The following is a 57,671-nucleotide window of genomic DNA, read 5'->3' on the forward strand; positions in this document are numbered from 1 at the left end:
CTTATAATCGTTGCATTTGTAAAAATATTGCATAGTTTACGAAAAGCTCCGTTTGTCTTTCGTCTCAGGAAAAGACCAGTGTCAGTGGTAAAATGGTCTACATCTTTTGTATTCAGTTGGTTGATAAATAAATTTTTATAATGTTTCATCTGTTTTCTTTCTGATATTTTTCTTCAAGTTTTTTATAATCAATCTTATTGCTTTGTGTGTAAGGCATTTTTTCAATCAGCATAATCTTTTTAGGAATGGCATGCTCTGGCAAATGAGCCCTCGCAAATTCCAAGATTTTTCCTCTTACAGCTTCCTTTTCTAAACCAACTTTCACCCGAACAAATGCAATTGCAACATGAATTTTTTCTTGATCTGGCACAACTATCGTTCCACATTCAAGTACCTCTTCATTTTTTATCAATTCATTTTCGATTTGCATTGGGAATAACTTATATACATTGTTATCACTTCCTTTGGTCAGATAAATTTTCTTAATTCTTCCATGAAAGGTCAAAAAGCCTTCTTGATCTACGCTGCCCAGGTCACCTGTGTGTATCCATTTCTTGTTATCTGCATGTGTTTTTATAATATTGTCTGTTTCTTTTGGATTCTTAAAATATCCAGACATAATATTCGGTGCGTGGAAACAAACTTCTCCCACTTCATCGTATTTCTGCTCTTGTCCATCTTTAGGGTTTACAATTTTTACATTTACTTTTGGCAATGGAATGCCTAAAGTTCCCTCTTTATAGATCCCCGGCATTCCTGTACAGACCGTAGCACAGCACTCAGTCATTCCATATCCCGTCACATAGTTCCCACCATATCCTTTATCGTGTAAAAATGAATTGACTTTCTTTTCTTGCTCTATAGAGAGCGATTCCCCGCCGCCCGCAAATGTTGAAAGGAATTTCATATCCTTGATATTATTCTCCAACATCGCCTTTACAATTACCGGACCAGACACGAAATGTCGAGGCTTTATTCTATTAAACGCCTGAACTACTTTATTGGGTTCAATATCAATCCAAAGGGCTGATTCCATTCCCAGAGCTAATGGCAAGTGAATTCCAATACTAATTCCAAACCCCAAAAATGGCGGTATCATATCCATAAATATATCATTCATTCTGAAATCAAATGTTGTATACGAATACTGCTCTGCAACTGCATTTAAATTGTCATTGCTTAACACCACACCTTTAGGAATTCCAGTTGTTCCACTTGTATATACAATGACAGCCGGAGCATTTTTAGTGTATAACATTTCTTTTGCAACGACACCTTCTCCCAAAGACAAGAAATTCTTAAAACGGTATGTTTTCCCCAAAATATCCTTTTTATTCTTTAATCTATATGGGTATTTCAAATACCATGGCATACTGTCTGATACATCCAGTATAATTGTTTTAATATCGGGAAACTTTTTTTCAATTATTCTTCCCTTTTCCTGAATCATTGCAAAATAAATAAATGCCTTGGAATCTGTGCTTTTTATATTCTCAATTATTTCATTTGCAGATAATGTAAGATATACCATATTAGCAACTGCGCCAATCTTATTTAAACCATAAATTATATAAATCGTTTCCGGAGTATGCAAGGAAGCAATCGTGACAATATCTCCTTTTCTTATTCCTATTGCATAAAAAGCTTTCGCCACTTTATCAATATTTTCAAAGAACTCTCGATATGTTATTTTATTTCCAAAGTAATTTAATGCTATGCCATTCAGATTATTCGTATTCTTATTTTTTATATATTGTAAAACTGTACACTCCGGCAACTCTGCCTGAATTGCTTCCTCACTGTAATATTTCAGCCACGGCTTATCAATAGACGGAAATCCCGTCAGCTCATGCTCTCATTATCCTTTTTCTCCTCATCTATCTGTCAAGTATCTTTTTGTATACGCATCTGTTCTCATGAATATTCCGATACTACAAAAAGCCATTCTTAGCTACATATTTTGTGGCTGAAAATGGCTTCAATCTCTGCATTTTCTATATTCTTTTTGAGGAAAAAGTACACAGTTCAGACTTACTTGGACATTGTAATTTATAACCATCACCTATGTAGCTCCTTCCTGATAATAGACACTTTAACACATTTATTCTATCAAAAGTTTGATTTCCTTACAATAGAGAATATTTAGTATTTTCTCAGGATTTAATTTTTCTCTCTGGTGTGCTATCTGACGCCAATATCAAACATCTCCCTGCAAATCATTTTTCCACATGTTGTTTTGAAAATACTATGATAGGCTTTTATAGCTGCTTCCTTCGATAAACCATCCTCCATAATATTAACCAGGAAATCAGCTTCTACTAATATTTGATAATCAATTTCATTAATGTTATCATAAGTATGATGATGTGCGATCAGATACTGAACCCGATTAGATACATCTTGATCAAATCCTAATTCTCCGAGTAGCTTTTCTGCGATTGCCGGGCCTTCTTTTTCTTGTAATTTTCCATTGCAATTTCCATATTTTTCTTCACAGAAATGAATTCCAATATCATGTGTCAAAGCAGCTGCTTCAATGGTAAATAAACATTTCTCATCTACATTCTCCGTTTCTGCTATCAATTTTGCATAGCTATGCACTTTACAGAAATGTTGAATTCTCTTTGCATCTCCTTTATATAATTCAATCATTGCCAAATGTAATTTATTTATCATCTAAATTTTCCTCCTCTTGCACATTTTAACATCTCTCAAATTAATTCTATGTTTTCCATAATGTATATTACATTTTCATTCTTGAATCTGCATCTTTAAAAAACAGTCAATTCAAAATGATTTCGATTTGTTTTTATAAAACCTTCTTTTTGTAACTTTGATATCTCTGTAGACATTGCTGCTCTATCAATACAAAGATAATCCGCCAGTTGCTGCCGGTCAAAAGGAATATCAAAGGACAAAGACGAATGTCTGATGGACTCTGCAGACAGATATGATAATAGTTTATCCCTTGTCGTTCGCTTGCAAACATGTGTGATCTTATCGTTCAGGAGCAGTATCTTATTTGCCAGGACACTGACCAGGTTGCGGATCAGCTTCTGATGATGCTCGCATGCAGTTGGACAAGTGACCAGCAGCCTCTGGATATTTAGGAAAATAATCTCACAATCCTCATCTGCTACCACACTGATATTCAGAACAGCCCCCGGGCTTGCTGCATACGGTTCTCCAAAAAAATCGCCGGCATGGCATTTTGATAAAATATTCCGATGTCCCCATAAGTCTTCCTGAATCACAAGAACACAGCCTGACACCACGAGTCCCATTACTTCTGTAGAATCTGCTGCTCTGAAAATATAAGAATCTCTCTCTTTTGAAACTGCTGTTGCCTCTACACAATGCAAGATAGATAATATCTCGTCATCCGTAAGACCTTTAAAAAATGAACTGTTTTTTAGAATCGGTAAATATTTTTCCAAAATCATTCCTCCTGTTGGAAATCAAACATACAAGTTGTATTTATCATACTATAATTCTGATAGAAACAAAAGTTAAATGTTATTGATGGAGGGTAAAAATGATAAGAAAGATTATTCGAATCGATAAAGAAAAATGTAATGGATGTGGTGCCTGTGCAACTGCCTGTCACGAAGGTGCCATTGACATCATTAACGGAAAAGCAGAATTGGTAAGAGAACATTTCTGTGACGGACTTGGTGATTGTCTCCCGGAATGTCCTACCGGTGCCATTTCATTTGAAGAAAGAGAAGCACCTGCATATGATGAAGAAGCTGTGAAAGAAGCACAGAAAAAAATCGCCGTTCAAAAACAGGCAATGCCTCCTCACACCGGCTGTCCGGGATCTAAAATCATGCAGATCCGACGAACAGAAACACCAAAGTCTGAAGAACCATCTTCAGCTGCAGATTCAGTATCAAAACTTCAGAACTGGCCGGTACAGATTAAACTGGCTCCAGTCAGTGCACCTTATTTTAACAATGCAAAGCTTTTAATTGCAGCCGATTGTACTGCTTATGCTTACGCAAGCTTTCATCAGGATTTTATTCGGAATAAGGTAACATTAATTGGCTGTCCGAAATTAGATCAGGTGGATTATAGCGAGAAACTGACTGCAATCATTCAAAATAACAACATTCAAAGTGTAACCATCGTGAGAATGGAAGTTCCATGCTGCGGCGGTCTGGAAATGGCTGCCAAAAAGGCTCTTCAAAACAGCGGAAAATTTATTCCCTGGCAGGTTGTAACGATAAGTATTGATGGAAACATTATGGAATAAAAAGGATTATTAGTTTTAGTTAACTGTATATTCTAAAAAGCCGTGTGAAACATAACTGTAATTTCACACGGTTTCTTTTCTTATGTATTTAGTTATTGTTTCATCATAATTTCTACTAATGTCGACAGCAGCTTATCAACCTGGATCGGCTTTGCTACATGACCATTCATTCCAACAGAAAGAGCCTTTTGTGTGTCCTCTGCGAACGCATTCCACATCTTAAACGGCACGTTGGGTTCTTTTACTTTTTATTTTTTGTTATATCCCATATTTTTTTAAATCTACTTTTCCATCGATTACCTCAATCCCGTCTGCTTCCAGCAATTGTGCCTGCACACTTTCTCCTCCAAAGGCAAATGCACCGGCTAATTCTCCTTTCGCATTGACCACACGAAAGCAAGGAATATGTTCCGGATCCGGATTCTTATGAAGCGCATTTCCAACTGCTCTTGCCATCTTTGCATCTCCTGCCAGCTCTGCAACTTTACCATAAGTCGCAACATGACCTTTGGGAATCTTTTTCACTGCCTCATAGATTCTTTTTGTCGGGCTGTCCGTAATCAGATCATAGCTCTCGGAAATCATTCTTTGAATCTCATTTTCAGGAATAGAACCATCTAAAATGATGGTATTCCAATGTTCTTTATTCTGATGATACCCTGCAATAACAGAGGCATAAGTACTGCGCCAGAAATCTCTCCACTGCGGATCAACTTTAACATTTAAATTAACATATCCATTTCTTTCATAAATCCATAAAAATGTTTTCTTACTTCCTTTTACTCTTACCAGCTGCCAGCCCTGATCGCGAAATGGTCTTTCTTCATACACATTCGGGAAAGATAGCGCATACTGCAAAACTTCTTCTCGCGTTCTCATACTAAAAACCTCCGTTCCCTACAATCATAAAAAAATTATTTATTTGTAATCTGACATTTCACATCTACAAATATATATAATCATTCATAACTGGCTGTAAACCATTCTTTTTCAGCGCATCGAATACTTCATCCACCGTTCTTCCGTCTGAAATCTCAAACTGGTCGTCACCTTTATCTTCGATATCTTCCACATGACTTCCAATTCCTGTGCTGACTCCTGCGGATATCTTGGTCGCTGCAATGTTTACCAGATTATCACGAACACGGGCACATTCTCTTGTAGACACCGTAATACTTGCAAATGGCATGAACAGACGATATGCACAGACTACCTGAAGTAACTGCGGCTCATGAACATCCATCGGGTTAATGCGATCATTATTGATGATCGGACACAATCTTGGACAAGAAAATGCAATCTCTGCATGCGGATATTTTCTTTGAAGCAAATATGCATGATAACCTGTCGCAAAAGCATCTTTGCGGAAATCATCCAGTCCAAGAAGTGCCGCAAAACCAACACCTCGCATGCCACCCTTAAGTGCACGTTCTTGTGTGTTCAATCTATATGGAAAAATCCTTTTATGTCCTGCTAAATGTAATGTTTCATACTTATCTGAATTGTAAGTCTCCTGGAAGACTGTCACATAATCTGCTCCGCATTTATGAAGGTATGCATACTCATCCGAATTCATCGGATATACTTCAAGACCTACCACTTTAAAATATTTTCGTGCAATCTCGCATGCCTTTCCAATATACTCCACATTAGATTTTGTCTTACTCTCACCTGTAAGAATCAATATTTCCTGAAGTCCGGTCTTGGCAATAGCAGCCATCTCTTTTTCAATCTCTTCTTCATTAAGCTGTGCACGGCGAATCTTATTATGACAGTTGAATCCACAGTAAATACAGTAATTTTCACAGTAGTTTGCAATATAAATTGGCGTAAACATATACACACTGTTTCCAAAATGCTTTCTTGTTTCAATCTGTGCTTGCTGCGCAATCTCCTCTAAAAGCGGAAGTGCTGCCGGCGAAAGCAGTGCCTGAAAATCCTCTGGTGTCCGGTTATCATGCGCCAGTGCTCTTCTTACATCTGCTTCTGTATATTTATCATAATCATATGCTTTCATTGCAGAAATAACCTGGTCCATCACATCAGATTCTTCCAACTGCTCCATATCCGGAAGATACTTCATATGATCGATACGATTCTTTTTCATATCTTCCAGTATTTCTTCATTTACAATACTTTCATTAAAATGACCATCTTTTTTACTGGTCTGCATTGTTTCTACCATCGCTGTTACATTGATCCTCTCGTATATCTTTTCTTGTATATCTTTATACTTGTATTCTGTTATCAGTGCAATTTACTCATGCAAAAATCCTGTTAATGGTGAAGACGCACTTGCTCCTTTATCCAGTATTCTTCCTAATCCGGAAAGATAAGCACTTCTTCCTGCCTCAATTGCCTTTTTAAACGCTTCAGCCATAACCTGGACATCTCCTGCTGTCGCAATAGCAGTATTGGCCATCACTGCTGACGCACCCATTTCCATAGCTTCACATGCCTGTGACGGACGACCGATTCCTGCATCAACGATAATTGGAAGATCAATCTCATCAATAAGAATCTGGATAAACTCTTTTGTACAGATTCCCTTATTTGAACCGATTGGAGAACCAAGAGGCATCACACAGGCTGCCCCTGCATTTACCAGATCTCTGGCTGCATTCAAATCCGGATACATGTATGGCATAACAACAAACCCTTCTTTTGCAAGGATCTCTGTTGCCTTGATTGTCTCGTAATTATCCGGAAGAAGGTATTTCGAATCGTGAATAACTTCAAGCTTTACAAAATCTCCACAACCCAGCTCTCTGGAAAGTCTTGCAATACGGACTGCTTCCTGCGCATTTCTGGCACCGGATGTATTCGGAAGAAGTGTTACGTCCTTCGGCACATAATCCAGAATATTAGCAAGTCCGCCTTCATTAGCACGGCGCAAAGCAAGTGTTACGATCTGTGCTCCTGCTTTTTCAATACATGCTTTCATAAGCTCCAATGAAAATTTTCCAGATCCCATAATAAAACGGGAAGTAAATTCATGTCCTCCCAGGATTAATTTGTCTTCATTTGTGTTTGTTGTTGTCATTTTTTTATCCACCTTTCTTTGTTTACTCATAAATTATAATACCTGCTATTCGCATATCGTGAAGCTTAGAAGCTTCCGCCGCCCATAAAATGCAGAATCTCTACAACATCTCCATCTTTCAGTACAGTTGTATCGTAATTTTCTCTTTTGATGATCTCCTCATTCAATTCTACTACTACCTGCACCGGAATATAATTACATGCTTTCAAGTATTCCGTTACTGACACTGGTTTTTCCAATGTTCTGTTCTCTCCATTGACTGTAATCATGGCTGCTCCTTTCCGGAAATGCGAGTGCGCATCCTGCCGGAGGCTTTTTATATAAAAGGAAATGTAATTTCCTATTATATAAAACAGAGTTCACAAAGAAATACACCCGCGGTGGTGCACCCCTTCATGAACTCTGTTCACTCTCAAAATTTCCTATATTCTATGATTCGCACCTGGCTTAGAAGAAAAGACGTGGTTTCCTATGCATAATAAAGGAGATACACCAATGTATCTCCCGTAACATTATCTTATACGTTCCTACGTTGGCATTATCCAAATCAGGTTCTGGGTCGAAGTTGAAGACTTCCTCTCAGCCTGCTATCACAAGCTCCCCTTTTATTTACAATGCCTAGTATAAATCGATTTTTATTTTGTGTCAAGAGCACTCGGTAATTTCTTCGTTGCTTTCTTCACCTACTTATCTATAAACACGGATATTTTTATCTCCGTCTCGTCTCTTGTATAGACGATGCCATGAATATACTTGCCATCATCAGTCACTTTGCTGATGATATTGTCATAGCATGTTTCTCCTTTATACTGATACTGCTTGACTAACTGAGCTTCTTTCACTTCTTTCGTGTCCAGTTTTTCCACCGGAAAATACACATATACTTTTTCAGAATTTGTGTCAAATGCATAGGCACTGGCTACCTGCTTCGCATCAATAAATCCATTTCCATTCCAATTCTCCTGTGAATCCAGACTGGTTTTTTCAAGTATGATCTGATCCTTTGGATTTTCTGTAATCAGGATAATATCATCCTGAATTTTTTTCTCACATTTTACATAGGTATCTTCACCCGCACCCACAACACGATATCCATTCATCAGATACAGTTGATTCTCTATTCCATTTTCAATCGGCCAGCCAGCCAGATTATAATATGGACACCGAACCGTCTGATATGCTTCCCGGCTCTCGTAATCCGTAAGCAATATTGTATCAACGCCTGTCTTCTGGCTTATCTGCGATACAGGAATCTGCTCTACGTCCTGATTGGCATAAGATACAACAGCTCTTGCAGATTCCTTCTGCAAGACTTCTGCCAGATTTTCCCCATCATAAAATGTGTGGATCATTCCATTTTTTTCATCTTTTACCGTTCCATACTCACCATAACATACATAGGCACTCTCTGCGTGAAGTCCTGTGATGTTATACATTTCTTGTGCAAATGCTGTGGCAATCTCCTGAAACTGATAATTATCAAGCCCGTCCGTATTCTTTTTCTGTCCTGATATCGCAACTAAAAAATCTGCCCCCTTGTACTTCATTTTCACGAATACATTTCCGGTGGGAGCAGGGAAAAAATCCGGCACCGGACTTGAACTGTATTTCTCACAGTTTATCTCTGTAATCTTTGCATCGATTCCATATTTTTCTCTTATATAATTTTTCGCATTTTCCCGTCCTTGCTTTTCATAACGCTTCATTTCTCTCTTTTCTTCCAGCGTATAGTCACAACCTGTCACTGTGACCATTATCAAAGCAAGAAGGATCCAATAAACGGCTTTTCTTTTTCCCATACATCTCCTCCCAATCCATCCCCTCATTTGCTATTACTTTTTTAATTATACTGCTCTTTATAAATCTCTGTCAATTTTATACAACAGACACCTTGTTATTCCACACAGAACCAGTTAAAATATACTTTGCAAATGAATGTTGCAAATGTTATTTGTGGGGGATTGTTACATATGAATAAGAAAAATCAATACACAGACTCTGTAAAGGAAACGTTGATTCTGACGCTTGCTGTGGCAATTATTGCCGCTGCAGTCTACTTCTTCCTTGTACCAAGCCACGCTTCTGTCAGCAGTATCTCTGGTCTTGGAATCATTCTGTCAAACTTTGTACCGCTTCCATTGTCAGCAATCACTATGATTTTAAATGTAGTGCTTCTGATTATCGGATTCTTTACATGCGGTCGGGAATTCGGAGCAAAAACTGTCTATACAAGCATTATGCTTCCACTGTTTCTGGGGCTTTTCGAAAAGATTTTCCCGGATTTTTACTCCATGACCGACAGCCAGGAACTGGATGTACTCTGTTATATACTGGTCGTAAGCGTCGGACTTGCAATTTTGTTCAATCGAAATGCCTCTTCTGGCGGACTGGATATTGTTGCCAAAATCATGAACAAATATCTGCATATGGATCTCGGAAAAGCCATGTCACTGTCCGGTATGTGTGTGGCTCTGTCCGCAGCACTTGTGTACGATAAGAAAACTGTAGTTTTAAGTGTCCTCGGTACTTATTTTAACGGAATCGTACTGGATCACTTTATCTTCAATCAAGATATGAAACGGCGCGTCTGCATCATCACCCAGAAAGAAGAAGAGCTGCGCCACTTCATTTTATATGAACTGCACAGCGGGGCTACTATCTATGAAGCCATCGGTGCTTACACAATGGAAAAGCATAACGAAATTATCACCATTGTGGATAAAACAGAATACCAGAAATTGATGAAATACATCAATCAGGTGGATCCTAAGGCGTTTATCACAATCTACAAAGTTTCCAATATGCGGTATCAGCCAAAAATTTAGTACACATTCTATATGACAAAAAATTGCTCAGACCTTACACGGTCTGAGCAATTTTTCTGTCATATGAGTTCTCACTCTTTCTTTTCCTACCAGTCGGTATACAAATCAATATTACCTTTTCCACTTCCACTATCATAGACTTTTCCAGCTCCAAGAGAGGTCTCGACCACGGTTCCTTTTGGATAGTCATCACTGGCAAGTACAATATAACCATCTTTGTCACGGATTGTTCCGTCACTCGCAATATGACGTCCCGGAATGTTAAGTCCTGCTCCCGGAAGTACCTTCTGTGAATAATAGGTTTCAGTATGTCCGTTAAACCAGATTCTCCCTTTGGATGGGGTCAGACCACCGGAAGGAATATTATACTTTCCATTACTGGAACTGCTCCCGGAGTTATTATTACTTCCGGAATTAGAAGGTTTGGAAGGGCTGTTATTATTGGAACTGCTTCCGGAAGTATTATTTCCAGTGGAAGCTGATGCCTGCTTTGCCGCTTCTTCCTGTGCTTTTTTCTGCGCTTCTTCCTCCTGCTTTGCCTGTGCCTCACGCGCTGCCTGAAGCTGCGCATTCACAGTCGCAAGATCTGTGGAAGTTGCTGCTGCTTTCGCCTGAAGATTCTGCTGCTCAGTATTTAACTGACTCTGTAAATCTGTCAGTTCCTGCTGCTGGCTCTTAAGATCCTCTTCCTGCGTCTCGATACCTTGACGTATCTCCATCATGTTCTCCAACATTTCCTTATCATAATCGGTAATGTTCTGAATGAACTCGGCTTTGTTGAGGAAGTCTCCCATACTGTCTGCAGTAAACAGCATAGTGATCATTGTCTCTGAACCATTTTCATACATGTACTTAATACGAGTCTTCATCGTTTCATACTGCTTTTCCTCGTTATTACGAGAAATCTGAAGTGATGCCTCCAGGCGGTATACTTCATTGTTCGACTCTTCAATTTCCGCTTCTGTCTCAGCAATCTTATTGCTGAGCGTAACCAAATCCTGATTAATCCCTTCCAGTTGACTTTGAAGATTACTGGTCTTATCTTCGAGGCTTTTGACCTCCGCTGCATGCACCGGCATTGCTGACAGTGCGACACCGAACGCACAGACAAAGGCTGCCCCGCGTCTTGCGATCCGTTTCTTATGCATGTTCATAAATGTAATCCTTTCTTGTTTGTTTTGGGGTTAACACTAAGACATTATATACTATTTTTTCAAAAAGAACAACCTTTCTTTGCGCAGCACGTTTTTTCAGGGCTCTCTGACTACACAAAAAGCTGCCTTGTTTCGAGTCTTTCCGACTGTTTCCCGGCAGCTTTTTTTTAATATTTTTACTGTTCTGTAACTACTTTTCCAGCAGCTTTTTCTTTCTTTTTATCATACATTGCAAACATTCCTGCAAGTAATGTTCCTGAGATAGAATGCCATGTACAGGAGACTGCACAGATGATTGCTGACTCCGGTGTGGACGCGAACTGCGCTGTCGTTGTAGCAAGATTTGTGGCGAGTCCTGCGTTCTGCATTCCGACTTCGATCGCTATCGTTCTCTTTTTGGATGTGTTCATTCCAACCAGTTTTCCTGCACCGTATCCGAACAGATATCCAAGTCCATTGTGAAGCAGTACTGCAACAAAGATTACAACGCCGGACTGGAAGAATTTTGATCCCTGTGAAGATACAACACCACCAACAACACATGCAAGTCCAAGAACTGCAACCCCTGGCATCATCTGCTGGATCTCATGGAACATTTTCTTCTTACCATACAGATAATTCAGTAAAAATCCAAATCCTACAGGAAGGATTACTGTCTCAATGATAGATACGAACATTGGAAGTCCTTTGATCGTAATCTGAGTTCCTCTTGCGAGAAATGATACCATAAGCGGTGTCATAACCGGGGAAACCAGTGTAGATACTGTTGTCATTCCTACAGAAAATGCTACATCTCCACCACACAGATAAGACATGATATTGGAAGATACGCCTCCTGGGCAGCAGCCTACCAAAATCAGTCCAAGTGCGATTCCGTCAGGAAGATGTAATAACTTCGTCAGTGCAAATGCCAGAAATGGCATGATCAGATACTGTGCGATTGCACCTACACAGATATCAAATGGACGCTGTGCCAGTATCTTAAAATCTTCTGTTGTCAGTGTCAGCCCCATGCTGAACATGATGACACCAATGATAATAGACTGACTGGTGAATTTATTGGCTACCATATCTGTGAACAGGGCATAATTGACCCACCCCATCATAGATGGTACGAAAAATGTAACAATCGCAATTGCGATTACTACAACCGACGTGTAATCTGATAAAAATTTGCTTGCTTTTTGTAATGCTTTCATTTTCAAGTCCTCCTTAAGCTATTACATGTCCACCAAAACTACTCTCATTCCCTGCATATTTGCATAGTATACAATGAAATCACTCTGACACATTCCGGGATTACATATTTTCACTAATGCAAAAAGCCCCTTCCCAGACCATAGTCTGAAAAGGGACGAATAGAATTCCGCGTTACCACCCTGATTCCGTAAAATACAATACTTTACGACACTCTGTCACGTACTAACATACGCTTTCCCTGTAACGGAGGATACCGGCGAGGTCTACTGATATAACTTTCAACCCGCTTCTCAGAGAGGATATCCTTATCTTGCTACTGCCTGCTTACACCACACACAGGCTCTCTGTGAAATAACAATTGATACGGCATTGTTCTCATCAACGAATTTCGGTGAACTAATATTTATTTACAAATTGATATTATATACTTATGAGCAGAAATTTCAAGAAGTAATTTTAACCTTTTTCTTGATGTTTTTTAACCTTTTCACATATTTGTAATACTATTTCTCACTGGCTTCCATTTTCAAAAGTGCCGCATTTACCACATGCTCCACCAAAATTGAAGTCGTGACTCCGCCAACTCCTCCTGGAACCGGTGTAATTGCATCTACAATCGGTTCTGCCTCATCAAATGCTACGTCTCCGCACAGATTGCCTTCTTCGTTCACATTGATTCCCACGTCAATAACAACCTGTCCCGTTCTTAAATGTTCTTTCTTTATAAATCCTGCACTTCCTGCTGCCGCAACTACGATATCTGCAGCCTGTACTTCCTGCTTTATATTCTTAGTCTTTGTATGACAGACTGTAATTGTTGCATTTTTCTTCAGAAGCATCATAGATACCGGCTTTCCAACTACAAGGCTTCGTCCTACGATCACTGCTTTTTTCCCGGTACAGTCAATTCCATAATGGTCCAGGATCCTGATACATGCACTTGCGGTACACGGCGCATAGCCCATCTCTTTTCCGGCAAATATACCTGCCATGGAAAGATTGGTAATTCCATCTACGTCCTTTTCTACAGCCAATGTATTTAAGATTTTCTCTTCGTCCAGATGAGATGGCAACGGGCGGAAAACCAATACTCCGTGAATATCTTCCGCCTTGTTTAGTTTCTGGATCGTATCAATCACTATTTCTTCCGTTACATCTTCCGGAAGCAGAAACTTTTCATATGCCACAGATAATTTTTCGCAACGCTTTACAGCATTGCGCTCGTATGCAATATCATCCTGTTTTTCACCAATTCGGATAATTCCAAGTTTCGGCATCACTTGATGCTCTTTTAATGTTTTTACTTTTTCTTCAATCTCCTCATTCAATGAAGCAGTTACTTCTTTACCTAACAGTATCTGTGCCATTTTGCGATTCTCCTTTTTCATTACCGTGACTTAACGAATCTCATTGCATACGTTTTCAAATATTTCATCTGCCTTCTTCTCATAAGTTTTTCTGAGACTGTCTGTCTCATCATTCAACTGTTGAGCTAATACACGATCTTTCATAGATTTTGTGTTAATATAAATGTTCAATGACGCGCCCTGCAGTGCAGACTTCAAAAGTGTTGCTCCGACTCCTGCATCACTAAGTGCAATCCGGCTTCCTTTTTCAGCAAACTCTTTCATCAGGTCTAATCCTCTTGCACAGGTTTTCATAATTTCAAGCGGTACTTCACATGCATCTTTTAACACAACTGCCATAACTTCTTCCTTTTTTGCAAGTTCTTCCGGCGTACTCTTTGGCAGACTGTACGCTTTACTTAATGGTTCAAAGACCTCGGCATCTTTTGCCACAAGTTCAAGAAGCCGCTTTGTAATTTCATCTGCTTCTTTTTTACAACGGATAATATCTTCTTCTACATCTGCATAACGCTTCTTACCGACAGTAAGACTTCCCACCATATTGCCGAGTGCCACTCCGATTGCTCCAACTAAAGCAGACGCTCCGCCGCCTCCCGGAATCGGGGCACTGCTTGCAAGGACATCAATAAAATCCTTGCATGAGTTTTCCGTAAAATCTATCTGTTTGTCTAATGAACTCATAGTACGTACCTCATTCTCTAAATACTTTAAATCATAAAGATTGTTATTATAATAACATTTTCTAAGTGACACATCAATTTCCATATTATCTAAATCTATGTGCCAATTTTATCTACATTTTGTAAAAACTATGACATTTCATAATAATGTGCATAAATACCACCACGTGCGATTAACTCATCGTGTGTTCCACGCTCTGCTATTCCATTGTCAGCAACGACCAGAATCTCATCTGCATTACGGATTGTGGACAAACGATGTGCAATTGTAATGGTTGTACGATTCTTTGCCAACTCTTCAAGACTCTGCTGGATCCAACGTTCACTTTCATTGTCCAATGCACTGGTCGCCTCATCCAGAATCAGGATTGGCGGATTCTTAAGGAAAACTCTGGCAATAGAAATTCTCTGCTTCTGTCCACCGGAAAGCCGGGTTCCTCTTTCTCCGACAAATGTTTCATATCCATCCGGAAGTTCCATAATAAAGTCATGGATATTGGCTTTCTTTGCCGCATCTTCAATCTCTTCCATCGTAGCGTCAGGCTTACCATATGCAATATTTTCACGGATACTTCCACAGAAAAGATAAACATCCTGCTGCACAAGACCAATCTGATTACGCAGACTCTCAAGGGTCAGCTTTCTCACATCTTTTCCGTCAACCGTAATCTTTCCACCTGTTACATCGTAAAATCTTGGAAGCAGGGAACAAATTGTTGTCTTGCCACTTCCAGAAGGACCAACCAACGCAATTGATTTTCCAGCCGGAATATGGAACGATACATTTTCCAGAACCGGCGTATCATCATCACTATAATGAAAGAAAACATTTTCATAATTCACATCTCCCTTCACGTCATCAAGCAGCTCTGCATCCGGTGCATTCGTAATCTCAGGCTCTGTCTCGACCACGTCCAGAAATCTCCGAAATCCGGACAGACCTTTCTGCATCATCTCAGTCAGCTCCACAAGAATCTGAATCGGACTGATAAAGATTCCGATATAAAGCGCATACATAGCAAGATCAGATACTTCCATCTGACCATGGGCTATGAGCCAGCCTCCAAATACAAGCGTAATCAGATACATCATGCCCTGAAAGAACAGATTTCCACTCATAAAGCTTCCCATACACTGATAGTTCGCTTTCTTAGATAAAAGAAATCCATGATTGCTCTCCATGAACTTCTCCCGCTCAATCTCTTCATTTGCAAAAGACTGTACGACACGGATTCCAGCAAGCGTATCCTGCAAACTGGAATTCACGTTCCCGATTTTCTGCCTGTTATCCATAAATGTTGTCTGCATCTTCCGGTTCTGGCTGCCCGAAAAGAAAATCATAAATACAACCATTACAAGAAGCGGGATCGCAAGCTTCCAGTTGATCAGGAATAAAAATACAAAAGAGCCGATAATTTTAATCAGCGAGATAAATAAATTCTCCGGTCCGTGATGCGCAAACTCCGCAATATCAAACAGATCCGATACCAGTTTACTCATCATCTGTCCGGAATTGTTCTGATCATAATAAGAAAACGATAATTTTTCATAATGATCAAATAATTGTTGGCGCATATCGCGCTCCATGTGCGCTCCCATCATATGCCCCTGATAGCTGACATAATATTTACAACATGCCTGAAGAACATAAATCAAGAACAACACAATCCCAATCGGTACAAGATTACGCATAATTGAAGACGCATTTTTCACAAACAACGTCCTCGTAAGTGTCCGTAAAATCTGAGGAAAAGCCAGATCCACCAGGCTGATTATCGCTGCACAGACAAGATCTAAGAAAAAAACAGCTTTGTACGGCGTATAATATTGAATAAATCTCTTTAACGTATGCATTTAAAAACCTCTTTCTACCCAAAATCGCTAGTAATATTATATATACAATTTTGAAAATATATAATTGGGGACGGGGTTTTTTCAAAAAAACCCCGTCCCCAATTAAACTTTAACCTGTCCCTTTTTGTAATCGTCAAAACAATTCCAATTATTTCAAAAAGTCTGGATCTTCAAAATAGTTTATCTTCATAGAATTTTTTACATCTCGAAGTGTTTCTGCAGCTTTTGCCTCTGCAACCTTGCTTCCTTCTTTGAGAATGTCGTATACATCCGGAAGTCTCTTCTCCCATGATTTTCTTCTCTCGCGGATTGGTGCAAGTTCTGCCTGCATTACATTGTTCAGGAATTTTTTTACTTTTACATCTCCAAGTCCACCGCGTTTGTAATGTTCTTTCAGTTCCTCCAGGTTTGCATAATCTGGAAGAAATTCGTCTACATAATCCTGCTTGCAGAATGCATCAAGATAAATGAATACCGGGTTGCCTTCTACCTGCCCTGGATCTTCGACTCTTAAGTGATTCGGATCTGTGAACATGGACATAACTTTTTTCTTAATGTCTTCTGCTTCATCTGACAGGTAAATACAATTTCCAAGTGATTTACTCATCTTTGCCTTACCGTCGATTCCCGGCAGTCTCAGGCATGCTTTGTTAGATGGAAGAATAATATCTGGCTCTGTCAGTGTCTCACCATACACGCTGTTGAATTTGTGTACGATTTCTTTACACTGCTCCAGCATCGGCAGCTGATCCTCTCCTACCGGTACAGTTGTTGCACGAAACGCCGTGATATCTGCTGCCTGACTGATCGGATAGCAGAAAAATCCGACCGGAATGCTTGCCTCAAAATTTCTCTGCTGAATCTCGGCTTTTACTGTAGGGTTCCTCTGTACTCTGGACACTGTAACCAGATTCATATAATAAAATGTAAGCTCTGTCAGTTCCGGAACCATAGACTGAATGAAAATATTAGATTTTGCCGGGTCGATTCCGCAAGCAAGATAATCCAGTGCCACATTCATAATATTCTGTCTTACTTTCTCTGGATGTTCCGCATTGTCTGTCAATGCCTGAGCATCTGCAATCATAATATAGATTTCATCATAATCACCGGAATTCTGCAATTTCACACGCTCCTGCAGTGATCCTACATAATGTCCCACATGAAGACGTCCTGTTGGTCTGTCACCGGTTAAGATAATTTTCTTCATTTTTTGTTCTCCTTAGCATATATTTTACATAATCTGTATCCATATACAATTACATGTCTTTATAATCTGCCTGCTTTCCTTATATTATCTATGCTTAAAGCGTAGATTCAAAGCAAGCAATATCTACGCAAGCAATATCTACGCAGGCAATATCTTTGTTCATTATAAGCTTTTCTTAAGAAAGCGTCAATACACGAACACAGTAATTCGTTAAACTGTAGGTTTAGGTTTATCCTGTAAATCTATATTATAAATCTATTCTTTTATTATTATGCTACACCTTGTTGTCCTTTCTTACATGCTACTTCGAATTCTCTTAATTTTCTTTTTGCTTCTTCACTCAAATTTCCCGGCACATCAATCTGGACCGTCACATATTGATCTCCATGCTGATTCTTATCTTTCATAGAAACAATTCCTTTGCCTCTCAAACGAATCTTTGTTCCGGACTGAGTTCCCGGATTAATCTTGCACAATACATTTCCGTGAAGTGTCTCAACCTTCGCCTCACCACCAAGTACTGCTGTTGTGAATGGAACTCTGACTGTTGTGTAAACATCCATGCCCTTCCGTTCATATCCTGGTTTTGATGCGACTTTCACTTTCAGAAGAAGATCTCCTGCTTTTCCGCCATTGATTCCCGGATTTCCTTTTCCGCGAAGCCGAATACTCTTACCCGTATCAATGCCGGCCGGAATCTTTACCTTCAATGCTTTGCCTACTGCTTTTCCATTATTTTCCGTCAAATGTATGACTTTCTCACAACCAAAGGCAGCTTCGTCAAATCCTACTGTAATTTCTGCTGTAACATCTGCTCCGCCCTGGCTGTAATTTCCATACGATCCACTTTCGCCAAAGCCACTTCCACTAAAGCCGCTTCCTCCAAAGCCACTTCCACTAAAACCAGTGCCGCCAAAGCCACTTCTTCCAAAGCCACTTCCACTAAAGCCACTCCTTGATCCTTTCGAAGAACTTCTTGTAGCGCCGCCAAAGCCACCAAAGCTTCCTCCAAAAATGTTCTTCAGGAAATCGTCCATATCGCCATTTCCTTCAAAATGATATTCATGGAATGTACCGTCCGGTCCTGCATACTGGTAAGTACCGCCTCCATTTCTGCTATAAGCGCCACCATAAGCACCACCTGCTGCACCGCTTCCATCGAATGCAGCATGACCAAACTGGTCGTACATTTTTTTCTTTTCCGGGTCACTTAATATATTGTAGGCTTCTGTTGCTTCCTTGAAGCGCTCTGCCGCCTGTGCATTTCCCTGATTTGTATCCGGGTGGTATTTTTTTGCCAGTTTGCGATATGCCTTTTTTATTGTGTTCTTGTCTGCATCCCGGCTAACTCCTAGGACTTCATAATAATCTCTTTTTGCTGACATAATCTGTTCCTCCCTTAGTTTGCTGTTTTTCATATTCAAGAATGTCTGCAGATTGTATTCTGATACCCTCTGATATCTTAAATTACCCCACAGGAATTTACCTGTGGGGTAATCATATCTGCCATAAAACATAATTTCTCGATTACTTCAGAACTCTCTTTTGTTCTACTTGTAATATAACACTCATTTTTTATAATGTCAACATAAGATTATATTTTTTTAACGCCCGGAATTATTCATATTTACAACCAATAGGCTCGCCCATTTTTACCAATGTCTCTGCCTGTGCTTTTGTATTGTGGATAATATCCTTGTCCGGTTCTGCCATGCCAGGCTCTGTCATCACCACAATCGTAGAACCACCGAATTCGAACATTCCTTTTTCGTCACCACGTTTTACCTGAGCAGAATCTTCTTCATGATTATTGATTTTCCCAACCATCAAAGCTCCTACTTCCATAAGAAGGATTGTTCCTAGCTCCTTTGTCTTTAGAAGACAGTATTCCCTCGAATTCATTTTGTAAATTGGATAGTAATCATTTGCCACTGGGTTCACTGTATGAAGTACGCCGCGAATCTTCCGCTGCCTTGACTTTCGTCCATCTGCCACATAGCAGTACCGGTGATAATCATCCACTGTCAGACGGATCACATAAATCCAGCCGCCCATATAACGTTCTGCCAAACGCTCATCTTTTAAAAGCTGCGCTGCCGAGTACTGTGTGTGTTTGATCCAGAATCTCCCTTTCTGCGTGATTGGATATGCAGTGACTTTTCCGTCGCTTGGGCTGATCAGAATATTTTTCTGTTCATTGATCGGTCTTTGCTCCGCCTTGATCTTCCTTGTAAAAAATGCATTATAGGAATCAAATTCCTGCTTTTCATAAATACCAAGATCAATGTGATTCTTTTTTACAAAGGAAGGGATTATCCTCCTGGAAAGTCTTGTACTTAAAAACTTTCCACAAATATCAGAAACTGCCGGAGACAAAAATGGGCGGAGCAGCATTCTGGTCAGCGCATGACCATAAATAACTTCTAACAGGTGATCCTGTCCAGTCGTTCCGTCTATTTTCGTTCCATCACGAGTGATATATGTCACAGCCATGTCTTTTCCCTCACTTAATGTTCAATCTCTCATATATTCTTTCACGATTCCACCTGACTTTGCAGGAATTCTCTACCAGATATGCAGTCCATGCAGCACTGCCAGTGCGACAATGACAACCATGACAGTCTGTCCCAGCTTCTTCGGCTTGCGGAGTCTGAAATTTGTGATAAACAAAAGTCCGATGATCAGTACAAGCGCATGCAAGGCAATGATAAAATCTTTGCCAAGTATCGGACGGAACACATATAAAATAGGAAGTGCAACTGCCATAGAAGTAATCGGAAGTCCTTGATAACATTCCCTGTTTTCCGTAGTCTCTTCCTGACGGATTTCTTCAGACACATTATACCATGCCAGACGGATCAGTCCTGCCAGCACATAGAACATCAGAATCGTAACTCCGATACCATGGTTCATTCCCATACGATATGCAATCAATGAAGGTCCCACACCAAAGCAGATAATATCTGCCAACGAATCAATCTGAATTCCAAACTTTTTCTCCACTTCAGTACGATTTTTTTTCGTCCGGGCAATCTTGCCGTCAAACATATCACAAAATCCTGACAGTGCCAGACAGACAATCGCCATTCTCGGATAACCATTCACGGAAAACAGCATTCCCCCCATCGAAATCAATACACTTACATACGTCAGCACTACTGTGTAATCATATACACCTAACATCATTCATTTTCCTCAACTTTCTTATCCCTTTTTAACATTTCTTCCTATTGTAAAATTCGCAACAATTGTAAGCAGTGCACTTAAGAGCAGCTCGGTGTAATATCCCAGGCCACGGCTTAAGAGCATTCCCGGAAGCAATAACTTACTTCCAAATATTGGTAAAAATATTCTTAAAAATAACTGTTCGCTGATTCCCATTCCTCCTGGCAGTGGCAACATATCCACAGCCACAGAGATGGTTCCCTGCAATATAATTATGACAAATGCAGAACTTCCGGAGAGTCCAAATGCTTTATATACAAACCAGGTTGCCGCGAATAATGCAAATCTCTGGAATACTGTAATTGCAAACACTTCCACAAGCACCCATACATGCTCCCGCAGATACACCGCCGTCGCACGGTACTGATCCATAGAAGCATTCAACTTTTCAAGTCTTGAACTCTTTTTCTTCATCAAATGCATTTTTTCCAGAAGGTCAAGTCCTTTTACAAGAATTGATCTTGCAAGCATCGGATGAAATACAAGTACCAGCATTCCTGACACACAGAATACATTGAGTGCCGTCCCCAGATAAAAAATGTGACGAACCCGGTAAAGGTGTGCCTTAATAAAGCCCTGACCAAAAATTGTCAGTGTAACTCCGATTACCACAAGTACCAGCTTATATGTAATAGTCACGATCATAAGAACAAGCGTAGACACCGGAATCGGAATCTTCTCTTTTTTCATATAATATATCTGAGCCGGCTGTCCGCCTGTCGCTGACGGAGTAATACAGCTAAAGAAAAAACCGACCGAGGAAAATAAAAAACAGGTCCATTTTTTCAGTTTGATTCCAAGCGTGTGCATCATATAAAAAATGATGATGGATTCACCCCAGATAAAAATCACGACACAGATCACACCCGGAATCAGCCAAAGCGGATCCACAGTCTTCACAATGTGGACGATTTTTCCAAGATCCTCCCCGTGAAAGACGCCATACAGTGTTCCGGCAAATACAAGGATCAGGAATACTATATTAAATATCATTTTTTTCTTATCTGCCATTCTTCCTTCCCCCTGTCAGCTGTTTCCTTTTGGCCCGAAAAAACAAATCCTTCCATACATGTTTCAGCCGGTTAATGATATGTTGCAGCCAATCTGACATATTTTCAATGATTCTCTGATAAATCCGATATCCATTCGTACGTCTGCTGATCTGCCATGTTACTTCTGCCACCAAAATTCCACTAAATACATCAACCAGTACATGCTGTCTGAGCGCAAGGGTAGAAATAAATACCAGAACTGCGATAATCTCAGACAAATTTTGGTACCACTTTGGAACATTTTCACATTTTCTAAGTCCTATACAGCAAAACCAGCTCGCCATACAGTGAATAGACGGAAACAAATTTACCGGCTTGTCAATCTGGTACAGGAAACGAACTGCACCAGTAAAGATATCACTGCCTGTAAGTTCCGGTCTTGTATTTGTAGTTGGGAAAAATACAAAACAGACAAAACAGATCAGCCGCGCATAAAAGTCAGCAGTAAAAAATTGATACCTGTGTTCCTCTTTCTGCGCCGCAATGAGTAGATAATTCACAACCCAGAATATATAGCATCCAAAATAAATTATGATGAATTGCGGCATAAATGGAACAATCCTGTCAACAGAACTCGACAGATTGTGTACCACAATTCCTGTTTTAATTAAGGGTGCACCCCAGTATACCACAGAATTCAACAAAAATGTAAATATCGGTGGCAATAAAATTCTTAAGATTTCTTTTTTCTCTTTTTTACACATTTTCTCTCTGCTTAATTTGTTCATAATACCTATTTTATACGCAGAAAATAAAATAACAACATACTTTAGAATATCTTAATAAAATTTATGAGTTTCCTTAAGAAACTGTGGAGTTTCGGCACTCTGCTAAGCTTTCCAGACCCTTTTGTCATATGCACACACGCTAAAAAGCCGACTAAATAAGTGATTTTCTCATTTAGTCAGCTGATATATATTTTCAAGACTCATTCATAATCCTCAATGTGAATTTCCAGTCTGCCTGGCAAACAGATTTTTTATAAGAAGTCCTTGCAGGATACAAGAAGGTCTATCTTCTTCCACTGCGTCTCTTCGTCAATACAGTTTCCTTCTTCCACGGAAGCAAATCCACACTGCGGGGAAAGTGCAATCTGCTCTCCCACTACCGCTTTTGCTTCCTCATAACGTTTCTTAATTTCATCGTGGTCTTCCAGAACAGGATTCTTTGTGGAGATCAGCCCTGCCACAAAGAGAGCGTCCTTATCTTTTAACACTTTCCAAGGTTCAAAAGAACCTGAGCGCGCATCGTCATACTCTACAAAGAATGCATCATACGGAATGTCTGCAATGACTGGTGCCACTGCATCATAAAATCCAGAAAATAACGGATTCCCTTTGAAATTTCCTTTGCAGAAATGTGTTGCAACAACCATATCAACAGGCTTCTTTTCCAATGCTTTTGTGGACACATTCCAAAACCAGTTCAACACCTCTTTCTGCGTATAACCAAGTGCTTCTACTTTCTGTAAAAACTTCTCATCAATCAGGTAGGTCCATGAAGTATCGTCAATCTGCAGATAGCGGCATCCATGATCATAAAAATCCAAAATTGCCTCCTGATAAGCCTTTGCAATATCATCAATCAAAGCTTTTAAATCTCTTCCATAATACGGAGTTTCTTTGTTGCCAAGCTGAAGGAAGTGATCGATCAGAATCATATTCGGACCGGAAATACATTTCTTCGCAGTCACACCTTCATACTGGGATGCCAGCCTGTGAAGATAATCCCATGCTTCCACCTCCGGGTGAACCTTATTCTTGTCATAGAAAATCTTTCCTGTCACTGTTCCAAGCTCGATTTCATTACTCGTTCCATTGATTTCCTTCGTAAAATGAATTGTATCAAATCCATCGAACTCTTTCAGCCAGTCCAGATGCCACCAGCGGCGGCGGAACTCTCCATCTGTGATAAATGGAAGGCCATGCTCCACTTCTTTTTTAACCAGCTTTGTAATCTCCTCGTCCTCAACCTTTTTCAAATCTTCTCTTGTGATTGCACCACTTTTAAACTCTGCTCTCGCTTTTTTAATTGCCTCCGGGCGGAGGAAAGAACCTACAATATCATACTTTATCTGAATCATATCAAAATCTCCTTTTCCCATGTTTTTTGCTATCCTCTTCATGCATTACACTATACAAGAGAAAAGAAGATTTGAAAAATACATAAAAAGCGCAGTTTGTCATAACTTTAAGTTATGGCAAACTGCATTTCTTAAGAAATCATTTTTCCATTGTGTCTGTTGGTCAGTATCGTCTAAATCTTCCTGATCTTGTGAAATATAATTGTCTCGAACAATATCTGCACTTTCTTCATATAAATGTTCCAGCGCCTCGAATTTTTCTTCAAACTGCCCGGAAAATTTGTTCCAGATCTGTGCACGATATTTCTGAAACCCGAAAAGATCTGTCAGATAACTAAACCGCTCCAAATCCTCAAATGTCATTTTTCTATTTTCAAGTAAAATATCTCTGTCCTTCTCTCCACAAAAATACAAAAATGCATATTTTTCAATATCTGCCTGATTCATATTCCGCCTCCTCTTTTTTGTTCCGTTTTGCCTCACTTTTACAACCGATTTTATCTTGATTCAACTGCAAAATCAATAGAAAAGGTGCAAAAAACGAGACAAAATTTGAGACTAATAAACGATACATTACAGATGTCGAAATCAATGCATTTACTATATATTTTGATACTTATCTTCGTGGTGCTCCAGCCAGATAAAGACACCAACACAAATCACTACAGAAATGAGTGAGCCTGCCGGAGCTGCACATCCCATTGGGAACAGCGTATCCTTAAAATGCACTGACGCATAGTAGGATAGTGGGATTCTCGCACACACAATCGATATCGAATTATGAATGAACGAAATCACTGACAGACCATATGCATAGAAATATCCACTCAGGCAGAAATGAATTCCTGCGAAAATGCAGTCTGACGCATAGCTGCGAAGATATCCGGCTCCACTTACTGCAACTGCACCATCATTTGTAAATAATCCTACCAGCGGAACTGACACAAACTGTACGATAATCGTCATAATTAATCCATATGTCACCGTAATCATCAGCACATATTTTAATGTCAGCTTTGCACGGTCGTGTTTTCCCGCTCCGATATTCTGCGCCACAAGTGCTGAGATTGTAGACATCATAGACGATGGAACAAGGAATAAAATACTGATGATCTTCTCCACAATTCCAACTGCTGCCGCATCTGTCAGTCCTCGCTGGTTTGCAAAAATCGTGATTACAACAAAAGATACCTGGATGAAACCGTCCTGCAGGCACACCGGAACTCCGACCTTTAAAATATTTTTCATGGTCATGCGTTTCGGTCTGAAATCCGATTTTTCCAGACGAATTCCACCCTTTCTTTTCAAAATCACAACCATCGATACAACTACACTGATTGCCTGTGCGATTGTCGTTCCAAGGGCGGCACCGGCTGCATCCAACCCCAGCAGCCCAATAAACAGATAATCCAATCCGATATTGGCCGCACATGCCACCGCAATAAAATACATCGGACTCTTAGAATCCCCCATCCCCCGGAAAATGGAGCTGATAATATTATAAGCTGTGATAAAAGGAATCCCTATAAAACAAATAGTCAGATAACGAACTGTCCCTTCTACTGCCTCCGCCGGAGTAGACATTATTCCCACAATTGGTCGGACAAGCACAAGAAGGACTGCCATCAGAACCATAGCTATTCCCATAAACATCGTCACCGTATTTCCGATACATTCCGCTGCCTGCCGTTTATTTTTTGCACCGATACTACGACCGATCATCACTGTCGAACCCATGGCAAGTCCCACTATCATTACCGTTAACATATGCATGATCTGACTTCCGATCGACACTGCTGTCGTACTGCTGACTCCTCCGAACTGCCCTACAATGAACAGATCTGCCATTCCATATAATGTCTGTAAAAAGTATGACAACAAGTACGGTAAAGAAAAATAAACTACCGTCTTGAACACACTGCCACTCGTCAAATCTCTCTCCATAATAAAAATTACCTTTAAATCCTACTTCTGTATTTTCTCCATTTTACATATATTCTGGATTATTTCTTTCCATACTTTCTCTTTAAGCCCGGCATCTTTTCTTCCATCATTTTCAAGAACCTGTCTTTTTCTCCTGAATCCATTCCATCTTTCGCAATAATTGTGATCTGCCACTCCTTTGTAAAGAGAAGGAAATAATGCTCTGTCTCAATTAATGTATCCATAACTTCATATCTGACTGCATTTTTCCCACCGGAAAGCGGATTCTGGATCAGAATATCTGCATCGCGAAATACAATTGGTGCGATCACTTCTTTTTTTCCATAAAGCTCATCCAATTTTTTCAGGAATCCTTTAATCTGTTTGCTCTCGATCATTTTTAATTCCCCATAAAAAATGACAATTGCAAATACTGCCAGCAACATCGTAGACGGTCTTCCTGCCAACATACAATATGCTGCCAGCAGCACAAATGCTGCACTGGCAATTGCACTGATCTTACGGATTCCCGGCTTGATCAGATATTTTCTCGCCTCTTTTAATGCTGACTCATTAATAACCGACTGTACTTCCATTTTAACCTCTCCTCATATTTTATTCCTTATCACTTTTCAGATATTACAGCATATTTTTCCAAGCCTCAGGCTGCCTCTGCCTCAGACTCGATTATTTCCTTGAAAAAATGTGTTTTATAAACACATAGAGTACAATTACAGATGCGCCTAAGTATCCAATTGCACCAAGTGCCGGGATGCCCAGAATCTTCGGCTTCATATCTGTCGTGCAGATAATGCTGGAACTAATAAGCAGCGCCATGACCCAAAGACCCATGACCACATTTCTCGTGACGCGGCGCAACAAATTCGCCAGGTCTTCTCCTGCATGCAGATCCAGATTGATCCTCGTCTGACCTTTCATGTAACCGTCTAAAAGATCTGCCACAAGAGCCGGAATATCCACTGCTTTTCTCATAGACAGATAAATGCTCTTCGCCCCGGATTTTGCTTCTTTTTTCCAGTCATGATTCTGGATAAACTGACTTTTCAGCCGGGATGCTGCAATCTCTACCATATTAATCTGCGGACTGATATCCGCAAGCACCCCCTCTACATGAGCAAGTCCTCTCGCCAGCATAGTCAGTCCGTGGGGCATGGTGATTTTATTTTCCTTCATGACATCCATGAGATCCTGAAGGACTTCTGCCACGTCAATATTTCCCATATCTGCCGTTCCATACTTTGCCATCAAACCTCGAATGTCCTTATAAAGCTGGCTTGGATCTGGCTCTCCGCGAAATTCTCCAAGCGCCAGCACAGCATCCTGGATCATGCCGATATCATTAAAGGCAACACCTTCCACTGCCTTGGCAATCTGTTCCCGGTCGCGTTCTGTAAGTCGTCCCATCATACCCATGTCGATCCAGACAATCTTACCATCCCGGATTCGTACATTTCCCGGGTGCGGATCCGCATGAAAAAAGCCGTCGTCCATGACCTGTTTGATGAAATTGTCCACATATTTGCTTCCTATTTCATTCATATCATAGCCATCTTCCAGCAAATGTTCCTTATCATCAATGGCGTAACCATCAATGTACTCCATCACAATAACCGAAGACGTGGTGTATTCTTTAAAAAGAACCGGCGTATCCACAAATGCAACGTCCCTGTTCTTCTCTTTGAACTCTTCCATATTCCCGGCTTCAATGATGAAATTCATTTCCTCTTGAGTGACCTTCCACAGCTCATTCAATACCATTTTAAAATCCACCATGTCAGTGATACTGATTGGTGGAACAAGGGATACCAGCTTGTGCATGAGTCCGATATCTCGCGCCATGGTCTCATAAATACCTTTTCGCTGTACCTTAATGACCACTTCTTCTCCAGTTTTTAACCGTGCCCGATGCACCTGCGCGATAGACGCTGAACCAAGCGGTGTCTCATCGATCCACTCAAATTCTTCCTGCCACTCATATCCAAAAGAGTCCCGAAGCACCTCCTCCACCTCATAAAAAGGCATCGGAGGTACATCGGAACACAACTTCTGCAATTCATCACAATAATTCTTCGGTAAAATATCTGATCTCAGGGACATCAACTGACCGACCTTAACAAAAGTCGGTCCCAAGTCTTCCAAAATCAACCTCAACTTTTCCGGAGTGATTCCTTTTGAAATTTCATGCTTGTGAAGAACCGCCGCTATTTCTCGAAATCTTCCTTTGTATCCATTTTCATTTTTCTTTTCGGACACGTTATTCTTCCTCTGTCTCAGTTTCTTCTACAGTTTCCATTTTACTGTCAGTTTCATCTTCTTCTGTCTCCGTTTTCTCATGGTCATCGACATCTTCCACCTCAGTTGCTGAACCTGGAATATCATCGTCCTCTACGACCTCTGCTTCCACAACCTCTGCCTCATGTACCGTATGCATCCTTCCATTGGAAGCTTTGTAATCTTTGATCGTAGACTTCACATTATGCTTTAACTCTTTGTTGAGCACCTTTCCCTGCTCAACTGTCTCCTCACCTTTTTTTGCAAGAGTATCCAGAATATCTGCAGATTTCTCCACTGCATACGCTGCTGTTCCGATTCCTGCAAGTGCCAGTTTCTTTAATCCTTCTCCTAATCTTTCCATAAGTCATATCTCCTTTACGTCTATTCTAAAACTTCTATATTACGGAAGTCTTGTTCTAAATTGGATTACTGCAATATCTGCGCTATCTTCGGCAAAAATATAATGCACCCTGCGATTGCTGCCATAATTGCCGCAATGAGCACTGCTCCTGCTGCGGTATCTTTCGCAACTTTCGCCAACGGGTGATATTCTTCTGTCACCATATCCACCACCGCTTCCACTGCCGTATTCACATGTTCCAGCGCCATGACCAGTCCGAACAGCACCATACAGATGCACCACTCAATCGCTGAAATCTTCAAAATCACACCCGCAATCACAACAACCACTGCCGCCACACAATGAATCTTCATATTCCGTTCTTTCCGGACACAAGTAAAAATTCCCTGAAAGGCATAGCCGAAACTTCGATATAGCGGATCTTTCTTTTCCATTTTCATTCGAATCACCTACTTTTATATGTGTCACTATTATAACAAATTTCATTGATAATATCCAGTATGCCCGAAAGTTTTCCCTTTTTAAAATGTGTACCAAAATTACACAATTCAAAAAGGGACAGGTTAAACTTCAATTGGGGACGGGGTTTTTTTCAAAAAACCCCGTCCCCAATTGAAATTGTATTAATTGTCTTATTTATTTTTCCACGGCCACCGTATCTCTGCCTTGAACAGATCTGCCTCTGTCTCAACATGGAAGTGTCCACCTTGCAGTTCTGTAAAGCTTCTTACGATTGCAAGTCCCAGACCGGAGCCCTCTGAATTTCTGGATTCATCACCGCGTACAAAACGCTCGGTAATCTCCTGTGGATTGAATGTCAATTCATCTTTCGAAACATTTTTCATCTGTACTACGATTTCATTTTCTTCTCTGAAAATATCCACAAATACCCTTGTATGTGGCATTGCGTATTTGGTAACGTTCACGATCAGGTTTTCAAAGATCCGGTATGTCTTTTGTCCATCCAGAACAGCCATCATCTTTTCTTCCGGATAATTGCATTTGAATTCCAGATCTGTTTTTTCGATTTTTTCATCCAGTTCCAGCTTCACCTGTTTAAACAGGTTCACAACATCAACATCTGTCAGATTCAATGTTATATTTTTGCTGCTTGCCTTACTGATATCGAACAAATCTTCAATCAGCACTTTCAGGCGCATAGATTTTCGTTCCAGCACATCGACATACTCTTTCTTTTTCTCTTCGTCTTTTTCATCTTTCAGAAGATTAACATAAGTAATGATTGCTGTCAGTGGTGTTTTCAGATCGTGGGACACATTTGTAATGAGTTCTGTCTTCATACGCTGGCTTTTTATTTCCTCTTCCACTGCTTTTTTGTAGCCTTCCTGAATCTTTTCAATCTCTGGTTTAAATGGATTGAACACGCCAAGATCTTCCTGGATTTCCACATTCATATTGCCTTTCGCCAATTCTCCGGTTGCTTCTAAAAGTCTGGCGTATTTTCGCTTTATGTCTTTGTAATATTTCCGCAAAATGAAGAATAATATAATGGAATATATGACAAGTGCCTGCATGCGATAGTCCCAGAAAAGACATACTAAAAATAATACGGCAAAGTTGCAAATAACGATTCTGAGTAAAATTTTGTTGCTCTTATCCGTCAAATCTACTTCCTGCAGCGATTTCCATACTTTTGCAACAAATGCTTTAAATCTTTTTCCAAGGGATTTTGCAGTATCTTCTCCGTTGCTCCCTATCATTTTGATTTTCTTCCAATGGCGTCCGACCATGGTCTGCTGTTTCAAGTATCCTTTTATTCCCAGCGGTATGACTCTTCTAAGGCTCGCTGCGATCCAGTATGTGGCTGCAAATGTTCCGAGCCACACCATCCAGTCTAAGAAATCCGGATACCCTTTCGTCCGGCTTAACAATGCTCCGCTTTGATTCATCAAGATTTCAATCAGCACAAAAGCTGCAATCACAGTCACCTCCAACGGAGCATGGAAGATTTTTTCATTTCCCGTCTGAAAAGTCTTGAAGCAAGGATATAGCCATGCCGCAGCCGCTACGACCAGCATCCACAACAAAATTGTATTATTCATTTCATCTGGTGCGTAATCCGAATCCGGATTTCCGATTTTATAATCATTGATATACTCCTTCAGATTCTCCGTTGACATTGCAAACAAGTATGTTCGGTTCTTCGGTGTCTGCAAGGATACTTCCTCATAATCCTCATCCGTATCAGGATAAATCGTCACTTCACAATAAGACAGCCAGCTGTCCTGAAAATAATTCCCGATAAGCTTTCTCATGGTTACTGTCTGTTCTTTTGCATAATCACTTTTCTTAATGTTGACACTTGGTTTCCCATTTGCATCATACGAAATAATCATTCCAAGGGCATAATTTTTTAGATTGCTTTCTGTCAGATTCTTCCCTGAACTGACCGTACTTTTTTCAACATCACCGCCATTTTCATCAAGCACCCGATAGTCCAGATAAGAATTAAAATGTGAATACTCTGACATTTCTGCATTGTAAGAATCATACAGAGATTTTTCAACATCATCTGCGTACTTTCTTTCACTTTCTGTATTATAGAGCAGATACGTACTCTCCAGAAAATGTCCCAGAAAATCTGACGATTTCTCCGCATTTTTAAATGCTTTTGTCTTCGTCTCAGTTTTCATCTGATACCAGCCAAAATACCCGGTCATCATTGCCAATGATGGAATCAATATTGTAATCATGATAAAAAATATAGCTAATTTATGCCTGTTTTTCAATTTTGTATCCAACTCCCCACACCACCTTCAAATATTTTGGTTCCTTCGGGTTAATCTCAATTTTCTCACGAATATTCCGCACATGCACCATGATCGTGTCTGTGTTGACTGCACGTTCATTCCACACACGTTCATAAATCTCGTCTGCAGAGAACACCCTTCCAGGATTCTTCATTAACAGTAATAAAATTTTATATTCCATCGGAGTTACTTTTACAAGTTCCCCATCCACACGAACTTCCACTCGTTCTTCATCTAGTTCAAGACCTCCGATCACGTGAATGTTCTGCGTCTTTTCTTTGTCTCCTAATTTTTCCATAAATCTCCGGTATCTGCGAAGCTGTGAATTTACTCTTGCAAGCAGCTCCAATGGAGTAAATGGTTTTGTTACATAATCATCAGCTCCCATATTAAGCCCCATGATCTTATCCACTTCTTCTGATTTTGCAGACAGAAAAATCACCGGAAAATCGTATTTTTCCCGAAGCTTTACCGTCATCTGGATCCCGTCCATTCTTGGCATCATCACATCCACAATTGCCAGATGGATTTCTTCCTTCTCAATTACTTCCAGTCCCTCAACTCCGTCTGCCGCCTGGAATACTACATATCCCTGGCTTTTCAAATATATCTCAACACCCTCCCGGATTTCCTTATCGTCTTCAACGATCAGCACATGGTTCATTTCCATACTCTTATATACCTCTCACTTTCTCATACTTTTGCTGCCTTTCCAAGTATACCATATCCGGCACCTCCTTTTTCACTTTTCTTCAAGATTTCAAGAATGCCTCGGCATTCTTGCTGCGAGGTGCGCGTCATGCAATTGCATGACATACTTCTACTGCGCACCTCTGCAAGTCTACACTCCGTTTCGGTCGGCGCAAAACCATTGTCCACCGGACAATGTGCGCCCTGCCGGAGGCTATATCAGCTGGAAGATGACTCCCACCACTGATACCAGCTTGTTTCTCACCACCTATAGAGGTGTGAGTCATCTTCCAGCTGATATATAATTTCTCTTGTTTTAAATATCATAAAAATGAATATTAAAAAACAGCATGCAGAAATTCGAAAGATTTTCTAAAGATTCTACAATTGAATTTCTCGCTTTAACGTACTATACTGTTTTTATATATTTCGATTGCTATGAGGTTCGTCTGTTTTCATAATCTCATTGCTATCATACCTATAAAAATAATATGAGGTGAATTTATGCATAAAGAATTCTTAATGGGTAATGCCGCCATCGCGCTCGGCGCTGTAGCTGCCGGTGTAAATGTGGTCGCAGGTTACCCTGGAACACCTTCTACCGAGGTTCTTGAGACGGTCGCAAAATACCGCCCGGATGATGTCTATGTAGAATGGTCTGTCAATGAAAAAGCCGCTATGGAGCTGGCCGCCGGCGCTGCTTACGCCGGAGCGCGTTCTCTCGTCACTATGAAGCAGGTCGGTTTAAATGTTGCATCTGATCCACTTATGAGTTTGGAATATGTTGGAGTCAAAGGTGGCATGGTCATTCTCGTTGCCGATGATCCGGGACCGATTTCTTCCCAGACCGAGCAGGATACAAGACATTTTTCCAGATTTTCCAAGCTCCCTTGTTTCGACCCTTCTTCCGCCCAGGAAGCTTATGAGATGATTCAGGAAGCATTTGAATGCTCCGAAAAATATAAAACACCGGTATTCCTCCGTCCGACCACAAGAGTCTGTCATGGCTATGCAACCATCGATATCAAGGATAAATCCGAATACTACCACAACAAACCGGAAGGCTTTATCAAGGATTCCAAGCGTTGGGTCATTTTCCCGAAACTGTCTTTTATGAATCATCAGAAAATTGAAGCCAGGAACAAAGAGCTTTCCGATGTTTTTTCTTCTTATGAAAAGAACAAACTGATTCCGGCTTGTGACAAATATGCCGACTCAAAAAAAGGTATTGCTTCCGGAGGAATCAGCTATACATACGCTATGGAGACATTAAAAGAGACTGGTATGGTACGCCATCTGAAAGTCTCTACACCGCACCCGTTTCCTGAGAAACTGGCAGTCGAGTTCTTAACCGGACTGGACGAAGTGCTCTGTCTGGAAGAATTAGATCCAGTCATCGAACGTGAATTAATTTATATTTGCGGGAAATATCATTTAAATACGAAGATCATTGGCAAGCTGAGCGGTGATACTGCCTGTGCCGGAGAAAATACACGAGACAGCGTCTCTAATTATATCCATACATTTCTTGGATTAGACACGTCAAAAGCACAGGAACTTCCAGAGCCTCCGGCTCTGCCTGTACGTCCTCCGGTTCTGTGTGCCGGCTGTCCGCACCGGGCTTCTTTCTACGCAGTCAAAACTGCCATGAAAGGTAAGAAAACGATTTTCTGCGGTGACATCGGCTGTTATACACTTGGAAATGCCATGCCTCTTGACATGGTCGATACTTGTCTGTGCATGGGCGCCGGACTCAATATTGCACAGGGCGTAGAAAAAGTAGAACCCGATACCACCTGCTTTGCATTCGTGGGCGATTCTACATTTTTCGCCTCCGCGATCACCGGCGTAGTAAATGCAGTCTACAATCAGGCAAATATGGTACTCGTTGTTCTCGACAACTCTACAACTGCCATGACCGGCCACCAGCCACACCCTGGCACCGGACGGACCGTCATGGGAGAAATTGTCCAGAAAATCAATATTGAACAGGTACTGCGAGGAATTGGTGTCACCGAGATTGAGACCATCAATCCTCTGGAACTGGAAGCTTCTGTTTCTTGTGTTAAACGCATGGCAGAAAAATCCGGCGTAAGAGCAATCATTTTCAAAGCTCCTTGTATTGCCGTTACCAAGCCAAAAGCTCCGCTTCATGTTGATCAGGATTCCTGTATCGGCTGTAAAAAATGTATCCGTGATCTGGGCTGTCCGGCGATTGTGATGAATGATGGAAAAATCTGCATTGACGCTTCTATGTGTACCGGCTGTCATCTTTGCAGCCAGGTGTGCCCGGTCTGTGCAATTGCAGGAGGTGACGATTATGAATAATATCGTAAATAATACAACTACAGCAAATGTTATAAACACTTCCGATATCGCAACAAACAGAAATATTGTTCTGTGTGGTGTCGGCGGTCAGGGAACTGTCCTCGCCTCCAAACTCCTTGCAGCAGCAGCTATGAGCAAAGACATTCCTGTCATGAGTGCTGAAACCATCGGTATGGCACAACGTGGCGGCAGCGTCTTCAGTCATTTGCGTATGGGAAAAAATCTATATTCCCCAATGATCAAAACCGGAACTGCCGATCTTATTATTGGCTTTGAACCTGGAGAGACGGTACGAATGCTGCCTTACCTGAAAGAACATGGGCAGGTTGTCGTCAGTACCCACGCGATCAAACCAGTTACCGCAACACTAAGCGGCTCTTCCTACGATGCGCCTCCGATGATCGATTATCTGAAGAAACATGTGGAAAATCTGACTCTTATCGATGCAGATACTATTTGCCGGGAAATCGGTTCTCAGAAAGTATTGAACATGGTACTTTTAGGTGCAGCTATCCGCACCGGAGTTTTAGATTTTTCCCTTGAGGAAATAGAAGAAGTAATGAAAAAGACCTTGCCAGAGAAATTCCATGAAATGAATTTAAAAGCACTACGTTACGCATAAATTATATAACATAGAAAGGATTTATCACTATGCAGATTTCATCAAATCAAATTGCACAAGTTAACCAGCAGATTCAGGCTTTATTAAATGCCAATAATTTCTATGGAAAAAAATTAAAAGAAGCTGGCGTATCCAGCATTCAGTCCGCAGAAGATTTCGAAAATCTTCCATTTTCTGAAAAGAATGATTTAAGAAACGCTTACCCACTTGGACTTATGACTGCTCCTGAAGAAAAAATTGTTCGAATCCACTCTTCTTCCGGAACAACCGGGCTTCCGGTCATTATTCCATATACAGCAAAAGATGTGGATGACTGGGCAATCATGTTCAAGCGCTGCTACGAAATGGCAGGCATGACGAACATGGATCGTATTCAGATCACACCGGGATATGGACTGTGGACTGCCGGAATCGGTTTTCAGGCCGGCGCTGAAAAACTGGGCGCTATGGTCGTTCCTATGGGACCCGGAAATACCGACAAACAGCTTCAGATGATGATGGATATGAAGACAACTGTTCTTGGCTCCACTTCTTCCTACGCACTTCTTCTGGCAGAGGAAATCGAGAAACGTGGAATTAAAGATAAGATTCACTTAAAAAAGGGAATCATTGGCTCCGAGCGTTGGGGCGAAAAAATGAGAAACCGCATCAAGAGAGAGCTTGGAATTGAGATTTACGATATCTACGGTCTGACTGAGATTTACGGTCCAGGAATCGGAATCAGCTGCTCACATGACTGTGGTATGCATTACTGGGACGATTACATTTACATTGAAATCATTGATCCGGTAACTGGAAAAGTCCTGCCGGACGGAGAACTTGGCGAAATCGTCATCACGACTCTTGTAAAAGAAGGTGCACCTCTGATCCGTTACCGCACTCATGACCTGTCACGTATCATTCCGGGAGAATGCCCTTGTGGAAGCAAATTCCCACGTCTTGATACAATCATGGGACGTACTGATGACATGATGAAGATTAAAGGTGTCAATGTATTCCCAAGCCAGATTGAGGAGATTCTGAAAGAATTCTCTGAAGTTTCCAGCGAATATCAGATTCGCATCTCACATCTGGACGGAAAAGATACCATGCGTATCTATGTTGAGACAAATGGAACAGTAGACTTCCAGGATCTGAGCAAACGAATTGCTTCCGTAGTTAAGAGCCGCATCGGATTCACACCACTTGTAAAAGTCGTTGAGATCGGACTACTTCCGAGAAGTGAGAAGAAGACGAAACGTGTGATTGATGAGAGATATGAGTAAATGTAATTTTATGCAATAAATTGCCGGCTGCTAGGTTCACTGTCAGAAACGGTTCAATGAAACACCCTCATAGCCAAGAAAATTTACGAATCCTCCTGGCTATGAGGGTGTTGTTTTTTATTCATGTAGCTCCAACGGCAAACCATCTGGATCAAAGAAAAATGTCATCTTCTTTTGGGTGTAGCTGTCCAATCGAATTGGTTCGCATCCTATCCCCATCTGTTCCAGTTCTAAATCATAAAAATCACTTTGTATTTTCATCATTAATAATAGTTGCTTTTGAAGAAGTATAATCAACATTCAGTGTAACATCTTCCCCCGGTGTGAGTAAGTATATATCTCCCAAAGCTGCCCCTCGACCTCCTTCAGCTTTGCTTGAAATTACCCTATAAATTCCCGGTGAAAGTCCAATCGTATCGTCTCCGTCATAAAGATCGCCTTCGTATACATTATCATTTCTCAGAAAGATAATGTAATCTTCTTCATAATATTCTCTGCCCGTATATGTCAGCGTCAAATTCACATAAAACTTTTCTTTCTCTTCGTCGGTCATTTCATCTATACGGTCGTCAACATTTTTATCGTAATATTCTGCTCTGTCATTAATGTCTGTAGTATCAGTTTCAAGCTGCTCTATATCCAAGGTCTGAAATGCCGAATCCTCATCCGCATTTTGATTACAGCCTGTAATCGAAAGTACAACAGCCATAGAAATAATCGCCATGGCAGCTATCTTTTTAAAATTGTAACCCATTCTTTTAAAACATCCTTTCTACTTCTTCAGGTCGTCTTCACCGAAGCTGTATGGCAAGAGTTCACGCATGGTGAGGATTTTTTCTTCTTTGTCGTTGGCGATGAGGATTGGTGTGTCTGGCAGGAGAAGTTCACTTAGTACCTGGCGGCAGGCTCCGCAAGGCATGGTGAGTTTTTCTGCATGGGTAGTAATTGCCATGGCTTTGATATCTTCTTTCCGATAGCCTCTGGAATATGCTGCAAATATGGCGCTTCGTTCTGCGCAATTTGAAAGTCCGTATGATGCATTTTCGACATTGGAACCGGTTATATATTGCCCGTCAGTTAATTCAACGCATGCTCCGACTTTAAAATCAGAATATGGTGCATAGGCATTATCGATAGCATTCATGGCATATATTTTCAATTTATTGCTCTTCTTCGTCCTTCTTTTTCCGGTCATGGATTCTACCCTGAGGCGGAATACCGCTGTCATTGGAATCACTTTTTCATTGAACGGAAAATCTTCTCTCCGGTACTGCTTCATTAATATCCTTAATGCCTCGTACTTTTCTTCTTCGTTAAGCATCTCGATATATCCCTGACCAATTACACTTTCATACTCCATGGCGCAGTTTCCCTGGGCTTTATCCAAAATCAACTGATGTCCACAGTCCATTTCGAAAGATGCCCGGTTGTCTTTTTCTATTAACTCGTATTTTTTTCCTTCCAGTGCCCCGTGAAAATAAAGTACCGGCATATCATTTTCTACCTGAAGTCCAAAATTTAGCGGAACGATGTATGGATAATCTCCATCGTGAAGTGCTATCCTGCATACATCACATTTTCTCATTACTTCTAATATGTCCTGTTTATCTGTAATCTCTCTGTCTCTTCGTCTCATAAAATCATACCTTTCAATTACTTTTGTGTATAATTCAAGAATGCCTCGGCATTCTTGCTGCGAGGTGCGCGTCATGCAATTGCATGACATACTTCTACTGCGCACCTCTGCAATCCTGCCGGAGGCTATATCAGCTGGGGGATTGACTTCCACCACTGATACCAACTTGTTTCTCACCCTATAGAGGTGGGAGTCATCTCCCAGCTGATATAATCATAGTAACATATATAAAAATTATCTTCCAGTTTAATAATATTAGACTTTCCACATCCGGTAAATATAATGATACTTCATGCCATCCTGCCGGAGGCTTTTTAGTATAATAGGAAATGCGATTTCCTATTATACTAAGAAAATACGGCAGGATCACCCCGCCGTATTTTTACGTGTCTTTATTTGTTTTAATTCTAAAATCTTACGATTCTATTTTATGATTTTTACTCAGCTTTTTTTGCTGTCATCTTAGGTCTTACTACGAAGATTACAAGTACAAGACCGATTACTGCTACGATTGCTGCAAGACGGAATACTGAATCTACACCATTCTGAATATATGCAACATTTGTAGGATCTGCTGCTGTACTTAAGTTGTAAGCAGCTCCGAATACTGCTGCTGCAATTGTGTTTGCAAGTGAGTTTACGAAGTTTACAAGTGATGTACCTACACCCATGTCAGCCGGCTGTAATGTTGCCTGTGCACTTGGTGTGATAGATACGGAACGGTAACTCTCAGCAATACCTGTGATTGTCAGTGCTACGAAGTAAATGATGATTGATGTACTTGGTGTTGTGAATCCCATAACTGCCATTGGCACTGCTACGAATAATGTTCCAATTACCATAGCTTTCCAAGCATTAGATGCTTTCTTACCAACCCATACACCTGCCATTGTTGGCAGGAAGATTGTGATGATTGTACGTGGCATCTGAAGAGCTCCTGCTGCACTTGTGGAAGCTCCCATAACTCTCATAGCTCCGATTGGTGCGTATACGTTCATAGCACTCTGATAGAAGTAGCAGATAAATCCAACGATCAGAAGTACTGTATACTGTGAGTTTTTGAACAGTTTCAGAGGAATCAGCGGCTCTGCTGATTTTCCTTCAATTTTTACAAGTACAACTAATGCTACGATACCGATTACGAAACCTGCGATAATTGCCGGATTTCCCCATCCCATAGATGAACCGAAGTTCAGGGCAAGAAGGATACCTGCAAGTGCTACTACAAGTGCAATGATACCAGGAATGTCGATTGAAACTTTTCCTTCTCTCTTAACATTTGGCATATTCATACCAATCAGTACAACTCCAAGAATAAGTGGTACTGCCGGCATAAGGATAGCAACTTTTAAAAGTCCCATATCTGTCAGGATACCTGCGATAATACTTCCACCGAATCCTCCGACAGCGATTGCTGTTGCCAGCATACCCATTGCCTTTGGAACATCTTTTCTCTCATTGATCAGACCAGCAATGATGTATGGAGCTGCTGTAAATGCACCCTGTGCAAATCCGATTAAGAGACGAAGAATCATAAGTGGTACTAAGGAACGTACAAATGCAAATGCAATACCGCATACTGCGCAGATGATTCCAGGAATCACTACAATATTTCTACGTCCGATTAAGTCTCCAAGTTTTCCACCAATAGGAGTCATAATAGACACTCCCATTCCGGCAAAAATAGAGAACAGGGATACATATCCCATTGCGTTAACACTCTCCAGAATTGGAGATGTCAGTGTTGCAAATACAAGTCCATACATTGCTACGGAAAGCATCATACAGATACATCCAATCTGAACTGCATTCTTTTTGCCCTTCGGAAGCGGAATTGCTACCTGTGGCTGTGTTTGTTATTCGTTTGCCATGATAATTACTCCTTTTCTCTCATTTTTCTTTAGATTTATTTATTTGTTATTTTTTAACCACTGAGTTGCGCAGTATGCCAGACAGCTTGGTCCGATCGGGCATACACCCTCATTAAACTGAACCTTTGGATTATGAGCTCCGTACTGACCTCTCTCATCCGGATATCCTGCTGACAGATACATAAATGTTGATGGAACCTTTTCTGCGATTGATGCAAAATCCTCTGAAGCACTTGCAGAAATTCCTGGATAAGGCATCATTCCCGGAATATTCATCTCCTTCATGTATCCTACAAATTCATCTGTAAGTTTCGGATCACAAATAAGCGGCGGTACTTCTGAAAGCATTGTAATCTCAGCAGTTCCCCCATAACTTTCTGCTGTCTTTGTTGCAACCTCTTTCATTCTGCGGACCATAAGCTCTCTTGCCTGCTTATCATTACTTCTGATTGTTCCTTTCAGTGTTGCAACATCCGGAATAATATTCTCAGCTGTTCCACCCTGGAACTGACCTACTGTCATAACGCATGCTTTGGTAGGATCAACCTCTCTTGCCATGATAGCTTCTAATGCAAGATATACATGAACTCCAATGTTGATCGGATCGATAGAATTCTGTGGATAAGCTCCGTGAGAACCTTTTCCTTTGATATCGATCTGGAATCCATCTACAGAATACATCATAGTTCCGTTGTCATTATACATATAGATTCCTACCGGCATTTTTCCTGCTGCCACATGATAAGCAAGGGCTGCATCTACCTTCGGATTCTCTAAAATACCATTTTCAATCATATTCTTGCTTCCCAGGAAGTTCTCCTCAGCCGGCTGGAACATAAATTTAACTGTTCCTTCCAGTTCAGACTCATTCTCTTTAAGCATCTTAGCTGCTGTAAGAAGCATAGCTGCATGGAAGTCATGTCCACATGCGTGAGCTTCTTTTCCTGTTGGACATGCAAATGGTTCTCCACTTTCTTCCGGCATCGGAAGAGCATCCATGTCTGCACGAAGCATAATACATTTTCCGCCGTGACCTAATGTTGCGGTAACTCCATAACCACACTCCTTAGGTTCAAGCCCATACTCAGTAAGCTTTTTCATAACATATGCCTTTGCTTTTGGCATATCAAGACCAACCTCTGCATTTGTGTGGAAGTAGCGACGATTTGCAATCGTTTCTTCGTTGAGCTCCTGAGCTCTTTCATAATAGTTCATATTGGTTCCTCCTTTTTATATGGACACGTAAATATACATTTACGCAAAACAAGGGGCAGACTCATGCCTTACATGTTCTTACCCCTTTGTAACCTGATTCAGCTGTGTGAAATTACTCCCATTTATTTTATTCACAACAGTCACCTTTCCCCTTCAAACCAATCTTAATTTCTGTAAATATCATTTATGGAACATATCCAGCACATTTCCGGAACACTTCAAGAACATTTACAGAATACTTATGGAATATTTATGGCATAATTATAGCAATGCTTAATAAAATCGTCAATCATTTTTACACTCTATTAGATAATTTTAATCAGCGATTGACATTTTGTGCAATTATCCCATATTTAAGTTAAAAAAACTGTGCAATATTTCATTTAGTCACTTGAATTATGCGCACATTTCAATTAGAATATACAAGGGAGGCGAGTACTATGAAACAAAAAATCGTGATTATCACAAGTAAATACCTTCATCCTTTTGTTGAAAAGGCATTTGAAGATTTTAAAGAAGACTGTACTGTGACCATTGCAGATTATACGAATTTTGATCACATTACAGATATTTATAGAAAATATGAAAAAACTGCTGATGGATTTATGATAAGCGGAACGACTGCCATGGCAGCAATCGAACATCATATTGGAGAATTCCAGAAACCAGTCATCTCCTTTCATGCTGACCTGATTTCTTTTTACCATGCCCTGATCAAGCTTTTTCTTGAGCGGAGAGACCTGGATCCGACAAGATGTATTTTCGACTTTATGCTTCCAATCGTAAAAGATCCTGAGCACCCGGTTGAAGCCACTGCCGATTATCTGATTCATGAAATGGATCTTAATAATCTTGCTTTAACAATGGATAAATGGGCTAGCCAAAGTACAACAGGTGATTTTTCAATGGTGGAGATGAACATTGCACTTCGGACAATCGAACTTTGGGAAGCCGGCAAGATTGATATGGTATTGTGCGCTTACAGCAGCACCATGCCGCTTTTGGACGAGAAAGGCGTTCCGAACTACTTCCTATATCCGGTAAAAAATCAGCTGGAGTCCCAGATCAAAGAACTTCTTGCACAGATTAAACTGGAAAAATACAGAGAAAATCTTCCGGTTGCAATTGCAATTGCTGACCGCAATAAAACTTCCGGCAAAAAATCTGATGACAGTGTTCAGGATGCTGTCCAGAAAGTTTCAAAAGCCCTTCTGATCGATGCAGTATTTCAGGCTGAATCTGAAATTTATTATATTTATACTACTCATCGTGTCGCAGCTATGCTGACAAAGAATTTTGAGGTAGAATATCTGGATTCTGCATTAAAAGATGACTATGGCATTTCAACAGCAATTGGATATGGTATTGGAAACAGCATTACTGAAGCAAAGAAGCATGCCGAAAATGCATTGCGTGAATCCTGGAGTTCAACCGGAAGCTTCGTCATGAATGAGTCAAACCAGATTATCGGACCGCTTGGTTCTTCCCAGCTTCCGAGTTTCCAGCAGAATCTTCCAGACGATATCTTTCAGATTGCCGAGAAATGTAAGTTATCTACACTTACAATCCAGAAGCTGATATCAATTGTTAAGATGAATGGATCTTATGAAATAACTACAAATGAACTGGCAAATCACCTTGGTGTTACTGTCCGTAATGCCAACCGTATCCTGCGCAATCTTGAAAATGGCGGCGCTGCCACGATTGCACATACCCGTTCCACTGCTTCAAAAGGTCGTCCAGTTAAAGTATATCGCTTAAACTTATAAAAAGTATAGGAGCAAAACTGTCAAAATTACAGATTGCTCCTTTTTATTTATGTGAAATAGACATAGTAAAAGCGGATACCAACTATTTTATTGATATCCGCCCCTACTGTGTTGGTTCAATCATCTTCAATTGTTCCTTTCTCTTTTTCATTCTTTAATCTTCTGTGTTCGGTGGTCCGTACCTTCCTTTCATAATCTAGGGGGAGTATCGGTACTAAACTTATCTGCTTTTTCTTTCCCGATACACTTCAAATAACTTTATGAATATTTACAACTCGCGTTTGTCTTATATTTCACATCTGTTATTTGATGGTTTAATATTAGCATACGCGAGTTGTTTTGTCAATATATTTGATTAATTTATTCATATTTTTTATCTATTTATTTTCATCTTTGCTATTTTCAGAATTCTTTCGTACTAAAGTCCTTACTTCAATCAGATTTCCGTCCAGATCATAAAAACGCACAACCTTCTGTCCCCAACTATAAGTCATCAGTTGGTTTACATATTTGATGTCCGGATATAACTTTTCCAACTTTTCTACAAATGCTTCTATATCTGATTCTTCAAAATAAAGTTCACAGGCATTATTTTCTGGAATGACTTCTTTTTTCAAAAAGCTTTTCCAGATTTTTTCGTCCTGAAGGACGAGCCCTTCTGTCAGAATCGCATTTCCATCATTGTCCAGTATTGTATCCAGACCAAATAAATCATGATAAAATTTTTTAGATTTTTCGATATCCTTTACAACAATCAACACATTTCTCAGCTTCATACACTTCTCCCCTGTTCTGTCATACGGATTTTCTTCACACTGTTGTAAAATGAATCCTTCTTCTTTTGAACGTTTATTTTTTTTAAAGAAATTTTCCTTTACTCAGGTTTAATAATTCGAATCAGTCCCTTATCCAACATAAGCGTCCTATTCCACGGATTCAAAATCACCCCTTTAATCTCCGGTACAGTAAGCGCTGCATCAAATAGTTTATCTATATCTACAAGAAATGTCGATTTTACACTGTCTGCACCTTTCATTTCTTCATTAAAACTTGTAAACGCATACCACCAGTTTGCACCGTCGGAAGTCTGAATCATCTTCAGATTCATTTGTGTAGTTCCAATAGATGGCTCAACCTCTACGATTACCTGCCCTGAGTCCTTCATACGTCTTCGAATCACAGTCAGCGTATGTGCAAGCTGCTCCTGAGTCGCTTCCTTTTGTAAAGCCTGTATTGCCACCTCTATCTTTTCATTTCCTTGCAATGTTTCATCCTGTCTATCCATAAATATTTCTCCGCTTATTCTAGTTTCCCTTTTCTTTTAATTTCAATAGTTTTTCAACATCTTCCAAAATTCTTCAAAGTTCTCTGCAATCCAGTATACATTTCCTTCATCATTTGATTCTTCTTTAACTTTTCCAAATGATTCCATTTTTCCTCTACTTTCTAAAACAAATCCAGCATATTATCCAGATATATTTCTTCCCTGACATGTAATTGGCACTCCGGCTTTGTCATGTAATAAAGCAAAAATTCCAAAATCAAAGCACTTCCAAGGCTCCGGCCTTCGATTTTGAAATTCGAAAATCCCATTGGCAGATAAATATTTTGAATAGCATCAATTCCTATAAACCCCGGATTAGTCATTGCCTTCGAAAAACGGTAACCATGATTTATATCCGGCGCAGTACAGTGATGCTCCAAACTATTCTCTCCCAGATTCTTGCGGCTGACTGCTTCGTAACAGCGTTTTCTGTCCTTACAGCCAAACCAGCAACATTCATTACACAAAAATTCCACTTTGTCTTTTTGCATCTGAGACAACGTATTTAACTTGTCGAAAGATTTATTCAACCTGAAATCCGGTACAACATACTGAAAATCTTTTCGATTCACTTCATTCAAAAACTGTTCAAAATCAGTCAGCACTTTCGTTGTTGATGAAACAAAATAGAGCCCCGGATAATTCTTTTTCAAATATTCTAACAGCAAGTCAGAATGAATAATCACTCCATTTCCTACACTTTTTTCAAGCAGAGTACAAAGTTCATTACACTTTTTATCCGATAAATGTTCCTCTTTAAGTAATGAATTGCTGAATGTCAGCCGGGCTGAAATCCCATATTCCTGCATCAATTCCAGAACCTCTTCCGGCTCCTGCTCTCCAAATCCGGCACGACCGCCACCCCAGATACAGTCCGCCGGGGCTCCGTAAATTGAGCCAATCTCACACCAGTCATAAAAATATTCTCGATGTTTGCGAAATAAAGGCAAAAATTCACGGTACAATTCATAAAATTCGAACAGACCAGGAAGATGGTAGTATGCTATACTTTTCTTTGTATTATACATTTTTTCCCAGATTCTCCAGCTTCTGAATTGCATCTACATCTTTTGCAAGTTCATCTCTTGCATTTGCATAATAACATTTCTGGAACAGCATATCCCATGACAAATAACTTGCCATGCAATCAAACTGCTTACAAATCAATTCGTATTGTATATTATCTAACGGTGAGCCGCCTACTACAATCAACCCAATCTTTTTTTCTTTTAGCTGCAGTCCGCGGCAATAACATTTATCGATGACCTGTTTCAACTGTGCTGTCATTCCCCACCAGTACACAGGTGTTGCAAAAAGAATCATATCTGCTTCCACCAGTTTATTAATCGTTGAATTCGTATCGTCCTGATCCACACAGCCTTTATGACATTGACAGGCACCACAGCCTTTACACGGACTGATATGTAACTTATCCGGAGCAATCACCTCGATTTCATTCTTTTCATCCGCTCCTTTTATAAATGCATTGATTGCTGTCAATGTATTTCCTTTCCTGGCACTTCCATTAATAATCACGATTTTCATAATATCTCTTCCTCCCTCTTTTCAATAATTGCATTTTAATTAATAGTACTTTTTAATTTTTCTTACAAAGCTTCAAAATGATACCTTGGTTTTCCGACGCTCTTCTTTCCATATTCAATTGCCTCAGTCGGGCAGTAACAGATGCATGCCATGCAATGTGTACATTTTTCACCCCAGACAGGCCTCTCCTGTTCCAGGTGAATATTATTAAGCGGGCACTTTTTTACGCATTGTCCGCAACCGATGCAGGAATCATTTGCCTGAAATGCGTTGGCTTTCACAAAAAATTTATAGAAAATAGGGTTTACCGGTCCACTCATAAAACGGTCATATAGATTATTACGTGGCAAGCAAAATTCTTTTCCATTTCTGATATATGCAATGACTTTTTCAATATCAGGTTCGGCTTTTGCTACAATTTTCCGTACTTCTTCTGCTTTTGGTGCATCAAACATGGCAATATAATTCTCGGGCATGAGAATCCGTGCTGTTCCCATATATTGAAGTTTCTTTTGTTCTGAAAGCTCCCGATTGTATTTTGCTGCATTTCCTATCTCACTGCCACAATTCATAACAAACCAGATACGTTTTCCATCAATGAATTCCGTTTTATCAATCCACTCTGATACAATCTTTGGAATGCGCCAGGCATAAGTCGGTGTCACAATAATCACATCTCTGCCAGTCTGCAATGGCGATGTATCCTTTTCTTTTATTTTCATGTTTAAATCTACTGCATTTTCCTGTATTGCCTCGGCAATCCGTTTTGCAATATATTTACTGTTTCCTGTTCCTGAAAAATAAAGAACCAAAATATAGCTCCTCCAAATCCTGATATTTTGTAACTATTTTAACTTCATATACAGAAGTGGATATGGATTTCCTTCCTCATCGCGCTCTGTCCTTTTATACGTCTCAAAACCTAAATGTTCATTAAAAACGGACTGTTCTCTGGCTTCCAGCCAAATGTTTCATATGCCCAGATTGTTTCCCTCTCTGTCTGTCCATATTCTGATTTTTCCATAACATCATACTGATACTTCACATTAAAATCTCCCGTATTTTTTACAGAAAGACTAAGCTGCTCCCATGGTTTATAATCATTTTTCATAAAGCACTCATAAATCTGAAGCAAAATTGTATCCATAGCATTTATACACTGATCACTAATAGTTACAAGATCAAGACCTTTTACATAATTTCCAGAATCCGCTTCTTTTACATAAAAAGTAGACGACCAGCTTTTCTTTCCATTCTCTACTTCTCCCAGATAATGAAATTCTTCCCAATTCTTTGGACATGTTGATGCAATAAGATTAGCAAGCTTATTATACAATTCTGCCAGTTCATTTTCTATATCATTGTCTGTGTTCAATCCGTAATTCTTTCTACTGATATTTACAATCGGCTTAATATCATCATCACTGAATTTTTCCAGTAATTCATTGGCGCCATGCTCTTTTTTATATTCTAATTCTTCCTGATAAAGCGGGAACAGCTGGTAAAAGTTAATCTTTCCCACGCCTTCAATTCTTAAATCAAGTTCTCCGAAGTCACTATTCAAAGCATTTATCAGCATTATACTGCAAAATCCGGTATTCTCCGCATATGGTTCATTTTCCTCGCTGCCAGATATGGTATGTCCACTTCCCACCCAGGAATTGTACTCAATTGGCAGTCTTGCAATAATTTTCAATTGCTGGATTGGCCAGTAATCCTCTTCTTTTTCAGACTTTATGTTCCATGTCGGTGGCAAATACAGAACTAACTCAGCCCGCTCCAACTCATACTCACGCAAATTATCCGGCACATTCATTCCATATGCGCCCATTCCCATGGTGATAAGTTTATAGTAATTGTTCTTTTCCGTCGGCGGAACGATAATAATGTCCAAATGAATATCTGGTGAAACAATTTCATGAAAAACCTGTTCATATTCTCCAAACTGCTCTGAGATAAATGCTTCATATCGATCCAGCGCCTCTTCTGAATATAAGAAATGTTCTGGCTCATTTTCAATCTTAGTTTCTTTTTTCTTGAACTTATCAAAAAATCCCATAGCCGTCTCCTTTTTTCTACAATAACCGTTTCAATAACATTTTCCGGTGATTGATAGACATTTCTGTCACCTGATAACTACCGATTACAAATATTTCACGATATCTTCCCGTTTTCGCTTCGGTACTACATAATCTTTATTCTCATCGAGATAATATTTGATATTTCCGTCTTTTGCGTCTTCCATTTTGCTTGTGTGACTCGGATAACCAAATGCTACAACTGTATGAAGCTTCTGTTCTTCTTTAAGTCCAAACATATTGGAAAGTTCTGCTTTATCACAAGCCCCAATGATACAACTTCCTACTCCATGGTTCCATGCCGCCAGTGTCATATTGCTGATTGCCAGTCCGGCATCTGTATCACAATATTGTCCCCGGTTAATATTCTCATTTTCTATAATTCCTATGAATAAGACCGGTTCTTCCCCGGCTTTCGGCTGCCCTTCCTCTTTCGGGAGATAACCTGCCCATTTCGTATGTCCGAATACTTCTTTTACCTTCTCCTGCGACTTCACAACAACATAGCTTAATGGCTGTAAATTTGCCGCACTTGACGCATAGCGGGCTGCAGTCAGCATTTCATCAATAATCTCATCAGATATTGGCTCTTGCTTAAATCTCCGGTAAGTTCTTCTTAGCTTTAATAATTCCATCAGTTCCATATTTTTCACCTTCCGCTTTCTTTTTAATTCCGTTCATATATTTTCTTACTTCTTCGAATGACTGGTATCTGATTTTTCTAAGTTTTCAGCAATATTTAATATGTATCTGCACCTCGGGAAACTGGAACAGCCATAAAATTGTTTTCCTGTATTTGCTCCGCGGCGTGCCGTTCGGAGCACAAGTTCTCCGCCACATACCGGACATATAATCTTCCCTGTTGTTGCAGGTATCTCCTTTTGCACTTCTTCTAGTATTGTAGGATTCATCATTGCTGGCTCTTCTTCTATTTGCGGCATGACCTTTTGCTCTCCATCCACTGATTCTGCAACAACGGTTTTAGCATCTACAGTCGCCTCTTCTTTTTCAATTATTTCCATTTCTTCCGCTTCGACTAAATCAATTAACTCTTCATATCTGGCAGCATAATCTTTTCTTTCGCCCGTATCTCTCTCCAACATTTTTTCACCAAATCCAAGCATTTCCTTTTTTGTTGACTTTGGAAGTTTTGACTCAGAATTCATTCTCCGAATGGTTGCAATTAATTGATCTGCCCTTATTACTTGTTCTTTCACTTCTTTTTTCGCATACCTGTCATTTAAATACGTCTTTTCATTTGCCAACACAACTAATGATTTATGAAATGATGAAAAACTCATTCTAACCATTGCACCCATGACAGTATTCCACTCTTCGGATTTACATTCTTTCAACACTTCCATATGACGCTCGTTCTGAGTAATCGGAGAATAAATGCCTTCTTTCCAGTAACGTTTTCCGTATTGTATTGTCCGGATAAAATTTCCTTTCGAATCAATTTCTATATTTCCCACTAGGTTCTTGCATTCCAGCAAAATCATCAGCTTGCTTGTTACAATCACGAAATCAATCTGTGCTTCCCTGCCATCTTTTGCCCGGATACAGATATCCTGCAATACAACCAAATCCATATTACTATTTTTTAATTCATAAAGAACTTTCTTCTCTCCATCAATTCCTGCTTTTGTAAGAATTATTTCTTTCTGAATATTCTCTTTTACTTTCCCAGTCGCTCTTGGAAGTAACTCTTCCAGTTTTGCCAAATGCTCCTCTGCACTGTTTGACTCCTTAAAAATTATAATTTCCGGCTTTGAAAAAATCCCCATAACTCTTTCCTTTATCTAATGTTTACTTCATAATAAATAATTTTATCATTTTCCTATATGATTTACAATCCATATATACTGTATTAAATTTTTATTGTCTATTAGGAGATATTCTGATATAATTTCTATATTCACATATAGTATATTTTATAAGGCAGTCGATAAGGTGCAATCCACTATTTCCGAGTTCATGGGAAGGAGTGGTATTATGAGTACATATGAAGAATTTATGATTATATTAACAGCTTGTAGTTTACTCATCGCAATTCTGAATTATACACATAGAAAATAGCACCTCCGCTCCAGCAAAGCTTATGAGGTGCTATTTTCTAACTAATCATTACGCCGGAAACGGATAGGTTTGTTCTATCGTGTCGGCTGTCTTGTTAAGTATATTATATTCAAATATTTCTATTTCGTCAATAGATTATTACTTAACTTATTTCATTACAATATTTATATCTACTTGAAAATGTTGGTTTTACGCTGTTTTTCGCTATTTATCTTCTGATTTACTCCATTTTTACTCCAAATTTAAGCCAATATTTTCAGTTCAGCTACTTCTTCTTTTTTCTTCTCTTCTGAAACGTGAGTGTATAAATCGGTTGTCATTGCCAATGTTGAGTGACCTAAGAGTTTCTGCACTACCTGTTGGTCTACTCCATTTTCATAACACCTTGTAGCGTATGTATGTCGCAGAGTGTGACAGGTAAACAGTTCAAATATCTTCGGCTCTCTCTTTTCTTCCTTTGCCAGTTCAATCTCTATTACATTGATTTTCGCTACATAGTCTTTGATTGCACTATTGACATTGTAATAATAAACTGGCGAACCGTCCGAACAGGTAAATACCAAGTTTTGAAATTCTTTATGCTGTTTCCATATCGAGCGTTTCCACATCTTCTGTTCTGTCTGCTTTATCTTCTGATTTTGCAAAATCTCATACACTTCATCTGTCATAGGAATGACACGATTACTTGATATGGTTTTTGCAGTCGTATAGAAAAACTTTGAACCCTCAACGGGACTGGAAGCCTTTGAGTAATGAATTGTCTTATTGATTGTAATTTCTCTTTTTCCAAAATCACAATCTTCCCATTTCAGTCCAAGCACTTCTCCAATCCGACAGCCTGTTGTCACAGCAAATTTCAGAACATTGATGTGTATATAGGAAGAAGCAAATGTAAAAAATTTCTCCTGTTCCTCTCTTGTTAATACACGCCTTTCCTTTTTCACTTCTTTTGGCATTTCCACACCGATACAGGGATTTTTTCTAATGTATTCACTCAATACTGCCTTATCAAACATATCGCTTAACATAAATCTAATGTTCGATACCGTTCCGTGTGCAAGACCGCTGTCTATCAAATCATTCAAAAATTTCTGAACGTGATATGTTTTAATGTCCTGCAAATACATCTTTCCGATAGAGTTTTTCACTCTTGAATTGTAGTAACTGTGGTTTTTATATATCGTAGTCATTTTGACTGTTTTCTTCTTATACAACTCCGTCCACGTTACATACCACGCATTTAAAGTGATACTTTCGCCATTGCCATTCAAACCATGTTCATCTTCATAAACCGCTTCTCGCAACTTCCGTTTTAATTCATTCAGTTTAAAATCATAAAGCGTTTTTCGTTTCCCTGTTTTGCTTGTAAATCTTGCAATATAGCGTCCGTCTGCTCTCTGTGAAATTCCCTTACCGAGTTCTTTGCCCTTTAAATCTTTACCCATACCAACTTTCCTTTCTTCTACTGAAAGAAATATGGTAAAGTAAATATTTCAATTTTCATTATATCCACACCCCATTTTCTTTTCAAGCCCTTTTGCATTGATATTCCAGCCATTCATCAAGTAATTTCTTATTTGCATACAACCGATTACCAATGCGTACTGTAAATCTATTTTTCGGATTGTTCAACAGTTCTCTTGCCTTTGTTTTCCCAATCCCCATATACTCACAAAATTCATTTATATTTAGTAATGCTTTCTCGATACGATTACCCCCTTTCGCCTAATTTTCTTGCTTTTATGTAATCATCATACAACTGCTTCTGTGTGATATTCATTTCTCCATTTTTCACAAGATTACCGATATAATCTCTCTGCTCTATCTTCCCAACCTCTGCAAACAGTTTCAAAGACGGGGCAACATACTTTTCTAACCACTCCCACACCTTTTGCAAACTTTTCTTCTGTGGCTGTATGGTAAGTTTCACCTTGCCTATATCTTTCATCAGTTCCGCCCACGCTTGATAGGTTGGATAAAGCCTTTTTCGTGTTGTCGTGCTGTCTGTCGGCTTTTCTAAAAATCGTATTTTGCTGTTTAATACTTCCATTGCCAGTCCTGCCACATCTCTATATCTCAATAATGCCTGTACTACACTTACCGCCATTTCCTGCCGAAATCTCAACTCATATCTATTCCAATTTTCGTCTAATTCTGTTCCATACTTTTTATTCTGTTCATATCCCTTTTCATAAAATACCAATCTCAAATTACTGGCTGAACTGCCGAGATAAAGACTACCACCTTTACTCTGAAACACTTCTTCTTTCAGTTCCCCCGAGTCGTGAAAATCTATCTCCCTTAGTTTTGTGGAAAGCAATCCCTCTTTTGTCCGTACAATCAAATCGGGAATACTCAAATAAGGTTTTCTATCATCTATCGCCAAATCAATCCGAGGAAAGTTGATGTGATACTGACAAACTCTGTTTAAGAAATCAAACCATGTTTCCTCATTGAGTTGTAAAAAATTTTCATAGTTGCGACAACCTTTCCCACTCATTAAAATCTGAAAGCCTTGATACTGTGCATTTCCTGTTGGCTTTAGCACCTTGATATTAGCGAAGATAGCCACAACCTCATGTCCTGCAATCCCCTTTTCATAGCCTGTTACCGTCATAAGTTCCATAGGTATTCTCAACACATCTTCTATGACTGCTTCTAACGGAACTTCCTTAATCGTTATCTGACACCAATCTATCAAAGCACTTAATTCTTCTTTCTGTCGTATTACTCCCCTGTTAGTGTAGGGGAGTTCTGGAAGAAAACTTCCGCTTCTTTCTTCCAAATTTATCAAACCTCCTTATCTGCAACGGCGTTGCCATTGCCCTGCCCTCAACCTGCCGTTTGGTACGTCAGAACGAGGACAGGAACTTTGACCGCCTACATATTTTTGTTTGGAACAGGGCGGATACCCTTACAGGTAATCTTCTCCACTAATACAGGGAAATTTCCTCTCTGCACATAAGGGGCATAAACTGGTTCTTCCAGTTCCACCACAGCATAAGGCTCAATCTTCGGAAGTTCCGTTGCTTCCAAGCGAATATCCACGCTGTTTCCAAGTTTCATGCTTCCAAGATGAAGTTTTAAGGCTTCCACTTCCTCTGTTTTCTTCTTACTGTCTTTATCATAGCGGTAACAGTTATCCGCACCCATAAAGCGAAGTTCTCCAAATGCTTCTTTTACCTGTTCTTTTGTCAATGTAATCTGCATACACATTCCTTTCTCCCCGTTGAACCGATAGGTCAGTTTCTCATATTTTCATTTTCCTATTACGACGCCGTTCATTGTTCAGTTTTTTCTGAACTTAATTGTATATTAGCACAGGCATATTCGTTTTGCAATAGAAAGTTTAGTTTTTTATAAACTTTTTGTTTTCTTTTTTCTGAACTTGTGGTATAGTGTCCTTAGACGATAAGATATGAGAAGTTATAACGAGATATGGAAAGAGAGGGTTTTTCAGATGAATACAATCGCAGAACGGATTAAATTTGCCATGAGAGCAAAAAATAAAAAACAGGTGGACATAGTCAAAGATACAGGTATCAGCAAAGGGGCGTTCAGTTCCTATCTTTCGGGACAATACAATCCAAAAGCCGATAAAATGGAATTGATTGCCGACTCCTTAGATGTAGACTTGCGGTGGCTTTACGGAGAAAATGTACCTATGGAACATACAAGTAAGAATAACAATGCCCTGCAATATGTCTTTTATAACAACTCCTGCTCCGAGTATCTTCTTGATAATTTAGACGATATCTATATTGCCATGATGACCCAATATGCCGCCCTTATTCCACGCTTTTATGTTCTTGTCAATCGTGCTGGAAATGCAATGCACCTATTACCTTTATTTTTGAAAGAAGACAGTTCCGAGTTCTACGAATGTCCGTCTGATTTCTTCTATTCCGACAGGCATACTATTTTTACAAGAGATTTTGAAAGTATTCACATGGTATTAACAACCGCCACGATTTACTATTACGGAATTGATACAAAAACTTATGAACCGAAAGTTACCAAACTTGCCTACTCACAGACTGACGATTGCTTTTATATTGACAATGAAGTACATGATTGTCATATCAAAGCATTTGAAAAAGAAGTGGTAAAAGAAGCACTTTACTTAAAACACAACGCCCAGTAACAGACAAGAGGACTTGCAAGGTTTCTGACCTTTCAAGTCCTCTGCTGTATCATGGTTCTGTTGGCTGTGTCCGTTCCGTCAAGGACTGCCCTACGGCGTATCGGCTACGCCTTGTTCCTTGACCTCACTACATTTCTCTCAACTTTTTAGAAATCAGTAAATTGACTGTAATCAATGGAATTACTATACAAAAGAAACTAACGGTAAACCATAGTGGTATATCCCTCTCTAATTGAACACGAAAAAGCAGAATAATTGCCATAAATATGGTTCCCAAAATCTCCATAAAATTCAACAATTTTTTGCGGAATTCTTGTAGACGCATCCGATTTTGTATCCTTTCAGATTTCCCTATTACATAATTTACTTGCATATCATTTACATCTTCATCTGATATAAGTTCATCCATACTTACATCTAGTTCTAATGCCAGTTTTTTTGCCGTAATCAAATCTGGACATCTTGAACCATTTTCCCAACGACAAACTGTCTGCCTTGAAACATATAACTTATCTGCCAGTTGTTGCTGAGTGAGATTTTTTTCTTCTCTGAATTTTTTGATGTTATCATTTAATGCCATACTCCATACCTCTCTTTCACTCACATCATATAACAATAAAACCTACAATAAAAGTACCAGTATGTATTTCTCTTGTTTCCATTTTGGTAACATCTGTTTATTCCAAGTTTTCTATACCATAATACCGATATATGGCTGCTGTTGGCTGTATCCGTTCCGTCAAGGACTGCCCTACGGCGTATCGGCTTCGCCTTGACCCTTGACCTCACTTTTATTATATCAACTTTATCAAATAGTAATTGTTCTCATATATTTTCAATGTTACAATAAAATCAAAAACTTCAAAAAATAAATTACAACTATTATTTTTTCATGGAGGAAATAAAATGTATTCAGTCACACAACGAATTAGTAAAATAAAACAGCCTAGAGGTGGATATATTAAACGAAAAGATTTTACATGTATTACCTTAGAAGATGGAATTGAACTAAATTCTCAAGAAAACATCCATCCAAGTTTAATTGGTCTTGTTATTGACTATATGACCAGATTCTGTATGGGAACACCTAAAGAAACTGCCTTTCATATCTCTATACTCGGAGCTAAAATAGCTAAAAATGAATTTGTTGCTTATAAATTACTTTCCAAAATTAATGGATTAGATACTGAATCTATTATTAGCGCAAGCAAATTAGTGGGATATGACGTGTGTTATCGAGCAGGAATGGCTTATTTTAAGCCAGTATCAGAAATCACCCCTGATACGAATACTATTACAAACATTATAACAATGATAAAAAGAACTTTGTCTTTTTGGGAACAATATGGTCCAATCATTAAAGATGGTTTTACTTTTGAAGGTGGATACACATCTATCATATCAGCAGGTGATGGAGATTATTTAACCAAAGATACTTTATGGGATTTAAAAGTATTAAAAGAAGAAATCAAACCCAAATACACCTTACAATTACTTATATATTTAATTATGGGACAACATTCTGTACATAAAGAATTTAAGAATATAACACAGTTAGGTATTTATAATCCACGCTTAAATAAAGTATACATCATTAAATTAGACGCTATATCTCAATCTATAATAGATACCGTATCACGTGATGTTATAGGTTATGGAATATCAAGTGAAGAATTAAAAGAATTACATACAGCACAGTTGGATGAACTTAAAAAGAATTTCTTTAAAACTCCTATTCAAAAAAGTTCTCCAAACGCAAATGATTCTGATGACTATTTAGATAAAAAAATTTATGGATATTCAAGCAAAAAAAAATATATGTCCGTAGCATTTCCTCCTAAAATAATTGATGAATCAATATATGAAAAAGAACCTATTTTTTGGAGTGGCAATGCTCTTCCTTCCATTATCACCCAAAAGAATCTTTCATATATAGTAAGATTTAAAGCTTGTTTCAACCTAAAAAAAGGAAAAGAACCTTTTGTCATGAATAAAACAAGTTTTCTTTACCCTTTTAACAAAGCTTTAACTACATCTGACATTTACGATTCTAAGTCTAAGAAATATTACTCACAATATTTAGACAAGAATGGTAACATAGTAAAATCAAAACCAACCCTAATATTAACCAGTGATGATTTCAAATTATTTCAAGAGTTATATATTGTAAAGGATTTAGAAATCCTAGATGGATGTTACTTTTTATAACTATAATGCAAAATAGCCTTATTTTTTATCAATTATATCAAATAGACGCAGGAAGTATTTCCACTACCTGCGTCCATTTTGACTTGAAATATTTACTCCATTTTCTTTCAATCTTTACTCCAAATTTACTCCATTTTAAAAATCTGTTACGATATTTTACAGTATTCTATGATACCTTTCCCTTGAAGAAAAATGTCTGTAACCCTTGATTTCAAGCGAATTTTTCAATATTCCCAAGCACTTTATTCTGTTGTGAGAATTTCTTCTCAAATTATTTCATTACAATATTAATAATCTTCTTCGGAACGTAGATTTCTTTTACGATATTTCCTGTCAGTTTATCTGCGATTGCTTCTTTTCCTGCTGCAATTGCATCGTCTTTGGAAATGTCTGTTGGTACTGAGATGACAGCTTTTGTCTTACCGTTGATCTGTACAGGTACCTGGATTTCATCGTCTTTCATCTCATTCTCATCGTATGTCGGCCATCCGGCTTTGAATACGCTGCCTTCGTGTCCTAACTGCTCCCAGAGTTCCTCTGCTACATGAGGTGCAAATGGGGAAAGCAGTACTGCAACTGTTGACAGTGTCTCTTTGTCAATTCCGCCTTCTTTCTTAGCAATCTCGATGAGCTTATTGTTGTGCTCCATGAATGCAGAGATGACTGTATTCAAGCTGAAGCTCTCCAGACGTGTTGTTACATCATAGACAAGTTTATGACGCTCTTTGATCATCTCTTTCGAAGCTTTTACATCTGAATCTTTGCTGTCCATAACAAGATTCCACAGACGTTTCAGGAAACGGTTTACTCCGTCAATTCCACGGTCATCCCACTCTGCGTCTAACTCCGGTGGTCCTACGAAAAGCTCATACATTCTCAGGGAATCGCATCCATAATCTCTTACAAGATCATCCGGTGATACAACATTTCCCTTAGATTTACTCATCTTGATTCCGTTCTTTCCTGTAATCATTCCCTGGTTGAACAGTTTGTGAAATGGTTCGTCAAAGTCAATGACTCCGATGTCGTTCAGGAATTTTGTATAGAATCTGGAATACAGAAGGTGAAGAACGGCATGCTCTACTCCACCGATGTACATATCTACCGGAAGCATCTCATCTGCTTTTTCTCTGGAAACCAGTTCTTTGTCATTATGGTTATCCACATAACGCAGGAAATACCATGATGATCCTGCCCACTGTGGCATTGTATTTGTCTCTCTCTTAGCGTCAGCACCGCACTGTGGACACTTACAGTTTACCCACTCATCGATTGCAGCAAGCGGTGATTCACCAGTTCCTGTCGGCTCATAGGATTCTACCTCTGGCAGACGAAGTGGCAATTCTTCTTCCGGTACCGGAACATTTCCACACTTCGGACAATGAACGATCGGAATTGGCTCTCCCCAGTATCTCTGACGTGAGAATACCCAGTCACGCAGCTTGTAGTTTACGGTTGCGCGTCCGATTCCTCTCTCCTCGATAATATGTGGTGCCTCTTTTTTCAGTACGGCAGACTCCATACCATTCCACTCACCGGAATTGATCATTGTTCCGACAGCTTCAGTATAAGCCTCTGTCATATTCTCAATCTCTTTAC

General features: G+C 39.5%; 55 protein-coding genes, 1 pseudogene, 1 riboswitch and 1 other annotated feature (2 of these 58 cut by a window edge). Of the genes and pseudogenes, 8 read left to right on the top strand and 48 right to left on the bottom strand.

All coding sequences use genetic code 11. The features are described 5' to 3' along the window. The 4 genes from NQ560_RS10035 to NQ560_RS10050 all read right to left on the bottom strand — a co-directional run. Positions 1-149, bottom strand: the beginning of a protein-coding gene (locus NQ560_RS10035; RefSeq protein ID WP_005333931.1) for a 1-acyl-sn-glycerol-3-phosphate acyltransferase. 991 nt of this gene lie to the left of the window's left edge; the window shows 149 of its 1,140 coding nt (coding positions 1-149); its start codon is at positions 147-149; its stop codon lies beyond the left edge, outside the window. Further along, positions 146-1,777 carry a class I adenylate-forming enzyme family protein gene (locus NQ560_RS10040; protein WP_005333932.1) on the bottom strand — a complete coding sequence of 544 codons (1,632 nt, stop codon included), beginning with the start codon at positions 1,775-1,777 and terminating at the stop codon, positions 146-148. Before NQ560_RS10040 ends, NQ560_RS10035 begins: the two co-directional genes overlap by 4 nt. A gap of 404 nt (positions 1,778-2,181) precedes the next feature. Further along, complete coding sequence (locus NQ560_RS10045) at positions 2,182-2,676, bottom strand: HD domain-containing protein (RefSeq protein WP_005333934.1); 495 nt, start codon at positions 2,674-2,676, stop codon at positions 2,182-2,184. Positions 2,677-2,771: 95 nt separating this feature from the next. After that, on the bottom strand, positions 2,772-3,443 hold the full coding sequence (locus NQ560_RS10050; RefSeq protein ID WP_005333936.1) for a Crp/Fnr family transcriptional regulator: 672 nt from the start codon (positions 3,441-3,443) through the stop codon (positions 2,772-2,774). Between the two features lie 92 nt (positions 3,444-3,535). Between NQ560_RS10050 and NQ560_RS10055 the strand changes: the two genes are divergently transcribed. Further along, a complete protein-coding gene (locus tag NQ560_RS10055; protein WP_005333938.1) occupies positions 3,536-4,255 on the top strand; it encodes a 4Fe-4S binding protein in 720 nt (239 codons plus the stop codon). A 92-nt stretch (positions 4,256-4,347) separates the two neighbouring features. Here NQ560_RS10055 and NQ560_RS10060 read toward each other — a convergent pair whose 3' ends face one another. The 6 genes from NQ560_RS10060 to NQ560_RS10085 all read right to left on the bottom strand — a co-directional run bounded on the left by NQ560_RS10060 (position 4,348) and on the right by NQ560_RS10085 (position 9,097). Next, a complete protein-coding gene (locus NQ560_RS10060; protein ID WP_227087271.1) occupies positions 4,348-4,485 on the bottom strand; it encodes a response regulator in 138 nt (45 codons plus the stop codon). Positions 4,486-4,513: 28 nt separating this feature from the next. Further along, the gene (locus NQ560_RS10065) at positions 4,514-5,134 is read right to left on the bottom strand and encodes a methylated-DNA--[protein]-cysteine S-methyltransferase (RefSeq protein WP_005333947.1); all 621 of its coding nucleotides are present in this window, start codon (positions 5,132-5,134) and stop codon (positions 4,514-4,516) included. A gap of 64 nt (positions 5,135-5,198) precedes the next feature. Further along, on the bottom strand, positions 5,199-6,440 hold the full coding sequence (thiH, locus tag NQ560_RS10070; protein ID WP_005333949.1) for a 2-iminoacetate synthase ThiH: 1,242 nt from the start codon (positions 6,438-6,440) through the stop codon (positions 5,199-5,201). A gap of 72 nt (positions 6,441-6,512) precedes the next feature. Beyond that, the gene (locus NQ560_RS10075) at positions 6,513-7,298 is read right to left on the bottom strand and encodes a thiazole synthase (RefSeq protein ID WP_040015665.1); all 786 of its coding nucleotides are present in this window, start codon (positions 7,296-7,298) and stop codon (positions 6,513-6,515) included. A 65-nt stretch (positions 7,299-7,363) separates the two neighbouring features. Next, a complete protein-coding gene (gene thiS / locus NQ560_RS10080) occupies positions 7,364-7,567 on the bottom strand; it encodes a sulfur carrier protein ThiS (RefSeq protein ID WP_005333953.1) in 204 nt (67 codons plus the stop codon). Between the two features lie 238 nt (positions 7,568-7,805). Beyond that, a riboswitch (TPP riboswitch) is annotated at positions 7,806-7,912 on the bottom strand. 69 nt (positions 7,913-7,981) lie between these two features. Next, on the bottom strand, positions 7,982-9,097 hold the full coding sequence (locus NQ560_RS10085) for a hypothetical protein (protein ID WP_005333955.1): 1,116 nt from the start codon (positions 9,095-9,097) through the stop codon (positions 7,982-7,984). A 171-nt stretch (positions 9,098-9,268) separates the two neighbouring features. On the opposite strand from NQ560_RS10085, the gene NQ560_RS10090 reads away from it, so the two are divergent. Next, positions 9,269-10,123 (top strand): YitT family protein, encoded by an 855-nt coding sequence (locus NQ560_RS10090; RefSeq protein WP_040015553.1) that lies wholly within the window; start codon positions 9,269-9,271, stop codon positions 10,121-10,123. Positions 10,124-10,209: 86 nt separating this feature from the next. Here the strand turns inward: NQ560_RS10090 and NQ560_RS10095 are convergent, their stop codons facing one another. From NQ560_RS10095 to NQ560_RS10190, 20 genes are all read right to left on the bottom strand, one after another. After that, entirely contained in the window at positions 10,210-11,277 is a 1,068-nt protein-coding gene (locus NQ560_RS10095; RefSeq protein ID WP_227087272.1) for a coiled-coil domain-containing protein, read from the bottom strand. 176 nt (positions 11,278-11,453) lie between these two features. Next, complete coding sequence (locus NQ560_RS10100; protein ID WP_005333961.1) at positions 11,454-12,476, bottom strand: bile acid:sodium symporter family protein; 1,023 nt, start codon at positions 12,474-12,476, stop codon at positions 11,454-11,456. Between the two features lie 148 nt (positions 12,477-12,624). Continuing rightward, positions 12,625-12,868 (bottom strand) — a binding site (T-box leader). Between the two features lie 112 nt (positions 12,869-12,980). Then, positions 12,981-13,844, bottom strand: coding sequence for a bifunctional 5,10-methylenetetrahydrofolate dehydrogenase/5,10-methenyltetrahydrofolate cyclohydrolase (locus NQ560_RS10105; RefSeq protein ID WP_040015554.1), 864 nt, complete (start codon positions 13,842-13,844; stop codon positions 12,981-12,983). A gap of 30 nt (positions 13,845-13,874) precedes the next feature. Further along, positions 13,875-14,525 (bottom strand): cyclodeaminase/cyclohydrolase family protein, encoded by a 651-nt coding sequence (locus tag NQ560_RS10110; RefSeq protein ID WP_105308917.1) that lies wholly within the window; start codon positions 14,523-14,525, stop codon positions 13,875-13,877. 128 nt (positions 14,526-14,653) lie between these two features. Further along, on the bottom strand, positions 14,654-16,378 hold the full coding sequence (locus NQ560_RS10115; RefSeq protein ID WP_005333965.1) for an ABC transporter ATP-binding protein: 1,725 nt from the start codon (positions 16,376-16,378) through the stop codon (positions 14,654-14,656). Positions 16,379-16,526: 148 nt separating this feature from the next. Next, a complete protein-coding gene (gene trpS / locus NQ560_RS10120; RefSeq protein WP_005333967.1) occupies positions 16,527-17,588 on the bottom strand; it encodes a tryptophan--tRNA ligase in 1,062 nt (353 codons plus the stop codon). 269 nt (positions 17,589-17,857) lie between these two features. Beyond that, on the bottom strand, positions 17,858-18,973 hold the full coding sequence (locus tag NQ560_RS10125; protein WP_040015555.1) for a DnaJ C-terminal domain-containing protein: 1,116 nt from the start codon (positions 18,971-18,973) through the stop codon (positions 17,858-17,860). Between the two features lie 232 nt (positions 18,974-19,205). After that, complete coding sequence (locus tag NQ560_RS10130) at positions 19,206-20,081, bottom strand: phosphatidylserine decarboxylase (RefSeq protein ID WP_005333972.1); 876 nt, start codon at positions 20,079-20,081, stop codon at positions 19,206-19,208. Positions 20,082-20,153: 72 nt separating this feature from the next. Beyond that, entirely contained in the window at positions 20,154-20,774 is a 621-nt protein-coding gene (locus NQ560_RS10135) for a CDP-alcohol phosphatidyltransferase family protein (protein WP_005333974.1), read from the bottom strand. An 18-nt stretch (positions 20,775-20,792) separates the two neighbouring features. Then, positions 20,793-21,824 (bottom strand): lysylphosphatidylglycerol synthase transmembrane domain-containing protein, encoded by a 1,032-nt coding sequence (locus NQ560_RS10140; RefSeq protein WP_005333976.1) that lies wholly within the window; start codon positions 21,822-21,824, stop codon positions 20,793-20,795. Then, entirely contained in the window at positions 21,814-22,569 is a 756-nt protein-coding gene (locus NQ560_RS10145) for a phosphatase PAP2 family protein (RefSeq protein WP_040015556.1), read from the bottom strand. Before NQ560_RS10145 ends, NQ560_RS10140 begins: the two co-directional genes overlap by 11 nt. Positions 22,570-22,844: 275 nt before the next feature. Beyond that, a complete protein-coding gene (locus NQ560_RS10150; protein ID WP_040015666.1) occupies positions 22,845-23,948 on the bottom strand; it encodes a 5-methyltetrahydropteroyltriglutamate--homocysteine S-methyltransferase in 1,104 nt (367 codons plus the stop codon). A 99-nt stretch (positions 23,949-24,047) separates the two neighbouring features. After that, positions 24,048-24,395 (bottom strand): hypothetical protein, encoded by a 348-nt coding sequence (locus tag NQ560_RS10155; protein WP_005333981.1) that lies wholly within the window; start codon positions 24,393-24,395, stop codon positions 24,048-24,050. A gap of 153 nt (positions 24,396-24,548) precedes the next feature. Further along, complete coding sequence (locus NQ560_RS10160; protein WP_040015557.1) at positions 24,549-25,892, bottom strand: MATE family efflux transporter; 1,344 nt, start codon at positions 25,890-25,892, stop codon at positions 24,549-24,551. Between the two features lie 59 nt (positions 25,893-25,951). Further along, entirely contained in the window at positions 25,952-26,467 is a 516-nt protein-coding gene (locus NQ560_RS10165) for a YcxB family protein (RefSeq protein WP_005333983.1), read from the bottom strand. Between the two features lie 91 nt (positions 26,468-26,558). After that, on the bottom strand, positions 26,559-28,145 hold the full coding sequence (locus tag NQ560_RS10170) for an ABC1 kinase family protein (protein WP_005333984.1): 1,587 nt from the start codon (positions 28,143-28,145) through the stop codon (positions 26,559-26,561). 1 nt (position 28,146) lies between these two features. After that, positions 28,147-28,527 carry a hypothetical protein gene (locus NQ560_RS10175; protein ID WP_005333985.1) on the bottom strand — a complete coding sequence of 127 codons (381 nt, stop codon included), beginning with the start codon at positions 28,525-28,527 and terminating at the stop codon, positions 28,147-28,149. A 65-nt stretch (positions 28,528-28,592) separates the two neighbouring features. Beyond that, the gene (locus NQ560_RS10180) at positions 28,593-28,967 is read right to left on the bottom strand and encodes a diacylglycerol kinase family protein (RefSeq protein ID WP_005333993.1); all 375 of its coding nucleotides are present in this window, start codon (positions 28,965-28,967) and stop codon (positions 28,593-28,595) included. A 192-nt stretch (positions 28,968-29,159) separates the two neighbouring features. Further along, positions 29,160-31,289: a sensor histidine kinase gene (locus tag NQ560_RS10185; protein WP_005333995.1), complete on the bottom strand. Its 2,130-nt coding sequence runs from the start codon at positions 31,287-31,289 to the stop codon at positions 29,160-29,162. Then, positions 31,261-31,968, bottom strand: coding sequence for a response regulator transcription factor (locus tag NQ560_RS10190; protein WP_005333997.1), 708 nt, complete (start codon positions 31,966-31,968; stop codon positions 31,261-31,263). Before NQ560_RS10190 ends, NQ560_RS10185 begins: the two co-directional genes overlap by 29 nt. A gap of 524 nt (positions 31,969-32,492) precedes the next feature. Here NQ560_RS10190 and iorA point away from each other — a divergent pair. Genes iorA through NQ560_RS10205 form a run of 3 tightly spaced genes read left to right on the top strand, consistent with a single transcriptional unit; the run spans position 32,493 to position 36,203 of the window. After that, positions 32,493-34,316: an indolepyruvate ferredoxin oxidoreductase subunit alpha gene (gene iorA, locus NQ560_RS10195; RefSeq protein WP_005334001.1), complete on the top strand. Its 1,824-nt coding sequence runs from the start codon at positions 32,493-32,495 to the stop codon at positions 34,314-34,316. Then, positions 34,309-34,938, top strand: coding sequence for an indolepyruvate oxidoreductase subunit beta (locus tag NQ560_RS10200; RefSeq protein WP_005334003.1), 630 nt, complete (start codon positions 34,309-34,311; stop codon positions 34,936-34,938). Before iorA ends, NQ560_RS10200 begins: the two co-directional genes overlap by 8 nt. A gap of 29 nt (positions 34,939-34,967) precedes the next feature. Continuing rightward, a complete protein-coding gene (locus tag NQ560_RS10205) occupies positions 34,968-36,203 on the top strand; it encodes a phenylacetate--CoA ligase family protein (RefSeq protein ID WP_005334005.1) in 1,236 nt (411 codons plus the stop codon). 117 nt (positions 36,204-36,320) lie between these two features. On the opposite strand, the pseudogene NQ560_RS10210 reads toward NQ560_RS10205, so the two are convergent. The 5 genes and pseudogenes from NQ560_RS10210 to NQ560_RS10230 all read right to left on the bottom strand — a co-directional run. Then, positions 36,321-36,434 (bottom strand): annotated as a pseudogene (locus NQ560_RS10210) (SMU1112c/YaeR family gloxylase I-like metalloprotein); the annotation flags it as partial. A 13-nt stretch (positions 36,435-36,447) separates the two neighbouring features. Then, positions 36,448-36,957, bottom strand: coding sequence for a hypothetical protein (locus NQ560_RS10215; RefSeq protein WP_005334009.1), 510 nt, complete (start codon positions 36,955-36,957; stop codon positions 36,448-36,450). Positions 36,958-36,975: 18 nt separating this feature from the next. Then, positions 36,976-37,839, bottom strand: a complete 864-nt coding sequence (cdd, locus tag NQ560_RS10220) for a cytidine deaminase (protein WP_040015559.1) — start codon at positions 37,837-37,839, stop codon at positions 36,976-36,978. 437 nt (positions 37,840-38,276) lie between these two features. Continuing rightward, positions 38,277-39,623, bottom strand: coding sequence for an MFS transporter (locus tag NQ560_RS10225; protein ID WP_005334011.1), 1,347 nt, complete (start codon positions 39,621-39,623; stop codon positions 38,277-38,279). Positions 39,624-39,749: 126 nt separating this feature from the next. Then, entirely contained in the window at positions 39,750-40,925 is a 1,176-nt protein-coding gene (locus NQ560_RS10230) for a M20 family metallopeptidase (RefSeq protein ID WP_005334012.1), read from the bottom strand. A gap of 440 nt (positions 40,926-41,365) precedes the next feature. Here NQ560_RS10230 and NQ560_RS10235 point away from each other — a divergent pair, with 440 nt between their 5' ends. Continuing rightward, entirely contained in the window at positions 41,366-42,694 is a 1,329-nt protein-coding gene (locus NQ560_RS10235) for a helix-turn-helix domain-containing protein (protein WP_040015561.1), read from the top strand. 377 nt (positions 42,695-43,071) lie between these two features. Here NQ560_RS10235 and NQ560_RS10240 read toward each other — a convergent pair whose 3' ends face one another. The 11 genes from NQ560_RS10240 to NQ560_RS10300 all read right to left on the bottom strand — a co-directional run bounded on the left by NQ560_RS10240 (position 43,072) and on the right by NQ560_RS10300 (position 52,930). Then, positions 43,072-43,470: a VOC family protein gene (locus NQ560_RS10240; protein ID WP_005334015.1), complete on the bottom strand. Its 399-nt coding sequence runs from the start codon at positions 43,468-43,470 to the stop codon at positions 43,072-43,074. Between the two features lie 98 nt (positions 43,471-43,568). Then, on the bottom strand, positions 43,569-43,979 hold the full coding sequence (locus NQ560_RS10245; RefSeq protein ID WP_005334017.1) for an SseB family protein: 411 nt from the start codon (positions 43,977-43,979) through the stop codon (positions 43,569-43,571). Between the two features lie 161 nt (positions 43,980-44,140). Further along, positions 44,141-45,046 carry a hypothetical protein gene (locus NQ560_RS10250; protein ID WP_005334019.1) on the bottom strand — a complete coding sequence of 302 codons (906 nt, stop codon included), beginning with the start codon at positions 45,044-45,046 and terminating at the stop codon, positions 44,141-44,143. Beyond that, positions 45,039-45,563, bottom strand: a complete 525-nt coding sequence (locus tag NQ560_RS10255; RefSeq protein WP_005334020.1) for a flavodoxin family protein — start codon at positions 45,561-45,563, stop codon at positions 45,039-45,041. The genes NQ560_RS10250 and NQ560_RS10255 overlap by 8 nt, the downstream gene beginning before the upstream one ends. Before the next feature lie 62 nt (positions 45,564-45,625). Next, positions 45,626-46,375: an EFR1 family ferrodoxin gene (locus NQ560_RS10260; protein WP_005334021.1), complete on the bottom strand. Its 750-nt coding sequence runs from the start codon at positions 46,373-46,375 to the stop codon at positions 45,626-45,628. 110 nt (positions 46,376-46,485) lie between these two features. Next, positions 46,486-47,622: an immunity protein YezG family protein gene (locus NQ560_RS10270; protein WP_005334022.1), complete on the bottom strand. Its 1,137-nt coding sequence runs from the start codon at positions 47,620-47,622 to the stop codon at positions 46,486-46,488. 84 nt (positions 47,623-47,706) lie between these two features. Continuing rightward, positions 47,707-48,285 (bottom strand): nitroreductase family protein, encoded by a 579-nt coding sequence (locus tag NQ560_RS10275; protein WP_005334023.1) that lies wholly within the window; start codon positions 48,283-48,285, stop codon positions 47,707-47,709. 45 nt (positions 48,286-48,330) lie between these two features. After that, positions 48,331-49,428, bottom strand: coding sequence for an NERD domain-containing protein (locus NQ560_RS10280; RefSeq protein ID WP_005334024.1), 1,098 nt, complete (start codon positions 49,426-49,428; stop codon positions 48,331-48,333). A 534-nt stretch (positions 49,429-49,962) separates the two neighbouring features. Beyond that, positions 49,963-51,165 carry a tyrosine-type recombinase/integrase gene (locus NQ560_RS10285; RefSeq protein WP_005334028.1) on the bottom strand — a complete coding sequence of 401 codons (1,203 nt, stop codon included), beginning with the start codon at positions 51,163-51,165 and terminating at the stop codon, positions 49,963-49,965. 266 nt (positions 51,166-51,431) lie between these two features. Further along, complete coding sequence (locus NQ560_RS10295) at positions 51,432-52,514, bottom strand: replication initiation factor domain-containing protein (protein ID WP_005334029.1); 1,083 nt, start codon at positions 52,512-52,514, stop codon at positions 51,432-51,434. Positions 52,515-52,600: 86 nt separating this feature from the next. Then, positions 52,601-52,930, bottom strand: coding sequence for a hypothetical protein (locus tag NQ560_RS10300; protein ID WP_004613680.1), 330 nt, complete (start codon positions 52,928-52,930; stop codon positions 52,601-52,603). A gap of 250 nt (positions 52,931-53,180) precedes the next feature. Between NQ560_RS10300 and NQ560_RS10305 the strand changes: the two genes are divergently transcribed. Beyond that, a complete protein-coding gene (locus NQ560_RS10305) occupies positions 53,181-53,864 on the top strand; it encodes a helix-turn-helix domain-containing protein (protein ID WP_025482937.1) in 684 nt (227 codons plus the stop codon). Positions 53,865-53,991: 127 nt separating this feature from the next. Here the strand turns inward: NQ560_RS10305 and NQ560_RS10310 are convergent, their stop codons facing one another. Continuing rightward, the gene (locus tag NQ560_RS10310; RefSeq protein ID WP_005334034.1) at positions 53,992-54,444 is read right to left on the bottom strand and encodes a helix-turn-helix transcriptional regulator; all 453 of its coding nucleotides are present in this window, start codon (positions 54,442-54,444) and stop codon (positions 53,992-53,994) included. Between the two features lie 326 nt (positions 54,445-54,770). Between NQ560_RS10310 and NQ560_RS10315 the strand changes: the two genes are divergently transcribed. Next, entirely contained in the window at positions 54,771-56,072 is a 1,302-nt protein-coding gene (locus NQ560_RS10315) for a hypothetical protein (protein ID WP_005334036.1), read from the top strand. 271 nt (positions 56,073-56,343) lie between these two features. Here the strand turns inward: NQ560_RS10315 and leuS are convergent, their stop codons facing one another. Next, positions 56,344-57,671, bottom strand: the 3' portion of a protein-coding gene (leuS, locus tag NQ560_RS10320) for a leucine--tRNA ligase (RefSeq protein WP_117606515.1). It continues 1,102 nt past the right edge of the window; only the last 1,328 of its 2,430 coding nucleotides appear in the window; its start codon lies off the right edge, out of view; it ends in the stop codon at positions 56,344-56,346.

Origin of the sequence: Dorea formicigenerans (assembly GCF_025150245.1) — a bacterium.
In the GTDB taxonomy this organism is placed as follows: Bacteria; Bacillota; Clostridia; order Lachnospirales; family Lachnospiraceae; genus Dorea; species Dorea formicigenerans.

Bases quoted from the DNA above. Each gene is read 5' to 3' on its own strand.
- NQ560_RS10045 (WP_005333934.1), bottom strand. From the start codon at position 2,676: ATGATAAATAAATTACATTTGGCAATGATTGAATTATATAAAGGAGAT.
- NQ560_RS10050 (WP_005333936.1), bottom strand. From the start codon at position 3,443: ATGATTTTGGAAAAATATTTACCGATTCTAAAAAACAGTTCATTTTTT.
- NQ560_RS10055 (WP_005333938.1), top strand. From the start codon at position 3,536: ATGATAAGAAAGATTATTCGAATCGATAAAGAAAAATGTAATGGATGT.
- NQ560_RS10065 (WP_005333947.1), bottom strand. From the start codon at position 5,134: ATGAGAACGCGAGAAGAAGTTTTGCAGTATGCGCTATCTTTCCCGAAT.
- thiH (WP_005333949.1), bottom strand. From the start codon at position 6,440: ATGGTAGAAACAATGCAGACCAGTAAAAAAGATGGTCATTTTAATGAA.
- NQ560_RS10075 (WP_040015665.1), bottom strand. From the start codon at position 7,298: ATGACAACAACAAACACAAATGAAGACAAATTAATCCTGGGAGGACAT.
- thiS (WP_005333953.1), bottom strand. From the start codon at position 7,567: ATGATTACAGTCAATGGAGAGAACAGAACATTGGAAAAACCAGTGTCA.
- NQ560_RS10085 (WP_005333955.1), bottom strand. From the start codon at position 9,097: ATGGGAAAAAGAAAAGCCGTTTATTGGATCCTTCTTGCTTTGATAATG.
- NQ560_RS10090 (WP_040015553.1), top strand. From the start codon at position 9,269: ATGAATAAGAAAAATCAATACACAGACTCTGTAAAGGAAACGTTGATT.
- NQ560_RS10095 (WP_227087272.1), bottom strand. From the start codon at position 11,277: ATGAACATGCATAAGAAACGGATCGCAAGACGCGGGGCAGCCTTTGTC.
- NQ560_RS10100 (WP_005333961.1), bottom strand. From the start codon at position 12,476: ATGAAAGCATTACAAAAAGCAAGCAAATTTTTATCAGATTACACGTCG.
- NQ560_RS10105 (WP_040015554.1), bottom strand. From the start codon at position 13,844: ATGGCACAGATACTGTTAGGTAAAGAAGTAACTGCTTCATTGAATGAG.
- NQ560_RS10110 (WP_105308917.1), bottom strand. From the start codon at position 14,525: ATGAGTTCATTAGACAAACAGATAGATTTTACGGAAAACTCATGCAAG.
- NQ560_RS10115 (WP_005333965.1), bottom strand. From the start codon at position 16,378: ATGCATACGTTAAAGAGATTTATTCAATATTATACGCCGTACAAAGCT.
- trpS (WP_005333967.1), bottom strand. From the start codon at position 17,588: ATGAAGAAAATTATCTTAACCGGTGACAGACCAACAGGACGTCTTCAT.
- NQ560_RS10125 (WP_040015555.1), bottom strand. From the start codon at position 18,973: ATGTCAGCAAAAAGAGATTATTATGAAGTCCTAGGAGTTAGCCGGGAT.
- NQ560_RS10130 (WP_005333972.1), bottom strand. From the start codon at position 20,081: ATGGCTGTGACATATATCACTCGTGATGGAACGAAAATAGACGGAACG.
- NQ560_RS10135 (WP_005333974.1), bottom strand. From the start codon at position 20,774: ATGATGTTAGGTGTATATGATTACACAGTAGTGCTGACGTATGTAAGT.
- NQ560_RS10140 (WP_005333976.1), bottom strand. From the start codon at position 21,824: ATGGCAGATAAGAAAAAAATGATATTTAATATAGTATTCCTGATCCTT.
- NQ560_RS10145 (WP_040015556.1), bottom strand. From the start codon at position 22,569: ATGTGTAAAAAAGAGAAAAAAGAAATCTTAAGAATTTTATTGCCACCG.
- NQ560_RS10150 (WP_040015666.1), bottom strand. From the start codon at position 23,948: ATGATTCAGATAAAGTATGATATTGTAGGTTCTTTCCTCCGCCCGGAG.
- NQ560_RS10155 (WP_005333981.1), bottom strand. From the start codon at position 24,395: ATGAATCAGGCAGATATTGAAAAATATGCATTTTTGTATTTTTGTGGA.
- NQ560_RS10160 (WP_040015557.1), bottom strand. From the start codon at position 25,892: ATGGAGAGAGATTTGACGAGTGGCAGTGTGTTCAAGACGGTAGTTTAT.
- NQ560_RS10165 (WP_005333983.1), bottom strand. From the start codon at position 26,467: ATGGAAGTACAGTCGGTTATTAATGAGTCAGCATTAAAAGAGGCGAGA.
- NQ560_RS10175 (WP_005333985.1), bottom strand. From the start codon at position 28,527: ATGGAAAGATTAGGAGAAGGATTAAAGAAACTGGCACTTGCAGGAATC.
- NQ560_RS10180 (WP_005333993.1), bottom strand. From the start codon at position 28,967: ATGAAAATGGAAAAGAAAGATCCGCTATATCGAAGTTTCGGCTATGCC.
- NQ560_RS10190 (WP_005333997.1), bottom strand. From the start codon at position 31,968: ATGGAAATGAACCATGTGCTGATCGTTGAAGACGATAAGGAAATCCGG.
- iorA (WP_005334001.1), top strand. From the start codon at position 32,493: ATGCATAAAGAATTCTTAATGGGTAATGCCGCCATCGCGCTCGGCGCT.
- NQ560_RS10200 (WP_005334003.1), top strand. From the start codon at position 34,309: ATGAATAATATCGTAAATAATACAACTACAGCAAATGTTATAAACACT.
- NQ560_RS10205 (WP_005334005.1), top strand. From the start codon at position 34,968: ATGCAGATTTCATCAAATCAAATTGCACAAGTTAACCAGCAGATTCAG.
- NQ560_RS10215 (WP_005334009.1), bottom strand. From the start codon at position 36,957: ATGGGTTACAATTTTAAAAAGATAGCTGCCATGGCGATTATTTCTATG.
- cdd (WP_040015559.1), bottom strand. From the start codon at position 37,839: ATGAGACGAAGAGACAGAGAGATTACAGATAAACAGGACATATTAGAA.
- NQ560_RS10225 (WP_005334011.1), bottom strand. From the start codon at position 39,623: ATGATGCTTTCCGTAGCAATGTATGGACTTGTATTTGCAACACTGACA.
- NQ560_RS10230 (WP_005334012.1), bottom strand. From the start codon at position 40,925: ATGAACTATTATGAAAGAGCTCAGGAGCTCAACGAAGAAACGATTGCA.
- NQ560_RS10235 (WP_040015561.1), top strand. From the start codon at position 41,366: ATGAAACAAAAAATCGTGATTATCACAAGTAAATACCTTCATCCTTTT.
- NQ560_RS10240 (WP_005334015.1), bottom strand. From the start codon at position 43,470: ATGAAGCTGAGAAATGTGTTGATTGTTGTAAAGGATATCGAAAAATCT.
- NQ560_RS10245 (WP_005334017.1), bottom strand. From the start codon at position 43,979: ATGGATAGACAGGATGAAACATTGCAAGGAAATGAAAAGATAGAGGTG.
- NQ560_RS10250 (WP_005334019.1), bottom strand. From the start codon at position 45,046: ATGTATAATACAAAGAAAAGTATAGCATACTACCATCTTCCTGGTCTG.
- NQ560_RS10255 (WP_005334020.1), bottom strand. From the start codon at position 45,563: ATGAAAATCGTGATTATTAATGGAAGTGCCAGGAAAGGAAATACATTG.
- NQ560_RS10270 (WP_005334022.1), bottom strand. From the start codon at position 47,622: ATGGGATTTTTTGATAAGTTCAAGAAAAAAGAAACTAAGATTGAAAAT.
- NQ560_RS10275 (WP_005334023.1), bottom strand. From the start codon at position 48,285: ATGGAACTGATGGAATTATTAAAGCTAAGAAGAACTTACCGGAGATTT.
- NQ560_RS10280 (WP_005334024.1), bottom strand. From the start codon at position 49,428: ATGGGGATTTTTTCAAAGCCGGAAATTATAATTTTTAAGGAGTCAAAC.
- NQ560_RS10285 (WP_005334028.1), bottom strand. From the start codon at position 51,165: ATGGGTAAAGATTTAAAGGGCAAAGAACTCGGTAAGGGAATTTCACAG.
- NQ560_RS10300 (WP_004613680.1), bottom strand. From the start codon at position 52,930: ATGCAGATTACATTGACAAAAGAACAGGTAAAAGAAGCATTTGGAGAA.
- NQ560_RS10305 (WP_025482937.1), top strand. From the start codon at position 53,181: ATGAATACAATCGCAGAACGGATTAAATTTGCCATGAGAGCAAAAAAT.
- NQ560_RS10310 (WP_005334034.1), bottom strand. From the start codon at position 54,444: ATGGCATTAAATGATAACATCAAAAAATTCAGAGAAGAAAAAAATCTC.
- NQ560_RS10315 (WP_005334036.1), top strand. From the start codon at position 54,771: ATGTATTCAGTCACACAACGAATTAGTAAAATAAAACAGCCTAGAGGT.